The sequence below is a fragment of the Peribacillus sp. NPDC055009 genome (assembly GCF_053608705.1).
On sequence record NZ_JBSGVZ010000001.1, the window covers coordinates 520998 to 578668 of the forward strand.

General features: G+C 42.6%; 56 protein-coding genes, 1 pseudogene and 1 other annotated feature (2 of these 58 cut by a window edge). Of the genes and pseudogenes, 48 read left to right on the plus strand and 9 right to left on the minus strand.

All coding sequences use genetic code 11. From position 1 onward, the window contains the following. The 3 genes from ACWF5P_RS02615 to ACWF5P_RS02625 all read left to right on the plus strand — a co-directional run. Positions 1-1121 carry the 3' portion of an acetate/propionate family kinase gene (locus ACWF5P_RS02615; protein ID WP_434167537.1) on the plus strand. Its footprint begins 85 nt before the window's first position, so only the last 1121 of its 1206 coding nucleotides appear in the window; its start codon lies off the left edge, out of view; the stop codon is at positions 1119-1121. Between the two features lie 211 nt (positions 1122-1332). Then, positions 1333-2175, plus strand: a complete 843-nt coding sequence (locus tag ACWF5P_RS02620; RefSeq protein ID WP_101222927.1) for an EcsC family protein — start codon at positions 1333-1335, stop codon at positions 2173-2175. Next, the gene (locus tag ACWF5P_RS02625; RefSeq protein WP_101222926.1) at positions 2172-2684 is read left to right on the plus strand and encodes a MogA/MoaB family molybdenum cofactor biosynthesis protein; all 513 of its coding nucleotides are present in this window, start codon (positions 2172-2174) and stop codon (positions 2682-2684) included. The genes ACWF5P_RS02620 and ACWF5P_RS02625 overlap by 4 nt, the downstream gene beginning before the upstream one ends. A gap of 57 nt (positions 2685-2741) precedes the next feature. Here the strand turns inward: ACWF5P_RS02625 and ACWF5P_RS02630 are convergent, their stop codons facing one another. Then, positions 2742-3056 (minus strand): hypothetical protein, encoded by a 315-nt coding sequence (locus tag ACWF5P_RS02630; protein ID WP_434167536.1) that lies wholly within the window; start codon positions 3054-3056, stop codon positions 2742-2744. Between the two features lie 213 nt (positions 3057-3269). On the opposite strand from ACWF5P_RS02630, the gene ACWF5P_RS02635 reads away from it, so the two are divergent. Then, positions 3270-4475, plus strand: a complete 1206-nt coding sequence (locus ACWF5P_RS02635; protein ID WP_048681084.1) for an argininosuccinate synthase — start codon at positions 3270-3272, stop codon at positions 4473-4475. Further along, positions 4472-5851 (plus strand): argininosuccinate lyase, encoded by a 1380-nt coding sequence (gene argH, locus ACWF5P_RS02640; RefSeq protein WP_434167535.1) that lies wholly within the window; start codon positions 4472-4474, stop codon positions 5849-5851. The genes ACWF5P_RS02635 and argH overlap by 4 nt, the downstream gene beginning before the upstream one ends. A 55-nt stretch (positions 5852-5906) precedes the next feature. Here the strand turns inward: argH and ACWF5P_RS02645 are convergent, their stop codons facing one another. Next, positions 5907-6341, minus strand: coding sequence for a universal stress protein (locus ACWF5P_RS02645; protein WP_133350611.1), 435 nt, complete (start codon positions 6339-6341; stop codon positions 5907-5909). Positions 6342-6887: 546 nt separating this feature from the next. Between ACWF5P_RS02645 and bamE the strand changes: the two genes are divergently transcribed. Beyond that, positions 6888-7136 carry an outer membrane protein assembly factor BamE domain-containing protein gene (gene bamE / locus ACWF5P_RS02650; protein ID WP_452444562.1) on the plus strand — a complete coding sequence of 83 codons (249 nt, stop codon included), beginning with the start codon at positions 6888-6890 and terminating at the stop codon, positions 7134-7136. Between the two features lie 81 nt (positions 7137-7217). Here bamE and ACWF5P_RS02655 read toward each other — a convergent pair whose 3' ends face one another. After that, positions 7218-8315 carry a M24 family metallopeptidase gene (locus ACWF5P_RS02655; RefSeq protein WP_434167533.1) on the minus strand — a complete coding sequence of 366 codons (1098 nt, stop codon included), beginning with the start codon at positions 8313-8315 and terminating at the stop codon, positions 7218-7220. 119 nt (positions 8316-8434) lie between these two features. Here ACWF5P_RS02655 and ACWF5P_RS02660 point away from each other — a divergent pair, with 119 nt between their 5' ends. From ACWF5P_RS02660 to ACWF5P_RS02670, 3 genes are all read left to right on the plus strand, one after another. Next, positions 8435-9115 (plus strand): metal-dependent hydrolase, encoded by a 681-nt coding sequence (locus ACWF5P_RS02660; protein WP_434167532.1) that lies wholly within the window; start codon positions 8435-8437, stop codon positions 9113-9115. A 199-nt stretch (positions 9116-9314) separates the two neighbouring features. Further along, positions 9315-9539 (plus strand): hypothetical protein, encoded by a 225-nt coding sequence (locus ACWF5P_RS02665; protein WP_260358307.1) that lies wholly within the window; start codon positions 9315-9317, stop codon positions 9537-9539. A 71-nt stretch (positions 9540-9610) separates the two neighbouring features. Next, entirely contained in the window at positions 9611-10930 is a 1320-nt protein-coding gene (locus ACWF5P_RS02670; RefSeq protein ID WP_137018167.1) for a DRTGG domain-containing protein, read from the plus strand. A 27-nt stretch (positions 10931-10957) separates the two neighbouring features. On the opposite strand, the gene ACWF5P_RS02675 is transcribed toward ACWF5P_RS02670, so the two are convergent. Continuing rightward, entirely contained in the window at positions 10958-11260 is a 303-nt protein-coding gene (locus ACWF5P_RS02675) for a YtpI family protein (RefSeq protein ID WP_260358625.1), read from the minus strand. A 168-nt stretch (positions 11261-11428) separates the two neighbouring features. Between ACWF5P_RS02675 and ACWF5P_RS02680 the strand changes: the two genes are divergently transcribed. Next, positions 11429-12367, plus strand: coding sequence for a DHH family phosphoesterase (locus tag ACWF5P_RS02680; protein ID WP_434167531.1), 939 nt, complete (start codon positions 11429-11431; stop codon positions 12365-12367). A 68-nt stretch (positions 12368-12435) separates the two neighbouring features. Here the strand turns inward: ACWF5P_RS02680 and ytrI are convergent, their stop codons facing one another. Together ytrI and ACWF5P_RS02690 are read right to left on the minus strand one after the other, a co-directional pair. Beyond that, positions 12436-12939: a sporulation membrane protein YtrI gene (gene ytrI, locus ACWF5P_RS02685; RefSeq protein WP_434167530.1), complete on the minus strand. Its 504-nt coding sequence runs from the start codon at positions 12937-12939 to the stop codon at positions 12436-12438. Next, positions 12936-13271, minus strand: coding sequence for a YtrH family sporulation protein (locus tag ACWF5P_RS02690; protein ID WP_034309135.1), 336 nt, complete (start codon positions 13269-13271; stop codon positions 12936-12938). The genes ytrI and ACWF5P_RS02690 overlap by 4 nt, the downstream gene beginning before the upstream one ends. A 182-nt stretch (positions 13272-13453) precedes the next feature. On the opposite strand from ACWF5P_RS02690, the gene dnaE reads away from it, so the two are divergent. From dnaE to aceA, 10 genes are all read left to right on the plus strand, one after another. Next, positions 13454-16813 carry a DNA polymerase III subunit alpha gene (gene dnaE / locus ACWF5P_RS02695; protein WP_452444563.1) on the plus strand — a complete coding sequence of 1120 codons (3360 nt, stop codon included), beginning with the start codon at positions 13454-13456 and terminating at the stop codon, positions 16811-16813. Between the two features lie 112 nt (positions 16814-16925). Then, complete coding sequence (locus tag ACWF5P_RS02700) at positions 16926-18167, plus strand: NAD(P)-dependent malic enzyme (RefSeq protein WP_137018171.1); 1242 nt, start codon at positions 16926-16928, stop codon at positions 18165-18167. Positions 18168-18172: 5 nt separating this feature from the next. Continuing rightward, on the plus strand, positions 18173-18802 hold the full coding sequence (locus ACWF5P_RS02705; RefSeq protein ID WP_101222915.1) for a FadR/GntR family transcriptional regulator: 630 nt from the start codon (positions 18173-18175) through the stop codon (positions 18800-18802). Positions 18803-18892: 90 nt separating this feature from the next. Continuing rightward, the gene (accD, locus tag ACWF5P_RS02710; protein WP_230176751.1) at positions 18893-19756 is read left to right on the plus strand and encodes an acetyl-CoA carboxylase, carboxyltransferase subunit beta; all 864 of its coding nucleotides are present in this window, start codon (positions 18893-18895) and stop codon (positions 19754-19756) included. Continuing rightward, a complete protein-coding gene (gene accA / locus ACWF5P_RS02715) occupies positions 19753-20751 on the plus strand; it encodes an acetyl-CoA carboxylase carboxyl transferase subunit alpha (protein WP_452444564.1) in 999 nt (332 codons plus the stop codon). The genes accD and accA overlap by 4 nt, the downstream gene beginning before the upstream one ends. A gap of 278 nt (positions 20752-21029) precedes the next feature. Continuing rightward, positions 21030-21989, plus strand: a complete 960-nt coding sequence (pfkA, locus tag ACWF5P_RS02720) for a 6-phosphofructokinase (protein ID WP_101222912.1) — start codon at positions 21030-21032, stop codon at positions 21987-21989. 120 nt (positions 21990-22109) lie between these two features. Beyond that, on the plus strand, positions 22110-23870 hold the full coding sequence (pyk, locus tag ACWF5P_RS02725; RefSeq protein WP_101222911.1) for a pyruvate kinase: 1761 nt from the start codon (positions 22110-22112) through the stop codon (positions 23868-23870). An 81-nt stretch (positions 23871-23951) separates the two neighbouring features. Further along, positions 23952-24344: an FxsA family protein gene (locus ACWF5P_RS02730; protein ID WP_034309123.1), complete on the plus strand. Its 393-nt coding sequence runs from the start codon at positions 23952-23954 to the stop codon at positions 24342-24344. A gap of 376 nt (positions 24345-24720) precedes the next feature. Beyond that, entirely contained in the window at positions 24721-26313 is a 1593-nt protein-coding gene (gene aceB / locus ACWF5P_RS02735) for a malate synthase A (protein ID WP_260358300.1), read from the plus strand. Between the two features lie 39 nt (positions 26314-26352). After that, the gene (gene aceA / locus ACWF5P_RS02740) at positions 26353-27636 is read left to right on the plus strand and encodes an isocitrate lyase (RefSeq protein ID WP_101222909.1); all 1284 of its coding nucleotides are present in this window, start codon (positions 26353-26355) and stop codon (positions 27634-27636) included. Between the two features lie 87 nt (positions 27637-27723). On the opposite strand, the gene ytvI is transcribed toward aceA, so the two are convergent. Next, positions 27724-28848, minus strand: coding sequence for a sporulation integral membrane protein YtvI (gene ytvI, locus ACWF5P_RS02745; protein ID WP_434167528.1), 1125 nt, complete (start codon positions 28846-28848; stop codon positions 27724-27726). 192 nt (positions 28849-29040) lie between these two features. On the opposite strand from ytvI, the gene ACWF5P_RS02750 reads away from it, so the two are divergent. The 13 genes from ACWF5P_RS02750 to ACWF5P_RS02810 all read left to right on the plus strand — a co-directional run bounded on the left by ACWF5P_RS02750 (position 29041) and on the right by ACWF5P_RS02810 (position 44904). Beyond that, positions 29041-29502 carry a DUF441 domain-containing protein gene (locus ACWF5P_RS02750; RefSeq protein WP_101222907.1) on the plus strand — a complete coding sequence of 154 codons (462 nt, stop codon included), beginning with the start codon at positions 29041-29043 and terminating at the stop codon, positions 29500-29502. Between the two features lie 538 nt (positions 29503-30040). Continuing rightward, positions 30041-31156 (plus strand): citrate synthase, encoded by a 1116-nt coding sequence (citZ, locus tag ACWF5P_RS02755; protein WP_095390768.1) that lies wholly within the window; start codon positions 30041-30043, stop codon positions 31154-31156. Between the two features lie 94 nt (positions 31157-31250). Then, positions 31251-32567: an NADP-dependent isocitrate dehydrogenase gene (gene icd / locus ACWF5P_RS02760; RefSeq protein WP_402940129.1), complete on the plus strand. Its 1317-nt coding sequence runs from the start codon at positions 31251-31253 to the stop codon at positions 32565-32567. A 122-nt stretch (positions 32568-32689) separates the two neighbouring features. Then, entirely contained in the window at positions 32690-33625 is a 936-nt protein-coding gene (gene mdh, locus ACWF5P_RS02765; protein WP_101222904.1) for a malate dehydrogenase, read from the plus strand. A 242-nt stretch (positions 33626-33867) separates the two neighbouring features. After that, positions 33868-34587: a response regulator transcription factor gene (locus tag ACWF5P_RS02770; protein WP_101222903.1), complete on the plus strand. Its 720-nt coding sequence runs from the start codon at positions 33868-33870 to the stop codon at positions 34585-34587. Then, a complete protein-coding gene (gene pnpS, locus ACWF5P_RS02775) occupies positions 34584-36362 on the plus strand; it encodes a two-component system histidine kinase PnpS (protein WP_230176755.1) in 1779 nt (592 codons plus the stop codon). Before ACWF5P_RS02770 ends, pnpS begins: the two co-directional genes overlap by 4 nt. Positions 36363-36809: 447 nt before the next feature. Then, positions 36810-37844: an FtsH protease activity modulator HflK gene (gene hflK, locus ACWF5P_RS02780; RefSeq protein WP_230176855.1), complete on the plus strand. Its 1035-nt coding sequence runs from the start codon at positions 36810-36812 to the stop codon at positions 37842-37844. Next, positions 37841-38773, plus strand: coding sequence for a protease modulator HflC (gene hflC / locus ACWF5P_RS02785; protein WP_101222900.1), 933 nt, complete (start codon positions 37841-37843; stop codon positions 38771-38773). Before hflK ends, hflC begins: the two co-directional genes overlap by 4 nt. 127 nt (positions 38774-38900) lie before the next feature. After that, a complete protein-coding gene (gene polA / locus ACWF5P_RS02790) occupies positions 38901-41525 on the plus strand; it encodes a DNA polymerase I (RefSeq protein WP_434167527.1) in 2625 nt (874 codons plus the stop codon). 19 nt (positions 41526-41544) lie between these two features. Continuing rightward, a complete protein-coding gene (gene mutM, locus ACWF5P_RS02795) occupies positions 41545-42375 on the plus strand; it encodes a DNA-formamidopyrimidine glycosylase (RefSeq protein WP_230176758.1) in 831 nt (276 codons plus the stop codon). Between the two features lie 79 nt (positions 42376-42454). After that, positions 42455-43087: a sporulation membrane protein YtaF gene (ytaF, locus tag ACWF5P_RS02800; RefSeq protein ID WP_034309090.1), complete on the plus strand. Its 633-nt coding sequence runs from the start codon at positions 42455-42457 to the stop codon at positions 43085-43087. Between the two features lie 21 nt (positions 43088-43108). Next, entirely contained in the window at positions 43109-43708 is a 600-nt protein-coding gene (coaE, locus tag ACWF5P_RS02805) for a dephospho-CoA kinase (RefSeq protein ID WP_452444565.1), read from the plus strand. Between the two features lie 158 nt (positions 43709-43866). Continuing rightward, complete coding sequence (locus ACWF5P_RS02810; protein ID WP_452444566.1) at positions 43867-44904, plus strand: glyceraldehyde-3-phosphate dehydrogenase; 1038 nt, start codon at positions 43867-43869, stop codon at positions 44902-44904. 127 nt (positions 44905-45031) lie between these two features. On the opposite strand, the pseudogene ACWF5P_RS02815 reads toward ACWF5P_RS02810, so the two are convergent. Continuing rightward, positions 45032-45244 (minus strand): annotated as a pseudogene (locus ACWF5P_RS02815) (IS5/IS1182 family transposase); the annotation flags it as partial. 566 nt (positions 45245-45810) lie between these two features. Here ACWF5P_RS02815 and speD point away from each other — a divergent pair. The 13 genes from speD to ACWF5P_RS02880 all read left to right on the plus strand — a co-directional run bounded on the left by speD (position 45811) and on the right by ACWF5P_RS02880 (position 55917). Next, entirely contained in the window at positions 45811-46191 is a 381-nt protein-coding gene (gene speD, locus ACWF5P_RS02820) for an adenosylmethionine decarboxylase (protein ID WP_034311443.1), read from the plus strand. Positions 46192-46461: 270 nt separating this feature from the next. Next, positions 46462-46923, plus strand: a complete 462-nt coding sequence (gene nrdR / locus ACWF5P_RS02825; RefSeq protein WP_057911467.1) for a transcriptional regulator NrdR — start codon at positions 46462-46464, stop codon at positions 46921-46923. Positions 46924-46981: 58 nt separating this feature from the next. Then, the gene (locus ACWF5P_RS02830) at positions 46982-48400 is read left to right on the plus strand and encodes a replication initiation and membrane attachment family protein (RefSeq protein WP_452444567.1); all 1419 of its coding nucleotides are present in this window, start codon (positions 46982-46984) and stop codon (positions 48398-48400) included. Beyond that, positions 48387-49325 (plus strand): primosomal protein DnaI, encoded by a 939-nt coding sequence (dnaI, locus tag ACWF5P_RS02835; protein WP_101222887.1) that lies wholly within the window; start codon positions 48387-48389, stop codon positions 49323-49325. Before ACWF5P_RS02830 ends, dnaI begins: the two co-directional genes overlap by 14 nt. Before the next feature lie 121 nt (positions 49326-49446). Beyond that, a complete protein-coding gene (ytxC, locus tag ACWF5P_RS02840; protein ID WP_101222885.1) occupies positions 49447-50307 on the plus strand; it encodes a sporulation protein YtxC in 861 nt (286 codons plus the stop codon). Between the two features lie 388 nt (positions 50308-50695). After that, positions 50696-52627, plus strand: a complete 1932-nt coding sequence (gene thrS, locus ACWF5P_RS02845) for a threonine--tRNA ligase (RefSeq protein WP_101222884.1) — start codon at positions 50696-50698, stop codon at positions 52625-52627. 106 nt (positions 52628-52733) lie between these two features. Next, entirely contained in the window at positions 52734-52904 is a 171-nt protein-coding gene (locus ACWF5P_RS02850) for a hypothetical protein (RefSeq protein ID WP_157831018.1), read from the plus strand. Between the two features lie 53 nt (positions 52905-52957). Continuing rightward, positions 52958-53452, plus strand: coding sequence for an N-acetyltransferase family protein (locus ACWF5P_RS02855; protein WP_452444568.1), 495 nt, complete (start codon positions 52958-52960; stop codon positions 53450-53452). A 125-nt stretch (positions 53453-53577) separates the two neighbouring features. Continuing rightward, positions 53578-53714 (plus strand) — a sequence feature (ribosomal protein L20 leader region). Between the two features lie 98 nt (positions 53715-53812). Beyond that, entirely contained in the window at positions 53813-54313 is a 501-nt protein-coding gene (gene infC, locus ACWF5P_RS02860; RefSeq protein ID WP_034309072.1) for a translation initiation factor IF-3, read from the plus strand. 34 nt (positions 54314-54347) lie between these two features. Further along, positions 54348-54548 carry a 50S ribosomal protein L35 gene (gene rpmI / locus ACWF5P_RS02865; protein ID WP_034309070.1) on the plus strand — a complete coding sequence of 67 codons (201 nt, stop codon included), beginning with the start codon at positions 54348-54350 and terminating at the stop codon, positions 54546-54548. A gap of 35 nt (positions 54549-54583) precedes the next feature. Continuing rightward, positions 54584-54943: a 50S ribosomal protein L20 gene (rplT, locus tag ACWF5P_RS02870; RefSeq protein WP_034309067.1), complete on the plus strand. Its 360-nt coding sequence runs from the start codon at positions 54584-54586 to the stop codon at positions 54941-54943. Positions 54944-55011: 68 nt separating this feature from the next. After that, the gene (locus tag ACWF5P_RS02875) at positions 55012-55287 is read left to right on the plus strand and encodes a DUF1294 domain-containing protein (protein WP_101222879.1); all 276 of its coding nucleotides are present in this window, start codon (positions 55012-55014) and stop codon (positions 55285-55287) included. A 60-nt stretch (positions 55288-55347) separates the two neighbouring features. Continuing rightward, a complete protein-coding gene (locus ACWF5P_RS02880) occupies positions 55348-55917 on the plus strand; it encodes a TVP38/TMEM64 family protein (RefSeq protein ID WP_063232748.1) in 570 nt (189 codons plus the stop codon). 54 nt (positions 55918-55971) lie between these two features. Here the strand turns inward: ACWF5P_RS02880 and ACWF5P_RS02885 are convergent, their stop codons facing one another. Continuing rightward, a complete protein-coding gene (locus ACWF5P_RS02885) occupies positions 55972-56352 on the minus strand; it encodes a sigma-w pathway protein ysdB (protein WP_101222875.1) in 381 nt (126 codons plus the stop codon). A gap of 108 nt (positions 56353-56460) precedes the next feature. On the opposite strand from ACWF5P_RS02885, the gene ACWF5P_RS02890 reads away from it, so the two are divergent. Further along, positions 56461-56949: a dUTP diphosphatase gene (locus ACWF5P_RS02890; protein ID WP_452444569.1), complete on the plus strand. Its 489-nt coding sequence runs from the start codon at positions 56461-56463 to the stop codon at positions 56947-56949. Positions 56950-57013: 64 nt separating this feature from the next. Next, positions 57014-57671: the 5' portion of a M42 family metallopeptidase gene (locus ACWF5P_RS02895; protein WP_452444570.1), read on the plus strand. Its footprint extends 428 nt past the window's final position; the window shows 658 of its 1086 coding nt (coding positions 1-658); it begins with the start codon at positions 57014-57016; the stop codon falls past the right edge of the window.

The following is a 57671-nucleotide window of genomic DNA, read 5'->3' on the forward strand; positions in this document are numbered from 1 at the left end:
AAGGTCTTGTAGAAAGAATCGGTTTGAAAAATTCCGCATTTACTTTAAGCGTCGAAGGCGACAAGGTTTCTGAAACGCTTGATATACCCAATCATGAAGTGGCTGTAGGGCTTTTATTGGAAAAGCTGATTGACCATCGCATCATTGACTCCTTTGAAGAGATAGATGGCGTAGGGCATCGGGTGGTGCATGGAGGTGAGGTATTCAGCGAATCGGTCTTGATTACGGAGGACGTAATAGAGGAAATCGAAAAGCTTTCCGAGTTGGCGCCCCTTCATAATCCCGCCAATATCACCGGGATCAAAGCCTTCAGGCAAGCACTGGATGATGTGCCAGCGGTTGCGGTATTCGACACTGCCTTCCATCAAACGATGGCAGAAGGTTCCTATTTGTACAGCTTGCCTCTTGAATATTATGAAAAATACGGAATAAGGAAGTATGGGTTTCATGGTACTTCACATAAATATGTATCACAGCGTGCTGCCGTAATGATTGGCCGCCCAATTGAACAGCTTCGATTGATATCGTGCCATTTAGGGAATGGTGCAAGCATCACGGCCATAAAGGGCGGCAAATCAATTGATACATCAATGGGATTTACACCATTGGCCGGTGTTACTATGGGAACGCGTTCAGGGAACATCGACCCTGCATTGATTCCTTATATCATGGAGAAGACGGGTAAAACAGTAGATGAAGTTCTGGATGTCCTGAATAAGAAAAGCGGCATCCTGGCCCTTTCCGGTTTTTCCAGCGACCTGCGCGATATTCAAGTTGAAGCGGATGAAGGCAATGAGCGGGCTGAACTCGCACTTAAAGTATTCGCAGACCGAATTCACAAGTACATTGGCTCCTATTCAGCTAAAATGGGAGGTGTGGATGGCATCATTTTTACAGCGGGCATCGGTGAAAACAGTCAAACCATTAGGGGCCGAATCTTGGAGGGACTTGAATTCATGGGAGTTTATTGGGATGAGGATCTCAATCGCACCTCGGGTAAGGAAGCGTTCATCAATGCACCCTATTCCCCTGTAAAAGTCATGGTCATCCCCACTAATGAAGAAATCATGATTGTCAGGGATACGATGAAGATAGCCTTGAGCGAAACTTGGAAAACATGACTTCCTGTTTTTTTATAATGATCCCTTATTCCACTGGTAAGGGGTCTTTCCCATGAAATTCCCTCCTCAAAGTCCGACTCCTCATGGAGTTTATGTCCATGCAGCCCATCCCCATTCACACTGGATTCCTATCATCCGTTCTCTGAAAGGCTTCCCTCTATGGTATACTTAAGGGAGAATCCACCAATTCTGTACATAGGAGGCTTGATGCATGGAATTCACGAACCGGGAAATGAAAATTTGGAATGAAATTAGTGAATGGCAGGAAAAACTTTATCAATATGAGCCCACGGACCTTGCTGCACTGTATGATAAATGGTTGGAGCAGGGGTTTGCCCTGCTTCCTGAAAACGTCCAACAACAGTTTTTTGAAAAGCTGGATACCTGGCTTTTTCATTTACATGCCATGGTTCAGAGCTCACAAGTTCAAATAGATGCAAGAGAGCGGATTTTAGCATCTGCGCGCGTGTTTAATGAAGAAATCGAAACGTTGAGTGATTTGAATCACTTATCGATCGATCAGTTGAATTACATAGCCAATCAGCATATCGCTAAGCATCGCTTATATTCATTTGCTCAGGGCGGGATGAGCGGATCAGGAGGCCTCCTTCTGCTAGGGAGCGATATTCCAGCCATGACGGTCATCAATGTCAGGATCGTACAGCTAATTGCGATGTCTTATGGTGTTGAGGTGAATACGCCGTTTGAAATGATGTTGGCCCTTAAGGTATTCAATGCAGGAGCGATGCCAAAGAGACTCCAAGGAATAGCGTGGGAAGAATTGATCCGCGAGGTCCAGACCGCAGAAGATGACTATTTTTATTTAGGAATTGAAGAACTGACAAACCCTACCTGGATGGAACAGCCTCTGAAGCAGCTGTTGAAAGCATTATCCATTACTGTTTTTCGAAAAAAATTGGTTCGTGGCATACCGTTCATCAGTATGGCCATCGGGGCTGGATCCAATTATCAAATGACCCGGAGTGTCAGTGAATTTGCCCAGAAGTTCTATCAATATCGTTATTTACTGGATAAGAAGGCTGATGAAGAATGAGTGTCAAGAATCATAAAAAAGCCATCACGGAGGCAGTTCGCTGCATGGTGATAACCGTCAGTGATACACGTAATGAAGAAAGCGATAAAAGCGGAGCACTGATGATGGAATTGCTGAATTCGAATGGTCATGAAGTAAATGAATATGTAATCGTTAAAGATGAGCGGGAAGCGATTCAGGATGCGGTCACTTCTGGTAGCCAAAGCAGCAAGGTCGATGTCATATTAACAAATGGTGGAACTGGCATCGCCAATAGGGATGTAACGATCGAGGCGGTCAAAGAGTTGATGACCAAGGAAATTCCCGGTTTTGGCGAGATTTTTCGAATGCTTAGCTATCAAGAGGATATCGGGTCTGCCGCCATTCTATCCAGGGCGATTGCCGGAGTCGTGAACAATAAAGCCGTTTTTTCCACCCCGGGCTCATCAGGGGCGGTTCGGCTTGCTATGAATAAATTGATTCTTCCGGAATTGGGACATGTCGTTGGTGAACTTCGCAAGGATTTATAAGAGGATGCAAAAAAAGCCACAGTTTTAAACTGTGGCTTTTTTTGCATGGAATAGGCCTTAATTATGCATCTTTTCACTTACGACTTGATTGGCACGATACCATAGCCATAAATCATTGATGATGGAAGCAAGTTCCGCAATTTCGGAATTGAGCTGGCATGATTTGGCGAAATTACTCTCATCGGAGAGCCGAAACTGCTTTCGGTTAATGGTGGATTCAAGTTCCTTGATGCGGTCCGGGATGCTTCCCCGGATATTCTCCCAGTGTACGAGTATTTGCTGTTGCTCGCCTTTTGTATATTCATCCCACTCCAGATTCAAATCGGGAATTGGGATGCCAAGCCGTTCATCAAAGGTAAATAGTTCTTTCATATGCCCTCCGCTTTTCGATTTATCATACTCCTAGTTTACTATATTCCCCCGGAAGCATCCAATGTGTAAATTCATTAAAATTATTAGCGGATTATTTAGCAAAATCTTTAAAATACCCCTTGTATTCCTTTAATAAAGATGATAAAGTACTAATCATAGATTGAATAAAAATAACAAACGATGAATTTTTATTCACACGAAAGGACGATGGAAATGGAAAATCAAAAAGTTGTTTTAGCATATTCCGGAGGTTTGGATACTTCCGTTGCAATTAAATGGTTACAAGATCAAGGATACGAAGTTGTGGCATGCTGTTTGGATGTCGGTGAAGGAAAAGATTTGGACTTCATTAAAGAAAAAGCGATCACTGTTGGTGCGGTAAGTTCCTATGTCATTGATGCGAAGGACGAATTCGCTGATGAATTCGCATTGACGGCTCTTCAGGCACATACTTTGTATGAAGGGAAATATCCATTGGTATCAGCTTTATCACGTCCGCTGATCGCAAAGAAATTAGTGGAAGTGGCTGAAGCGGAAAACGCGGTAGCAGTTGCGCACGGTTGTACGGGCAAAGGAAATGACCAAGTGCGTTTCGAAGTATCCATCTCCGCCTTGAACCCTAATTTGCAAGTTCTTGCACCTGTTCGTGACTGGAAATGGTCTCGTGAAGAGGAGATTGAATATGCAGCGAAAAATGGCATTCCCGTTCCGATTGGCATGGCGAGTCCGTTCTCGATTGACCAAAACCTTTGGGGAAGAAGTAACGAGTGTGGAATCCTGGAAGATCCTTGGGCTGCTCCGCCCGAAGAAGCATATGATTTGACTACAAGCCTTGAATGTACGCCAGATACTGCCGATATCATTGAAATTGGTTTTGAACAGGGTGTGCCGGTTACATTGAATGATAAAAACTATAAACTGGCTGACCTGATTGTCGAGTTGAATCAAATTGCCGGCAAACACGGAGTTGGGCGTATCGATCACGTTGAAAATAGATTAGTAGGAATCAAATCACGTGAAGTCTATGAAGCTCCCGGTGCGATGACATTGATAGCTGCACATAAAGAACTTGAAGATATCACGCTTGTAAAAGAATTGGCTCACTTCAAGCCGGTGATTGAGAAGAAAATGACTGAATTGATTTATGAAGGACTTTGGTTCTCTCCGCTTCAAAAGGCTTTGGCTGCATTCCTGAAAGAAACACAAGTGAATGTAACGGGTACGGTCCGTGTCAAACTATTCAAAGGTCATGCGATTGTTGAAGGAAGAAAATCCGAGTACTCCCTATATGACGAAAAATTGGCTACCTATACAAAAGCAGATGAATTCGATCATGATGCAGCAGTTGGATTCATTAAGTTATGGGGTCTTCCAACGAAAGTGAACAGCATGGTCAATAACAAGAAGGTGACAGTGTGAGCAGCAAGCTTTGGGGAGGAAGATTCACGAAATCTGCCGAAGAATGGGTAGATGAGTTTGGAGCTTCCATTTCCTTTGACCAGGAACTTGTGCTTGAAGATATTCAAGGCAGTTTAGCTCATGTAACCATGTTAAAGCAATGCAGCATTTTACCTGATGAAGATGCGGATCAGATCATTGCAGGTCTGAAAAGTTTACAGGAAAAGGCTGAGAAGGGTGAATTGACTTTTAAGGTTGAGATGGAAGATATCCATCTTAACCTGGAAAGTATGCTAATAAGCGAAATCGGTCCAGTTGGCGGAAAGCTTCATACAGGAAGAAGCCGTAATGACCAAGTTGCAACCGACCTTCATCTATATATGCGGAACCAAACGAAAGTAATCCTGGAACTCATCAATGATTTGCAAGTAGCGATTTTGGGACAATCCAAGAAAAATGTGGAAACGTTAATTCCAGGTTATACACATTTACAGCGTGCACAGCCCATTTCATTTGCGCATCACTTAATGGCTTATTTTTGGATGCTTGAGCGTGATAAGCAGCGCTTCACCGAGAGTTTCAAAAGGATCAATATTTCTCCATTGGGTGCTGGGGCATTAGCTGGGACGACTTTCCCGATTGACCGTGCCCTCAGTGCGGAGCTATTGGGGTTTGAGGGGATTTATGAAAACAGCCTTGATGCGGTAAGTGATCGTGATTTTGCGATTGAATTCATGAGTAACAGTGCAACAATGATGATGCATTTATCCCGTTTCAGCGAAGAAATCATTCTCTGGTCAAGCCAGGAATTCCAATTCATTGAATTGGATGATGCGTTTTCTACGGGAAGCAGCATTATGCCGCAAAAGAAAAATCCTGATATGGCGGAATTGATCCGTGGTAAAACAGGACGGGTTTATGGGAACCTAACGGGGTTATTGACTGTTTTGAAAGGACTGCCGCTTGCTTATAACAAAGATATGCAAGAAGATAAAGAAGGCGTTTTTGATACGGTTAAGACCATTGTTGGTTCACTTAAAATATTTGCCGGCATGATTTCAACGATGAAAGTGAAAACGGACGTAATGGAAAAAGCAACAAAAAATGACTTCTCGAATGCGACGGAATTAGCTGATTACCTAGCTTCAAAGGGAATGCCTTTCCGTAAGGCGCACGAAGTGGTCGGGAAGCTTGTATTGTTCTGTGTCCAGAATGGCTGCTATTTAGTGGACCTAAGCATTGAACAATTCCAGGAAGCTTCCGATTTGTTTGAACATGATATTTATGATGCATTAAATCCTTATGAAGCCGTTAAACGCCGTAACAGTGCGGGCGGTACAGGTTTTGCCCAAGTCTTGCTGGCGATTGAAAAAGCGGAAAAACTGGTAAGTGAATAACAGGGAAAAGCTCGTTCACCAATTTGGCGAACGAGCTTTTTATCATTTTCTCTTATTAATTCGTACGCACGACCATAACATCACAGTTTGAATGGCGAACGATGCCTTCCGACACGCTGCCGATAAGGAAACGTTCGACTGCATTAAGGCCCGTTGCACCGCAAACAATTAAATCGATCGAATGCTTTTTCGCTAAATCCCTTGGAATTTGAACTTTAGGAGAACCATATGCAACTTCTGTTTGGACCTTTGTAATCCCGGAAGCAATGGCTTCCGTTTTATACTTGTCCAATAACTCATTGGCAAAGGTTTCAGAGTGATCACGGATAGTCATATCATAAGCTTCGACAGTAGGGAAATTCCTTGTATCCACGATGTGTGTGAGCACAAGGGTAGCGTCACTGAGTTTTGCTAAGTAGATTGCCTTTTTTAGAGCCCACTCTGCTTCTTCCGAGCCGTCCACTGCAACAAGAATATTTTTATAATCTATACTATTCAAGTGAATCTCCTCCTTCTATTTAAATCCTATTATACTATGATTTACCTAATGGATCTGATTTCAATTGTAACAAATTAGCGAATGTTTATGCCAATAATCTGGAAATTGAAAAATGGAACAATATGTTTCCAACTCTTATGATGTAAGGAATCATTGCAGGAAAGCATTTGTTTATTTATGGTGATCTTTAATGTGAAAGGGGAGTTTTTTCTTTGAGTGTTTCAAAAATAGTAAACTATGCATTATATTCATTTGTGCTTTTGTATGCTTTGATCTATTTCATTTATATTTTTTTCATCAATGCTGCACATGCTTCTATAAGTTTAATGAGTATATCAGCACTGCTGCTTCCATTTATTCTATTACTATTTTTTCAATGGATTTCATGGAAATATACCGACCGGCATAATAAAACGAAACTCAAAATTAGATTTATATTCATTACATGCCTTGGCTTTGCCCTTCTATTTTTTTGTGTGGTTCTGTTGAGGGTGTATGAATATGAATCAAGCTTCACCGCTGAAAGATGGCTAAATGATGATGAAGGAAGGAAGAGTATATCTGGTAGAAGATTTAATGAATGAACACGAATTGATAGGCATGACAAATGAAGAAGTGTTTACGCTTTTAGGGTCTCCAACAGAAACGGAATATTTTAAAGAGGAAGATAATGTTGTTTATTATCTCGGTGCAGAGAGGGGAATCATAAGAATTGATAGTGAATGGCTGGTCATTTGGTTTGACGGCAGTGATAAAGCAATGAAGTATGAACTGCGGACCGATTAGTTGAAATGTTGAATAAATACCCCCGTCTTAAATGAAGGCGGGGGTATCCGGTTTTTGTTATATTAATTGGTTAATGCATTATCATTTTATGATTTGCAGGCTCTTCGGGAATTTGGTCAAAACCTCACAGCCAGTATCCGTGATCAATAGATCATCTTCAATCCTTACGCCTGCAACATTTGGAACATATATGCCAGGTTCGATGGTATAAACCATTCCGGATTGAAGCTCGAGGGAATTAGTTTCAGTCAAGGATGGATACTCATGGACGCTGATCCCAAGCCCGTGGCCGAGTCTGTGCGGGAAGAATTCACCGTATCCCTTTTTGCTGATGATGTTTCTGGCCGTCAGGTCTATCTCGGAACAGGATACACCTGGTTTACTGGCTCTAACGGCAGCTTCTTGTGCTTTAAGTACAGTTTCATATATTTCTGCCTGTTTATCATTGATATCTCCGTATGCGACCGTCCTAGTGATGTCAGAGCAGTACCCTTCATGAACGACGCCAAGGTCAAAGAGGACAAGGTCGCCGCGCTGAACCTTCGTATTCCCAGGTGTGCCATGTGGGGAAGCGCCATTTTTACCAGTCAGGACCATGGTGGAGAAAGACATTTGGCTGACTCCTGCCTTTTTCAACTCGAATTCTATCGCCGCAAGGATTTCCATTTCCGTTTTACCTTCATGAATTTCGTTGACACCCACTTCAATCGCAAAGTCGGCAAGGCGGCATGCTTCACGGATTTTGACCATTTCATCTTCCGACTTGATCATTCGCATCCTTTGAAGTTTTTCTTCTGCGGAAACGAGCTTTGGAGCTCCGAAGTGTTGTTGGACCTTTTCATAACGTTCTACATTCATATGCTCTTTTTCAATGGCCATTTTATGAATGGATAACCCGCGATTCTCCACTGCTTGCTTAACTTTTTCCCATGGATCTTCAATGTCGGTGTAACCGATGATATCTCCATTCCATCCAGCCTGTTTAGCATCCGGGACTTCCATCTGCGGGCAGATAAGGAATGGTTCGGCATTTGCAAAAATGGCAAGTGCCAGCAGTCTTTCATGAGGATCACTAAAAAAACCGCTCAAATAGAAGATGCTCTCTGTAGATGTAAGTAAAGCGGCTTCAGTCTCATTGGCCTGTAGCCAATTTTGTAGTTCTGTCAAACGTTCATTCATGACGATACCTCCATTAATAAGATATAATTACCATAGCAATATTTAAAAGTATAGTAAATGGGAAAGGCCTAAGAAAGCTACTTAAAAAAATTAGTGGGTATGGGAAGGGAGCATCAAAAATGAAAGTATCTTTTCATGGACATGCAGTTGTAAAAGTCGAAACGAATGGTAAAACGATTTTAATCGATCCATTCATTACTGGAAACGAATTGACCGATTTGAAGGTAGAAGATGTGAAACCGGATGTGATCATCTTAACACATGGCCATAATGACCACGTCGGTGATACGGTTGAATTGGCCAAAAGGCATGATGCACTTGTCATCGGCATTGCAGAGATGGCCGACTACCTGGGTGCTCAAGGAGTTCGAACACACGGGATGAGCATCGGCGGAGCTTTCGAGTTCGACTTTGGAAAGGTGAAACTGACGCCAGCATTCCATGGAACAGGATTCAATAACGGGGATGGGCAAATCATTTATTTGGGAATGCCTGCTGGCATATTGCTTACGATAGAAGGGAAAACGGTCTATCATGCGGGGGATACAGCGGTATTTTCCGATATGAAGCTGATCGGGGAGCGACATCCGATTGACTTGGCATTCCTGCCAATCGGCGACAATTACACCATGGGCCCGGAAGATGCCGCACTTGCTGCGAAGTTCCTTCAAGCCAAACAAGTCGTGCCGATTCATTACAATACTTTCCCTGTCATCAAACAGGATCCTAACAAATTCATCGATATGCTTGAAGAGGGAAATGGACTGATCATGGAAGCCGGGGATGAAATCGAATTATAAAAGAAGCGGGAGCCTGCAGGGCTTCCGTTTTTTTGTGTATCGCGTGGGGATGGCAGGCTGAAATGACCAATTTTCTAAGCAGCATTGCCTTTCCTGCAGGGTCATTACAGCAATCGGAAAGTAAAGTCTCGTTTTGCAGCCAAGTCTTTTTTCCTTTCACAGGCATAAAATGAATAGATGAAAAAAAAGGGGGGGTTTGATGAAACAGAGGTTATTTCTGTGTTTGCTACTATGCGGTGTGATGCTGTATTATGCCGTGCCGCGTTTATCGTTGGAAAGTGGTGGTCTGGAGGGTCTGTTCGCTGGATCTTGGCTGTTGTTTGCATTGTTGGCGGTAGCTGGAAACTTGACGGGCATACTATATTCTCCTAAGAAACAAAAGGTAAAACGACAGCCTGAATATAAAAGGTTGCGCCAATACTAGTAGTTGTTTGATAAACTAGGCTCTTTGACCTTATAATGGGGAATAGGAATACCGTGAAAAGGGTGAAGCGCTTGGCTACAAAGCATGAACAAATATTAAAACATATCGATGGGCTCCCTGTCGGCGAAAAGATTTCCGTCCGTCAAATAGCGAAAGCATTGAATGTTAGTGAAGGTACGGCATACCGGGCAATTAAAGAGGCGGAGAACCAGGGCTACGTGAGCTCGATTGAGCGGGTAGGCACGATCCGCATTGAGAAAAAGAAAAAAGAGAATATTGAAAAGCTCACTTTTGCAGAGGTAGTCAATATTGTTGACGGACAAGTTCTGGGTGGGAAAACGGGACTTCATAAGACATTAAATAAATTCGTCATCGGGGCGATGAAGCTGGATGCCATGATGAGATATACGGGTGCAGGAAACCTGCTGATCGTCGGGAACCGTACACAGGCCCATGAGCACGCGTTAAAAGCGGGTGCAGCGGTGCTGATCACCGGGGGATTCGATACGGAAGAGCCCGTTAAAAGGTTAGCCGATGAATTGGAGATGCCAGTCATCTCAACAAGTTACGATACGTTTACCGTCGCAACGATGATCAATCGGGCAATCTATGACCAATTGATCAAAAAGGAAATCTTGCTGGTGGAGGATATTTTGACACCCGTACAGGAAACGACCTTTTTAACGGTAGGTGACCGGGTTCAGACTTGGCATGAACTGAATCAGGAATCCGGTCATAGCCGTTTCCCTGTTGTCGATGACAATATGAAGGTTCAAGGAATGGTCACATCAAAAGATATCATCGGACAGGAAGAGCTGACGCTCATTGATAAGGTGATGACGAAAAACCCGATGACCGTAGGCGATAAAATGAGTGTGGCATCTTCTGCACATATGATGGTTTGGGAAGGGATTGAGTTAATCCCGGTCGTGAATGATAGTCATATCCTCAAGGGTATCGTGAGCAGGCAGGATGTCCTGAAGGCACTGCAAATGAGCCAAAGGCAGCCTCAGGTCGGCGAAACGATCGACGATACGATTACAAGCCAGCTTGTGATGACTTCGAATCGGGGCAAGGGCGAGGAAGTGTATAACTATGGAGTCACTCCGCAGATGACCAATTACCTTGGAACCATTTCAAGCGGTGTGTTCACGACATTGGTCACCGACTCAGCAAATCGTGCACTTCGAAGCTATAAGCGCGGTGACTTGGTCGTGGAAAACATGACGATTTATTTCATCAAGCCAGTCCAGATCGACAGTACGCTTGAAATCCATCCTCGTGTACTCGATGTAGGACGTAAATTCGGAAAAGTGGATGTTGAAGTGTTTAACCAAGGCAAACTTGTCGGCAAGGCGATGTTGACTTGCCAATTGCTTGACCGATCATGAAAAATAAAAAGGATAATCGAATTTCGATTATCCTTTTTGATTTGCAGCTTCTTCGATTGCATGCGGCAAATAAAATTTATACATTTTATAGCCGCCCCAAATACTGAATAGGCCAACGAAGATGAAAACGGCAGCAATGATATAAGTGATGGTCGTGTGGAATAGAAAAAGCTGATTGACTCCGAATAGTGCGACAAACGCACCTAGGGCAATGGAAGATTTCCCTGAAATCCACTTTTTCTCCATCGGCATTCTGGTTCGGACCGATTTGATTTTATAAAACAGATAGACCCCTAATGAAAGAACGATCAAGGTGACAAGAATAGGCATCGTTTGAAATTCCCCCAATTTAACATATGTACCTTTTTATTGTAGCGGGAAATGAAAGAGAATGCCACAGTAAACAAGATGAGTCTTCCTATTTCCGCAATTTTTTGATTAAATGAAATATATCATCTTTATTAGGCTCGATAATACATATGTTAAGGGGAGATCTATATGAAAGCTGAAATATTAGCAGATATAAAGCGTTATGACACTATCATTCTCCATCGTCATGTCCGTCCAGATCCGGACGCTTATGGTTCACAGGGGGGATTGGCGGAAATCCTGAAAGCATCTTTCCCCGAAAAGCGAATTTTTACGGTCGGGAAAGAAGAACCGTCATTGAATTACTTAAGAAGGCTTGATGTGATTTCGGATGATACATATCAAGGTGCTCTGGTAATCGTTTGTGATACCGCAAATACGGACCGGATTTGTGATGCACGGTACACAACGGGGGATAAACTGATTAAAATCGATCATCATCCCAATGAAGATCCATATGGCGATATGCGCTGGGTCGATACATCGGCAAGTTCGACAAGTGAAATGATTTATGATTTTTACCAGTTCGGGAAAGAGGAAGGCTTGAAGATGAGTGATGAAGCAGCACGCCTTCTATATGCAGGCATTGTTGGCGATACAGGTCGTTTCCTATTCCAAAGTACGACTGAAAAGACATTTGCCTATGCCAGTGAGTTGATTCACTACTCGTTCTCCCGCCCTCAGTTATATCAGGAAATGTATGACGTCGAGGAAAGCATAGTCCGGTTGAATGGCTATGTGCTGCAGCATTTTGAAATCCTTCCCTATGGCACAGGGAAAATGATCATCACAAAAGATATACTTGAAAAATTCCATGCTTCCACATCTGAGGCATCTCAGCTCGTTTCCTCACTCGGTTCCATTAAAAATGTTAAGTCTTGGGTCTTCTTCATTGAAGAGGATAAAGAAATCAGAGTCCGTTTCCGTTCTAAAGGACCAATCATCAATACGATTGCCCGGAAATATAACGGCGGAGGCCACCCGCTTGCAGCAGGGGCTTCGATTCATTCTTGGGATGAAGTGGATAATATCCTTGCCGACATGGAAGAGTTGAATAAAGCGGAATGAAAAAACTTAAAGACCAAATCGCATATGATTTGGTCTTTAAATTTAGTAGAAATCAATTAAGCCAACATCTAAGAAGTAGTCCTTTTTAGTTTGATTTCAATATTCATTTTCGTATAAAACATGATCTCGACGACTTCAAGTTGATAGCGCTTTTTATTGATGGTCACGATCTTATTTTCTATCGATTTTTTCAAAAGCACCTTTCCGTCATAAACACTGGCGACATCTTTGGCGAGAAGAGAGGAAAGGTCGTCCTCAATCACATCCTCCGCTTCTGCAATACTGAGCCGGTCCAGACTGTATTTTTCATTCGTGATGGTTACTTCCACTTCCTGAATCGTCAGGATATCCTCGTTTTTCTCATTCAATTTTTTATAATCCTGCTCCCAAATTGCGATTTCCCCGTTTAAATCCTTGATTTCTTCTCTTTGTTCGTGAAGGATCCGGATCTGCTTCTCCTGCTGAACACCATGCATATAAAAGAAAATAACCCAGCTGATCAATCCGCCAAGTGCGGCTCCGGCAAAAAAACGCTGCCAGGTGGGAGACCTGTGATAGGGAGGAATTCTCATGGTGAAATATGCTCTTGCGTGAACCAGTTTATGATCAGTGCTCCTGTCTGTGCCCCTCCAAGTGCAGATAGAATCAATAGGACCTGTTTGACTATATCCTTCGTTTCTCCGTGGAAAATACCGCGTTCAAAATTATAGACCATATCAAAAGTACCCCCGATCGCAGCGACAATGGCCCAAATACGAAGGCTGTCCGACAGCCGGAATACAGTCGTCATCGGGGCTTGTCCAGTAAAAAAAGCCGCGAGGCCCCCGATTATAGAGCCGCCAAGCAATACGCCAAGCGATATGAAAAAGCTGTTGAGAAAGGCTGGAACAAAGGCTTCATTCATATATCATCATCCTTTTTTGCTTGATATTCTTCTATTCCATTTATATGGGAAGTTCAGAGGTAATATGATAGTCGCAGGAAATCAGGAAGTTAAATTGCATTGGTAATGAGAACATATTTTCTTTTTTTGAAATAAACACTATAATGAAAAGAAACATGCCTTACAAAGGTGGGAGAAAAAACGTGTATACTCATCTCCATATTCAGAGCGGATACAGCCTGCTGACAAGTACGGTGAAGATCACTGAACTTGTGGCCAAAGCGAAAGCGGATGGCTGTACAAGTCTTGCCTTAACCGATCGAAATGTTATGTACGGTTCGGTCTATTTTTATAAAGAATGCAAGAGACAAGGTATAAAGCCGATCATCGGCATACTTGCGGATGTCCTTGATGAACGGGAATCGCCACATGGACTTCTTTTATTGGCAAAAAGTCTACAAGGATATCAAAACCTGCTTAAAATAAGCAGTGCCATAAAAACGAAATCCCCGTCAGGCATTCCGATGAATTGGCTAAAAGCCTATTCCAGGGGTTTGATTGCAATCACACCGGGTGCGGAGGGGCAAATAGAAACGCTATTGAGAGAAGAAAATCCTGAAGAAGCCAAACAGGCAGCAGGGCGATTTCTGCAAATTTTTGGTCATGATAATTTTTATATATCCTTACAGAGACTTTCGATTGCGGATGAGGAAAAATGTAACGAAGCCATAAGTCAGTTGGCGAGAGATTTAGAGATAAAGATTGTCGCGACGAATCCGGTCTATTATTTGAATGAAAGCGATGCACTCGCACAAGAAGTCCTGTTGGCAATTGGAAATGGCGACAAGCTGGCGGATGAGACGCATACGGTACTTGAATCAGATCAATTTTATTTGAAAAGCCGGGCTCAGATGGCAGAACTATTCCATGACAGACCGGATGCACTCGAAAATACACTACATATTGCCGCGCAATGCAATCTGGAAATCCCATTTCATCGTTCACTGCTGCCTAAGTACCCTACTGAAGATGGAGTAACAGCCGAGGAAATGCTCGAAGCCATCTGTTTCCAAGGGCTGAAGAAAAGATTGCCGGAGCCATCCATCCAATATGAAGAGCGCCTACGATATGAGCTGGATGTCATCACAAAGATGAAATTCAGCGATTACTTTTTAATCGTCTGGGATTTCATGAAATTCGCTAAGGACCATCAAATCCTTACTGGTCCTGGAAGGGGCTCTGCCGCCGGGTCGATGGTAGCTTATGTCCTGTCGATAACGGATGTCGATCCTATCGAACATTCCTTGCTGTTCGAGCGTTTCCTGAATCCGGAACGTGTCTCGATGCCGGATATCGACATTGACTTTCCGGATAACCGCCGCGAAGAAGTGATTGCCTATGTCGCGAAGAAGTACGGGGAACTTCATGTAGCACAAATCATTACATTCGGAACTTTGGCTGCCAAGGCTGCGTTAAGGGACACAGGACGTGTTTTCGGCTTGAATTCAAAGGAACAGGAAGCGGTATCGAAAATGATTCCAGGCCGTCTGGGCATCACGCTTCCCGAGGCTTTCAAGGAATCGAAAAGGCTCAGGGAATTCGTTAATGAGAGTGACCTGAATCAAAAACTTTTTCAAACCGCGTTATTGCTTGAAGGTCTGCCTCGCCATGCTTCGACTCATGCTGCCGGCGTCGTCATCAGCGACCAGGCACTGACCGAGCATATTCCGATTCAGGGAGGGCATGACGGAATCCATCTGACTCAATATCCAATGGACCTTCTCGAAGAACTGGGACTTCTTAAAATGGATTTTCTTGGACTTCGAAATTTAACGCTCATCGATAATATTCTAAATAACATTAAAAAGGGAACGGGGAAAAAGCTCGACTTGTCCCATATCCCTATGGATGACCCCGAGACGCTAGCCCTTTTAGGGAGAGGAGAAACAACCGGGGTGTTTCAATTCGAATCGGATGGCATCCGAAAGGTTTTGATAAAGCTGAAACCGAACCGATTCGAGGATATCGTCGCGGTCAATGCCCTATATCGTCCAGGTCCGATGGAAAATATACCGCTGTTCATCGAGAGAAAACATGGACTGGCTCAGATTGATTACCTTCACGAGGATTTGAAGGATATCCTCGAGCCTACTTACGGGGTCATCGTATATCAAGAACAAATCATGCAAATTGCCTCCCGCTTAGCCGGGTTTTCACTAGGGGAGGCTGACCTGCTCCGCCGTGCCGTTTCCAAGAAGAAGAAGGATGTTCTGGATCAAGAGCGGCAGCATTTCGTGAGCGGCTCATTGAAACAAGGATATTCCGAAAAAACGGCAGATGAGATTTATTCCTTGATTGTCCGCTTCGCTAACTACGGATTCAACCGAAGCCATGCGGTGGCGTATAGTTTCATCGCTTATCAGCTTGGTTACTTGAAAACTCACCATCCGGAATATTTCATGGCAGCACTCTTGACATCGGTCGTCGGGAATGATGAAAAGATTTCGCAATATATCCGTGAAGCAAAAAAGAAAGGTATATCGGTTCTGACTCCCTCGATTAACCGGAGCGGATACCCGTTTTTACCCGAAAAGGAAGGGATCCGTTATAGCCTTGGAGCCATAAAAGGGATAGGCGGTACGGTCCTGAAAGAAATATTTGCTGCGAGGAGGCAGAAGAAGTTCGCTGATTTATTCGATTTCTGTTTGCGCGTTTCAGGGAAAATCGTAAATAGGAAAGTGTTAGAGGCGCTTGTGCATTCAGGTGCATTTGATGAATTCGGTGAAGACCGGGCAACATTGTTGGCGAGCTTGGACGTAGCGATCAATCATACGGAATTGGTTAATCCGGATGATGACCTATTCGATATGTTTTCGGATGGTGAGTTTTCACTCAAACCGAAATACAACCGGGTCGATCCCATCCCTATCGAGCACAAACTCTCATTGGAAAAAAGCGCATTGGGCCTTTATCTATCGAATCATCCGGTGACAAGCTACAGAGAACTTTTTCAGCACTTCGGCTGCTTGACCATAGATGAAGCTACCGATAAAAAGGAATCAAAAGTCTTACTTGGCGCATACATTACGTCGGTTAAAACAATAAGGACAAAAAAGGGCGATGTGATGGCTTTCTTGAGCGTTAGTGATGAAGAGGGGGATATTGAAGCGGTCGTTTTTCCAAATGTTTATAAAAACCACTCTGCTGAATTAAATCATGGACAACTCGTTATGCTGCAAGGAACATTGGAAGAGCGGGATGGAAAAACACAGCTCCTGATCAGGAACGTTTACCCGCTTGAAAAAGTGAAGCAGATGAAAGAGGAACATAACGGAACGATATTCCTGAAAATTGAGGCCGGCAAGCAAACGAAGGATACACTGCAAAAAATAAAAAAAATTTTAATGCAGCATAGCGGTGAAACCAAGGTCATGCTTTTTTACGAGAGGGAAAACCGCTATGTACAGCTATCTTATTGGGATTGGGTCAATCCTTCAGATAGTCTGATGCAGGCATTATTTGACTTGGTTGGAAAAGGGAATGTGGTTTACAAGAAAGAATAACTGTTTTACAACTTTAATAGTTATGTTATATTGAAAACAGGCCGCTGTGGTCTGACCACTAGATTTCAGCATATAAGATATGGGTTATCCAATTTGTTTTAGGAGTGAAACTATGACATTAAGAGAAGAAGCATTACATATGCACCGCTTGAATCAAGGGAAATTAGAAACAGTTTCGAAAGTACCGGTAAGGAATGCAGTAGATTTAAGCCTGGCTTATTCTCCTGGTGTCGCAGAACCGTGTAAAGATATTTACGATAAGCCGGAAACCGTCTATGACTATACAATGAAGGGGAATACTGTTGCCGTTATTTCTGATGGAACGGCTGTGTTGGGACTTGGAAACATCGGTCCGGAAGCTGCTATGCCGGTTATGGAAGGGAAAGCCGTTTTATTTAAAAGTTTCGCTGGAGTGGACGCTTTCCCAATCTGTTTAAAAACGACGGATGTGGACAAAATTGTAGAGACCGTTAAATTACTCGAACCTACTTTCGGTGGAGTGAACTTAGAGGACATAGCCGCACCAAATTGTTTTGAAATTGAAGAACGACTCAAGAAAGAAATGAATATCCCTGTTTTTCATGATGATCAGCACGGTACAGCCATTGTTACTGTTGCCGGTCTTGTGAACGCGTTACGACTTGTGAATAAATCAATGTCGGAAATTAAAGTGGTGGCGAATGGAGCAGGCGCTGCGGGCATTGCCATCATTAAATTGCTTTATAGCTATGGAGTTCGTGACATCATCATGTGTGATACGAAGGGTGCCATTTATGAGGGCCGTTCGACAGGTATGAATGATACAAAAGAACAAGTGGCGAAAGTCACAAATCGAAATAAGGTTTCAGGACCTTTGGAAACTGTCATTCAAAACGCTGATGTATTTATCGGTGTTTCTGCCGCAGGTGCATTGACAAAAGAAATGGTTTCTTCGATGAATCGGGATGCGATCATTTTCGCGATGGCTAATCCAGATCCGGAAATCATGCCGGAAGATGCGAAAGCAGCGGGTGCCAAGGTTGTAGGAACGGGCCGTTCGGATTTCCCGAATCAGGTCAATAACGTCCTAGCTTTCCCAGGGATTTTCCGTGGTGCCTTGGATGTACGTGCAACACATATCAATGAAAAAATGAAGGTTGCAGCAGTACAAGCCATTGCCGGTTTAATACAGGAACATGAGTTAAACGAAGACTACGTTATCCCTGCTCCATTTGATGAGAGGGTAGCACCTGCCGTTGCGGCTGCTGTTGCCAAGGCAGCGATGGAAACGGGAGTGGCTAGAATTAATGTGAATCCCGAGGAAATTAAAGAAAAAACAAGGAAATTAGCGATCATTGGAAAAAGTGAGGAATAATTAATTTGGCAGGTCGTACATCTTCATCCAAAATTTATCTCGATGTAGTTGAGAGCCTACGTAGCATGATTGAAGCGGACAGCCTCCTGCCGGGAGATAAAATCCCATCAGAACGGGAGTTATCGGATCGTTTTAATGTAGGCCGTTCCTCTGTCCGTGAAGCATTGCGTGCCTTAGAGCTATTAGGATTAATAGAAACAAGGCGTGGTGAAGGGACGTTTATCAGGGATTTCCAGGAGCATAAGCTAGTCGAGCTTCTGGGAACCTTTTTTTTGCAAGATAAAAAAGTACAAGAAGATTTGTCTGAGACGAAAAGGCTGATTGAAATTGACTGTTTGCGGATCGTCGCCTTTTTCGCTACGGCTGAGGACATCAAAAGATTAATGGTCTGGGTCAAGGCGGATGAGTTTCATGATGATGATTTCTTCTTAAGGATTGCCATTTTGAATCGCAATCGATTGCTGGAAAGAATTTGGCGCATTGTCAACAGCTATGCTAGAACATCAGAGATGGTACAGGGTAATGTGAAAAAAGAAGACTATCTGTCACTTCTTACATATTTGCTCGAACGTGATGAAGAAAAAGCCATCGAAACGTATCTTATTAGAATTAGAAATATGTCGAAGGACGAGTGACACCTTTTTACACGATACTAATTTTATTTCTGATATAGTTTGTACCAAGTATCATAAAATAGATAATTGGTGGTAAAGGGAGGATTAAGCTTGCTTAAAGAGCTATTTGCGAAGTCTAAGAAGAAATATGCAACGGTTCCTTTAGATCGGGAGAAACAAGATGTACCAGAAGGAATCATGACAAAGTGCACCGGCTGTAAAAAAATCATGTATACAAAAGAATTGGTGAAAAACAAGAAAGTTTGTTTACATTGCGGGCACCACCATCCGATGTCTTCCCATGAGCGCATCGAATTTTTATTCGACGCCGGCAGTTTTAATGAATTTGATAAAGAAATGATTTCAGTTAACCCGCTTGAATTTCCGGATTATCTGGAAAAGTTGGAAAAAGATAGAAAGAAAGCCAAGATTAATGAGGCGGTTGTAACAGGAGTTGGAAGCATCAATGGGTACCAAGTTTCAACAGCCATAATGGATTCGAATTTCCGGATGGGGAGCATGGGATCCGTTGTTGGGGAAAAAATTACCCGTGCCATTGAACGTGCAGGTGAGTTGAAGATTCCGTTCATCATTTTTACCGCATCAGGCGGCGCTCGGATGCAGGAGGGTGTTTTAAGCTTGATGCAAATGGCAAAGACAAGTGCAGCACTCAAGATATTCAGCAATGAAGGTGGACTGATCATATCAATGATGACCCATCCTACCACAGGCGGGGTTTCGGCAAGTTTCGCGTCACTTGGCGATATTAATCTAGCCGAGCCTGGAGCCCTTATTGGTTTTGCGGGAAGAAGGATCATTGAACAGACGATCCATGAAGAGCTTCCTGAAGATTTCCAAACGGCTGAATTCTTGATGAAGCACGGCCAATTGGATGCGGTCGTCAAACGTACGGAAATGAAGGAAACCTTGACGACGATCCTTAAAATCCATGCCCCGGGCGGTGAATGGTTATGATTTACGAATTGGAGTTCGAGCGTCCCATTACGGACCTGAGAAATAAGATTAAAGAGCTAAAGTCAATTTCGAAGGATGCTGATGTAGATCTTACAGCTGAAATCGAAACATTGGAAAAGCGTTTAGAGAAGCTGGAAGTGGATATTTATAACCATCTTAAACCGTGGGATCGTGTTCAGATTGCCCGGCATCCAGTACGTCCGACTACGCTTGATTACATTCCGCTATTATTCAATGACTTCATCGAGTTTCATGGTGATCGTTATTATGGGGATGATGAAGCGATTGTCGCTGGAATCGCGGAATTTGATGGACTTGCCGTGACGGTCATCGGCCATCAACGAGGTAAGGATACGAAGGAAAACATCCGTCGTAACTTTGGTATGCCCCATCCTGAAGGCTACCGAAAAGCATTGCGTCTGATGAAACAGGCTGAAAAATTCAACCGGCCGATCATTTGTTTCATTGATACGAAGGGAGCTTTCCCTGGTAAAGCTGCTGAAGAGCGCGGGCAAAGTGAAGCCATTGCGAAAAACCTATTCGAAATGGCAGGGCTGAAGGTACCGGTAATCAGTATAGTCATCGGTGAAGGTGGAAGCGGAGGTGCATTGGCACTTGGCGTCGGAGACCGAATTTTCATGCTTGAGAACTCAACATATTCGGTAATTTCCCCAGAAGGGGCTGCAGCCTTGCTGTGGAAGGATGCCTCCCAGGCTAAGAGGGCTGCGGAATCGATGAAAATCACGGCTCCCGACTTAAACCGCTTAGGAGTCATTGATGAGATCATTCCTGAAGTGAGGGGCGGCGCCCATCGGGATTCGAATTTACAGGCTGAAGCCATCAAGGATATCCTGAAACGTTCATTCAAGGAACTTCTGCCATTGAATAGTGATGATCTTATCAACCGGCGTTATATGAAATTCAAGAAAATCGGTGAATATGAATTTGCAAAACAACCTGAGGGCGAACCTAAGGAAGTGGAACAGCATTCATAAACACATTTTGTAAATGGAAAAACGTGCTGCCTGGGGCAACACGTTTTTTCATCCTTTCATGGCACATATGTATTCATTACCGAAACGAGTAAAGAATATGGTTTGTGTGTAGAATGTAAACTTTTACGCCATTTTACTTCAATTTCTGAAGAGAATCGGTTAGGCTTATAACATCAAGTGAGCATAAGTGAAACAAGTACTGCTTATTGAGGCATGAAAAAGGGTACAATGATATAATGGAGCTTGAAATTGATTAGTGCTGTAGAGAGGTGACATTTATGAAAAGAATAGGTGTATTGACAAGTGGAGGAGATTCTCCAGGAATGAATGCGGCAGTCCGAGCAGTTGTCCGGAAAGCAATTTTTCATGAAATTGAGGTCTTCGGGATTTATCATGGTTATCAGGGTCTAATAAATGGAAATATAAAGAAGCTAGAACTTGGGTCGGTCGGGGATATCATCCATCGAGGCGGCACGATGTTACATACGGCTCGCTGTCCGGAATTTAAGACAGAGGAAGGCCAGCTGAAAGCGATTGAACAATTGAATAAACTTGGTATCGAGGGCATTGTCATAATTGGTGGCGATGGTTCTTACCGCGGAGCGAAAGCTTTAACGGAAAGGGGCTTTCCTTGTATCGGAGTTCCTGGAACAATTGATAATGACATACCGGGTACGGACTTTACGATTGGTTTCGATACGGCCCTGAATACAGTCATCGATGCTATCGATAAAATTCGGGATACGGCTACTTCTCATGAAAGGACTTATGTAGTTGAAGTGATGGGAAGAGATGCCGGCGATATTGCGCTTTGGGCTGGATTGGCTGGCGGAGCTGAAACGATTCTTTGTCCTGAATATGAATATGAAATAGATGATTTGATTGGAAAACTGAACCGCGGACATGACCGAGGGAAAAAGCACAGTATCATCATAGTAGCTGAAGGTGTTGGAAGTGCCGTTGATATCTCCAGGAGTATTGAGGCGAAAGCAGGAATTGAAACCCGTGTAACTGTCCTGGGCCATGTTCAGCGCGGGGGATCTCCTTCGGCTAATGACCGGGTATTGGCAAGCCGCCTTGGAGCAAAAGCGGTTGAATTGCTTCTTGAAGGAAAAGGAGGCAGGGCTGTAGGGATAGAACAAAATCAACTTGTTGATTATGATATCATCGAAGCCCTTGCTAAACCGCATACAATTGACAAGAAGATGTATGATTTATCTGCAGAGCTATCGATTTAATCATTATTGATAGGAATTGCTTTTTAAAGAATTGGGTATTTAAATAGAGGACATAAAACACTGCGCCCCTGTCTTCAAAAGGTGGACAGGCGGCGAGTTTTCCTTAAAGGAGGATGACACATGCGTAAAACCAAGATTGTTTGTACGATTGGACCCGCGAGTGAAAGTATAGAAAAGCTGGTTCAATTAATAGAAGCAGGGATGAATGTGGCACGTCTTAACTTTTCTCATGGAAATCATGAAGAACATGCCGCTAGAATTCGCAATATAAGGGAAGCTAGCGAAAAAGCGGGTAAACAGGTTGCCATCCTGTTGGATACAAAAGGACCTGAAATACGAACAAATAATATGGAAAATGATTCTATAGAGCTTGTAGCCGGCAATGAAGTCATTATTTCCATGAATGAAGTCCTGGGAACACCTGAAAAATTCTCCATTACCTATGAAGGGCTTCTGCATGATGTCCACCCAGGATCTAAAATCCTTTTGGATGATGGATTGATCGGGCTTGAAGTGTTGAAGATAGATCAGGTAAGAAAAGAAATCCATACGAAGATCTTGAATAGCGGTACACTCAAGAACAAAAAAGGCGTGAATGTTCCTGGGGTTTCGGTAAACCTGCCTGGCATAACGGAGAAAGATGAACAGGATATCCTTTTTGGAATCGAACAGGGTATCGACTTCATTGCTGCCTCATTTGTACGCAGAGCTTCCGACGTGCTTGAAGTTAGTGAATTATTACAGCAAAATGGAGCGGAACATATTCAAATCATCCCAAAAATCGAAAATCAAGAGGGCGTAGACCGTCTTGATGAAATTTTGGAAGTTTCAGATGGCTTGATGGTAGCACGTGGAGACTTGGGAGTGGAAATTCCTGCAGAAGAAGTGCCATTAGTCCAAAAACAAATGATCAAAAAATGTAATAATGCTGGGAAACCAGTCATAACGGCTACACAAATGCTCGATTCGATGCAGCGTAACCCAAGGCCGACCCGTGCAGAAGCAAGTGACGTGGCCAATGCCATATTTGATGGAACGGATGCAATCATGCTTTCTGGCGAAACAGCTGCTGGAACCTATCCTGTCGAAGCGGTGCAAACGATGCATAACATTGCTTCACGTGCTGAAACTGCCCTTGATTATCGGGATATATTATCAGTCAGAAGCAAAGTGAACCGTCATAATGTCACTGATGCCATTGGCCAATCCGTTGCCCATACAGCGCTTAATCTTAATGCAGGGGCAATCATCACCCCTACGGAAAGCGGCCATACGGCAAGGATGATTTCCAAATACCGCCCTAAAGCACCGATCATTGCGGTTACATCCAATGATCATGTTACAAGAGGGCTTGCATTGGTTTGGGGAGTCTATCCGCAGATTGGTCCAAAAGCAACGACTACCGATGAAATGCTTCAAACCGCAATAGATGAAAGCTTGCATTCTGGCTTAGTTTCCCATGGGGATTTAGTCGTCATTACAGCCGGTGTGCCTGTAGGTGAAACAGGTACGACTAACTTGATGAAAATTCATGTGTTAGGAGAGGTTCTTTTGAAGGCTCAAGGAATCGGCAGGAAATCAGCTAAAGGTGAAGTGGTTATCGCTAAGAATGCCAAGGAAGCTTTGGAAAAAGTGACGGAAGGCTCTGTATTGGTTACGATCGGTTCGGACCGCGAAATGATGCCGGCGATTGAAAAGTGTGCGGCATTGATTACGGAAGAAGGCGGTTTGACAAGCCATGCAGCTGTTGTAGGAGTCACATTGGGCATACCGGTCATCGTTGGGGCGGAGGACGCGACCAAGGTTTTCAAGGATGGTCAAAGAATAACAGTCGATGCAGGTCGCGGAGTCATTTATGATGGACATGCCAACGTACTGTAAAACGAAATTTTGGCTGATTCCGTGCCAATGAGGTAAGATGGATGTACCGCACCAGAAATGGGCTGTGCAGGAGGAATGTAGATGAAATATTTTTTAATGTTTATCATTGCGATGCCGGTCGTTGAAATTATTGTCCTTTTGCTGTCAGGCAATCTGATTGGTTTTTGGCCAACGCTGTTCCTGATTGTAGCCACAGGCTTGATCGGAGCCTATTTGGCTAAACGGCAAGGGATGGAAACATGGAAAAAGGCACAGGAACAGATTCGTTACGGAATGATGCCAGGAAATGAAATCATTGATGGAATCTGTATCTTTATCGGAGCTGCACTGTTGCTGTCCCCTGGGCTCATCTCGGATATCATGGGATTGATCCTTGTGTTTCCGCCAACCCGGAATCTCCTCAAACCGATTGTTATCCGATTTATCATGAACAGAATGAATAAAGGGAAAGTTACCATCATTCGGCATAAATAATATAAGGCTGTCTAAAGGCTCAAGCTTTTAGGCAGCCTTTTTGGTCTGGAAAAAAGGTCAAACAAAAGCATCCAAGTTTTTTATAGGGTGCTTTTTTGCTTTCATTAAAATGGAGTTTCAATGTAAATGGATTTTCGCTGTTTCACCATAAAATGATGATTTCCATGAGAATGACATGTGTATAATAACAGGATTTAAAAATTATTAACTCCTTGGAAACATTGGTAAAACAGGCTTTTCCATGCTAAAAAATCTTTTTTTAGATTTTTTAGAAAAAACTGGTGACAAAATTATACAACGTGTTATATAATACAAACAGGAAATAAAACAACTGTATTATAACATAGAAGAGTTGGAAAGGATGTGGAGAGGCAACATGATTACGGAAGCAAAAGGCTTACAAATTACAGGCAGCATTAAGCCAGGATATGAACAAATACTTACAACGGATGCTCTTCAATTCATTGGAAGAATTGAAAGGCATTTCAGTGGAAGAAGGGCAGAACTTCTGGAACGGCGGAAAAGCGTTCAGGAAGAACTGAATCAAGGCAAGCTTCCTGATTTCCTTGAAGAAACGAAGCATATTCGTGAAAGTGATTGGACAATTGCGGCCCTCCCGAATGATTTACAGGACCGCAGGGTTGAAATCACTGGACCTGTCGATCGTAAAATGATCATTAATGCCATGAACTCAGGTGCCAATGTATTCATGGCGGACTTTGAAGATGCCAATTCACCCACTTGGGAGAATTGCATTGATGGTCAATTGAATCTGCGCGATGCAATCCGCGGAACCATCTCATTTAAAAATCCAAATGGCAAAGTATATGAATTAAATGAAAGAACAGCTGTCTTAAAAGTAAGGCCGCGCGGCTGGCATTTAGAGGAAAAACATGTCCTTTTGGATGGACAGCCTATATCAGCCAGCATTTTTGACTTTGGACTGTACTTTTACCACAATGCAAAAGCATTGATTGAAAAACAAAGCGGTCCATACTTTTACTTACCAAAATTGGAAAGCCATCTCGAAGCAAGATTATGGAATGAAATATTCGTATATGCACAGAACGATTTGAGAATTCCGCAAGGAACAATCAAGGCAACGGTCTTGATAGAAACGATTCTTGCTGCATTCGAAATGGACGAAATTCTGTACGAGCTGAAAGAACATTCGGCAGGCCTGAACTGTGGCCGCTGGGACTATATCTTTAGTTTCCTGAAAAAATTCCGTCACTCGGATGATGTTATCTTCCCAGACAGGCAGCAGGTCACGATGACCGTCCCGAATATGAGGGCGTATTCCTTACTGGCAATCAAAACATGTCACACTCGTAATGCTCCTGCAATTGGCGGGATGGCCGCGCAAATTCCTGTTAAAAATGATCCGGTTAAGAACGATGAGGCTTTTGCGAAAGTAAGGGCAGATAAAGAACGCGAAGCAAGAGACGGTCATGATGGAACATGGGTTGCCCACCCAGGTATGGTAAGCACGGCAAAAGAGGTTTTTGACCTGCTCGTCCCAAAACCGAATCAAATTTTCCGAAAACGGGAAGATGTCCATGTAACAGCTCAAGAGCTGCTTGCTGTACCGGAAGGAACGATTACAGAGGCAGGATTAAGGACGAATATTAACGTAGGCATCCAATATATCGCCTCTTGGCTAAGCGGCAGAGGTGCGGCACCCATCAATAACTTAATGGAGGATGCTGCAACCGCTGAAATTTCAAGGGCTCAAGTCTGGCAATGGATCCGTCATCCAAAAGGCATTCTCGAAGATGGCAGGAAAATAACCGAGGAATTATTCCATCAAATCAAAGAAGAAGAATTGGCGGTCATTAAATCGGAAGTAGGGGAAGAAACTTTCATATCAGGAAAGTTTGAAGAGTCTACTAAACTATTTGAACAATTGATTGAAGCGGATGACTTTGCAGATTTCTTAACCAACGCGGCATATGAAAAATTATCTTAATATTCAAAAAAATATAATATAAATTAGGAGGAAATAATGATGATGAATGAGAGAGCGCAAAAATTACAACAAAGCTGGGAAAATGACTCACGGTGGACTGGAATCAAGCGTCCTTATACGGCAGAAGAAGTTATTAAACTAAGGGGTTCCATCGATATTGAACAAACATTAGCACGCCGTGGTTCTGAAAAACTGTGGAATCTATTAAATACAGAGGATTTCATCAATGCATTAGGAGCATTGACTGGTAACCAAGCCATGCAGCAGGTGAAAGCTGGTTTAAAAGCAATCTACTTAAGCGGCTGGCAAGTGGCGGCAGATGCTAACATCGCAGGGCAAATGTACCCTGATCAAAGTTTATATCCAGCCAACTCCGTACCGCAAGTGGTTAAACGCATTAATCAGACACTTCAGCGTGCAGACCAAATCAGCTTTGCTGAAGGAAAAGATGATATCGATTGGTTCGCACCAATCGTGGCAGATGCTGAAGCAGGCTTTGGCGGTTCCCTTAACGTCTTCGAATTAATGAAAGGCATGATCGAAGCTGGAGCGGCAGGAGTTCACTTTGAAGACCAGCTTTCTTCCGAGAAAAAATGTGGTCACCTAGGCGGTAAAGTCCTTCTTCCAACCCAAACGGCAGTACGCAATTTAGTTTCCGCCCGATTGGCAGCCGATGTAATGGGTACACCGACTATCTTGATTGCCCGTACGGATGCTGATGCTGCAGATTTGATCACTGATGATATTGATCCGGTCGATGCACCATTCATCACGGGTGAAAGGACTCCGGAAGGATTCTACCGCACGAACGCAGGTCTTGACCAAGCAATTGCAAGAGGTCTTGCTTATGCTCCATATGCCGACCTTATCTGGTGTGAGACTTCTGAACCTAATCTAGCGGATGCTCGCCGCTTTGCCGAAGCGATCCATGCAGAGTTCCCGGGCAAACTGCTTGCTTACAATTGTTCACCATCATTTAACTGGAAAGCGAAATTAAGTGATGAAGAGATTGCCAATTATCAAGTGGAATTGGGTAAATTGGGTTACAAATTCCAATTCGTTACACTTGCAGGCTTCCATTCATTGAACCATAGCATGTTCAATCTTGCTCTTGGTTATAAAGACCGCGGCATGGCTGCATACTCAGAACTTCAACAAGCGGAGTTCGCTAGTGAGCCAGACGGCTATACAGCAACACGTCATCAGCGTGAAGTGGGAACTGGTTACTTTGATGAAGTGGCACAAGTCGTTTCTGGTGGAACATCATCCACAACAGCACTTGCAGGTTCCACTGAAACAGAACAATTCGAGACGTCAAAATAATTTTAGCTTAAAACCAAAGATCCGCCTTGTACCCGAGGCGGATTTTTAAATGGAAATCGGTGAATGCTAAGGATATTCTTGATCAACTTAAGTTGTTTTCTTTGTATCCCCGATGATGAAAGTCCATATGGCCTTGAAGACATTTGCACGCTGAAGTGTATTGAATATGACAAGCACTACAGGTCCTGCAATCAAACCTAGGAAACCGATCAATTTGAAGCCTATGAACAAGGCGATGAGAGTGGCAAGCGGATCCAAACCAATACTGGAAGAAAGTACTTTTGGTTCTATTAGCTGACGTTGGACAACGACGATTATGTAAAGGACGGACAAACCGATTGCGAGACTTGTATTACCGGCGATGAATTCAAAGATGATCCATGGAATGAAAATCGTACCTGTCCCTAAATAGGGGATGATATCGACCAGCCCGCATATCAAGGCAATGGTAATTGAATAATTCACCCCTAAAATGAGAAATCCGATTAAAATCGTGACAGTCGTCAATGAAACAAGAGTGAATTGTGCCCGGATAAACCCGAACAAAGCCCTTTTTAAATCCTTGAATAAACGCTTTGCACCTGCAAAAATCTTATCAGGCAACACTTTTCCGGTCATTCGGCTAAAGGTATCCCAATCTTTACTGATGAAGAAAGTGCCCAGCAGGGTAAAAAGGAGTGCCGTTGCTGTAGTTGGAAACCATCCGATGATTGTGGGGATGTTCTTCAAGAAAGCTTGAATGAAGCCGCTTACTCCGGTAGTGATGGACTCACCGATATTTTGGATGTTCTTGAGGACGGTGTCTTGCTGTTCGATATCCAAATTATTGAACATGGCAGCTATTTGATTATATAAAGGGATGATGGTGGACGCTATGTATGTTTCTATATAATCCACTATGGTTTCAATGTGTTTCGGGATGACTCCGGCAAGGTAATTGGTTCCTGAAATGATCTCGGCAACCAGTAAAGTGATAAGACCTGCAAATAAAAGGAAAATGAGTAACAGGGAAACGAATACAGCCAATCCTCGGGGCAGCCTCCCTTTCCTTTCGAAAAAAGTGACCAGGGGATTCATCAAGAAAGCGATTATCATGGCAATGATGAATGGATATGTATATTTAGATAAATAAAACACGGCAATCCCGCCTAAAATTACCCCTCCAACGACCAGTAAAGAGCGAATGAAACGATACATATATACCGGATTCAAGTCATATCCTCCTTCAATCATAAAGTTTGTATTATAATTGTAACGATGATGGAAAAGAAAGGAAAGATTCTTTCATCTTTCGGCTTAACTTTTTTCGCCGATACATCGTTCCATAAATCATTTTTCTCCTAGGAAACAAGGGAGTTTGTTATGTTAAAATAACAAAAAAGAAAGGAAGAAGGTGAAGGGATAATGATCAACGGTCCTGTCGTATTTTTAATTCTGCTTGCTGCAATAGGTTGGTTTGGGAAAAATACTTCACTGATCATGGCTGCGGGTTTTCTTTTAATCATGAAACTGATTGGCCTTGATGCCAAAGTGTTTCCATACCTGGAAGCGAAAGGAATCAACCTGGGCGTTACGATCATTACGATTTCCGTACTGATACCAATAGCAAACGGGGCGATAGGTTTCAAGGAACTAGGAGACGCGATAAAATCTCCTTATGCCTGGATTGCGCTTGCATCTGGAATAGCCGTTGCGCTCATAGCAAAAAATGGGATTACGCTCCTATCACATGATCCGCACATTACCACGGCTCTTGTTTTTGGGACGATTCTTGCGGTCGCATTATTCAAAGGTGTGGCTGTCGGTCCGTTAATCGGGGCGGGAATTGCTTATTTATGCATGCAGATATTCAATTTCTTTAAATGAAGCGAATGGCTAATGGCAGAAAAGTCCGTCAGTCCCGGGAATATAAATTTTCTATTTAATGTTTCATTTATTCTGCCTTGGGGCAAATTTTCAAAAAACCGTATTGAATCGCATTAAAATAAGCAAGAGAATATGTAGCTAATTTTTCTAATAAAATAATAATTTTTTCACATTTTAAGTGCTTTTCATTCCCAAAAAAGTGTTTATTGTTTATAATAATCATGTAACTGCTCTGATTTATTAAAATTGGGATTCGGAATATCATTGATATTTTTGAGGAATCTTAAAAAAAAGATGTAGTTATTGAGCAAGCGCTCACTAGGAATAGCTACAAGCATTATTTTTAGAATTTCGTATTAAAGATTATCGTACATTTTATATTGTTGGGGTCATATTCTGTGAACGCTTCCAATACAAGGTGTATGTCTTCTGCTAAAAAATAGATGGTTGTTTACAAAAGCTAATTTCTTGGAAGCGCTACATTTATACGCTAATAGCAAGGGCATAGGGGAATATCTAGGAAAAGGAGAGATTTAGTATGACAGCAACAAAAGGTCTTGAAGGTGTGGTAGCAACAACTTCATCAGTAAGCTCCATTATCGATGACACATTAACGTATGTAGGATATGACATCGATGATTTAGCTTCAAACGCAACATTCGAGGAAGTAATCTATCTTTTATGGCACGGAGCTCTTCCGAACAAAAGCCAACTAGAAGAATTAACTAAACAACTTGCTGAAAATGCTGAAATTCCAGCTGAAGTGGTTAATCACTTCAAAACATACCCAATTGATAAAGTACATCCAATGGGAGCTCTTCGCACTGCAGTATCTCTACTTGGTCTTTATGATGAAGAAGCAGATGTAATGAGTGAAGACGCTAACTATCGTAAAGCAATCCGCATCCAAGCAAAAATCCCTACATTGGTAACAACTTTCGCTCGCGTCCGTCAAGGGAAAGAAGCTGTTGCTCCACGTACAGATTTAAGCTTTGCTGCTAACTTCTTATATATGTTAAGCGGTAACGAACCAACGGCAATCGAAGAAGAAGCATTCAACAAAGCATTGGTTCTTCATGCTGACCATGAATTAAACGCTTCTACATTCACTGCACGCGTTTGTGTGGCTACATTAGCTGATATCTATTCTGGTGTAACTGCTGCGATCGGCGCTTTAAAAGGCCCTCTTCACGGCGGAGCTAACGAACAAGTCATGAAAATGCTTACAGAAATTGGTTCAGTTGATAACGTTGAGCCATATATCAACGAAAAATTAGCCAATAAAGAAAAAATCATGGGCTTTGGCCACCGTGTATACCGTAAAGGTGATCCTCGTGCTAAACACCTTAAAGAAATGTCACAAAAACTGACTGAACTTACTGGACAACCGCAATATTATGATATGTCCATCAAAATTCATGAAATCGTAACCGGTCAAAAGAACCTTCCGCCGAACGTGGATTTCTATTCTGCTTCTGTATACCATAGTTTAGGTATCGAGCATGACCTATTTACACCAATCTTTGCTGTAAGCCGTGCTTCAGGCTGGATCGCTCATATCCTTGAGCAATATTCAAACAACCGCCTTATCCGTCCGCGTGCAGAGTATGTTGGACCAGGTATGCAAAAATACGTACCGATTGAAAACCGCTAATTTAAATTTTTTCGAAAAATCATTTTTTATTTCATCGAATTTGTAGTAAATTAATAGATGTGAGTAAAAAAGGTTAGTGGTTCTGCCTTATTTAATGGCAGGCCATCTAACCTTTGAATTTGAATCGGAGGTAAGAGACATGACACAAAGCCAAAAAATCACAGTTACTAACGGTGCTCTTAACGTACCAAACAATCCAATCGTTCCTTATATTGAGGGAGACGGAATCGGTCCTGACATCTGGGCTGCAGCATCCCGCGTTTTAGACGCAGCAGTTGAAAAAGCTTACAATGGCGAAAAGAAAATCGAATGGAAAGAAGTTTTAGCTGGACAAAAAGCATTTGACCAAACGGGCGAATGGCTTCCACAAGAAACTCTTGATGTCATTAACGAATATCTAATTGCTATTAAAGGACCTCTTACAACTCCAATCGGCGGCGGTATCCGTTCATTGAACGTTGCTTTGCGTCAAGTTTTGGATTTATTCGTATGTCTTCGTCCAGTACGTTACTTTGAAGGTGTACCTTCACCAGTTAAACGTCCAGAAGACACTGACATGGTCATCTTCCGTGAAAACACTGAAGACATCTATGCTGGTATCGAATATGCAAAAGGTTCTGACGAAGCTAAGAAATTGATCGATTTCCTGCAAAATGAATTCGGTGTTACAAACATCCGTTTCCCTGAAACTTCAGGTATCGGAATCAAACCGATTTCCGAAGAAGGAACAAAACGTCTTGTTCGCTCTGCACTTAACTATGCGATCAAAGAAGGCCGTAAGTCATTAACGCTTGTTCATAAAGGTAACATCATGAAATTCACGGAAGGTGCATTCAAAACTTGGGGTTATGAAGTTGCAGAACAAGAATTCGCCGATAAAGTGTTCACATGGAACCAATATGACAAAATTAAAGATGCTGAAGGCACTGAAGCTGCTAACAAAGCACAATCCGCTGCTGAAGCTGAAGGCAAAATCATCGTTAAGGATTCCATTGCTGATATCTTCTTACAACAAATCCTGACTCGTCCTAAAGAGTTTGATGTTGTTGCAACAATGAACTTGAACGGAGATTACATTTCTGATGCATTAGCTGCACAAGTTGGCGGAATCGGTATCGCTCCAGGAGCAAACATCAACTACGAAACTGGACATGCCATCTTCGAAGCAACTCACGGAACGGCTCCTAAATATGCTGGTCTTGATAAAGTTAACCCATCTTCAGTTCTTCTTTCAGGCGTTCTTTTACTTGAGCACCTTGGCTGGAACGAAGCTGCAAACAGCATCACGAAATCAGTGGAACAAACAATCGCTTCTAAAGTTGTTACATACGACTTTGCCCGCCTAATGGAAGGTGCAACAGAAGTTAAATGTTCTGAGTTCGCAGACGAGCTTATTAAAAACCTTAAATAATTCATTGTATGCTTTCTGGAAAAGTGCCTGAACGGGCTGCTTTTCCAGGAGGCTTATATATATTTTCAAGAGAATGTTAAAAGTATTCCAAAAGTATTTATATATTTTAAGGAGGAAATAACATGTCTAAACGTAAAAAAATCACAGTGGTAGGTGCCGGATTCACTGGCGCTACAGCAGCATTCCTGGCAGCTCAAAAAGAACTTGGTGATATCGTTTTGGTTGATATTCCGCAAGCTGAAAACCCTACAAAAGGTAAAGCCCTTGATATGGCGGAAGCAGGACCTGTTCTAGGTTTCGATGCTAATATCACCGGTACATCCGACTATGCAGAAACTGCTGATTCCGACGTAGTGATCATCACAGCCGGAATTGCCCGTAAGCCCGGCATGAGCCGTGACGACTTAGTTCAAACTAACCAAAAGGTCATGAAATCAGTAACAAAAGAAGTAGTTAAATATTCCCCTAATACAACAATCATCGTTTTGACTAACCCTGTAGATGCAATGACTTACACTGTATACAAAGAATCTGGTTTCCCTAAAGAACGCGTTATCGGTCAATCAGGTGTACTTGATACAGCTCGTTTCCGCACTTTCGTAGCTCAAGAATTAAACTTATCCGTTAAAGATGTAACTGGTTTCGTACTTGGCGGACACGGAGACGATATGGTACCTCTAGTGCGTTACTCTTATGCAGGCGGAATTCCTTTGGAAACATTGATCCCTCAAGATCGTTTAGAAGCAATAGTAGCTCGTACCCGCACTGGCGGCGGAGAAATCGTAAACCTTCTTGGAAACGGAAGCGCATATTATGCACCAGCTGCATCTCTTGTGGAAATGGCTGAAGCAATACTTAAAGACCAACGTCGCGTTCTTCCATCCATCGCTTATCTTGAAGGTGAATACGGCTTTGAAGGTATTTACCTAGGAGTGCCGACTGTACTTGGTGCAAACGGTATTGAACAAATCATCGAACTTGATTTGACTGAAGATGAAAAGGCTGCACTTTCGAAATCAGTCGAATCAGTTAAAGCTGTTATGCAAGTCCTTCAATAAGAGAGATTATCTATAGACTGCCCGGATATTGGAATAACAGGCCAAGGCCTTTTCCGACTCCGGGCAGTTTTTTAATCCGCTTCAAAAGAATTCTGTAACTTATAATCTCCCTGCTGAAGATAGGAATAACTTTATTTCAGTTTTTTTTATGTGTAATTTTCATATAATATTCTTTATAATGGAATTGGATGAGTAGACCAAGGAATTGGTCTTTTGGGTAATACATAATTCAGGAGGATCTAATGTCAAAGAAAATTCTCGTAGTGGATGATGAGCAATCAATAGTTACCTTACTTCAGTACAATTTAGAACAATCAGGCTATACGGTTATCACAGCTTTGGATGGAGAACAAGGGCTGGAGGCTGCCGTGGATATACGCCCCGATTTAGTGGTATTGGATTTGATGCTGCCTAAAATGGACGGGCTTGAAGTATGTAAGCAGCTTCGCCAGCAAAAAATCAATATACCGATCTTGATGCTGACAGCTAAGGACGATGAATTTGACAAGGTGCTGGGACTGGAACTAGGTGCGGATGATTACTTGACCAAGCCATTTAGTCCCAGGGAGGTAGTGGCCCGGATTAAAGCCATTTTAAGAAGATCCCAGTTGCAATCGAACGGAAGTGAGTCAAGTCAGGATCAGGAAGATGGTCTCTTGAAATTAGGGGAATTGAAAGTGTTCCCGGAACGGTACGAAGCATTCTTTGATGAACAGCAATTAGAATTGACTCCAAAGGAATTTGAATTACTTTTATACTTGGCGAAGAATAAAGGAAGAGTACTGACCAGGGATCAACTGCTCAGTGCGGTATGGAATTATGATTTCGCGGGAGACTCACGGATCGTCGATGTCCATATCAGCCATCTTCGTGAAAAAATAGAGAAAGATACAAAAAAACCTCTCTATATTAAAACGATAAGGGGCTTGGGGTATAAGCTTGAGGAGCCTAAAAAAGAATGACGACCTATCGTAAAAAGCTCTTATATACCCTCATCACATTGGTGATGGTCGTCCTGATGGCCGTGGGCTTTTTATTAGGACACTTGTTCAAAAGTTATTATATTAAAACGTTCAATGAGCGTATACAGAACGAAACATTTTTCATTTCTACATATATTCAGGAGCATGGCGGAATCGAGTCCTTTTTGGAAAAAGGGAAGACGGCAAAATTGACACCCCTTTTAGATTCGAATTTAACCATTCTCTCCAAGAGTGGGGAAATATTATACGATTCCACATCATCCAATGAAATACTTAAAAGCCACGCTAATGTCCTTCGCAAAATAACATTGGAAAAAGGGCTTAAGCATGGGGAAGGGTATGAAGTGGTCGAAGGGGAATCGGACCTCCATTATTATTGGAAGACGGTTGAAAAGGACGGCGAAATTGAAGGCTTTGTCGTCCATAGCAATGAAATAGAGGCCATCCATCAAGTGAATAAACAAATGTGGCAAATATTGATCATTTGTTTAGGGGTTGCCTTGATCATCATTCTCATGCTTGCGAGCAAAATCACTTCATATTATACCCGTCCGATCGAAGAGGCGACGATGGCAGCCATTGAATTGGCAAAAGGGAATTACGGAACCCGGACATTCGGGCGGCATTCCGATGAAACGGGAATGCTGACAACTTCCTTGAACATATTGGCGAGGAACCTTCAGGAAACAGAGGTAGCGAGGGAAATGAATCAGGATCGTTTGGAAGCGCTTGTTGAAAATATCGGTAGTGGAGTCTTGCTGATAGACAGTAAAGGGTATACGACCTTAATCAACCGGGAATTCAAGAAAAGCTTCCATGTGAACGCCGCTACGTTTTTGTTTCAGGAATATTATTCGGTCATTAAAGATCAGGAAGTGATAGCCATCATCGAAGAGATCTTTCGAACGGAAAAAACGATAAAACGACAGGTGAAGATACCGCTTGCCATAGAACGTAAGCATTTTGAGATTTACGGGGCTCCCATTATCGGGAATCATGATGAATGGAAGGGGATCCTCCTCATTTTTCATGATATCACCGAATTGAAAAGGCTCGAGCAGATGCGAAAGGATTTCGTCGCTAATGTGTCCCATGAATTGAGGACTCCGATCACATCCATTAAAGGTTTTTCTGAAACATTGTTAGATGGCGCACTAAAAGACGAAAAGACCCTAAAGCACTTTTTATCGATTATCCTGAAAGAAAGTGACCGGCTGCAAGAACTCATTCAGGAGCTTCTGAATTTATCCAAAATGGAGCAACAGGAATTCGTTTTAAACGCAGGGGTCGTGGATATTACCAAAGTGCTTGGCGAAATACAAGAGATGCTTATAGGCAAGCTGAAGGAAAAAGAAGTATCCCTGGAAATTAAAACATCACCGGAACCAGTATTCATTGAAGGGGAATCTGACAGGATCAAACAGGTTTTCATCAATTTGATTACGAACGCATTGACCTATACACCAAATGGCGGCAGGGTCAGCGTTGATATCATTGAAAATGAACAGACGGTCGATATTGCAGTTCAAGACAGCGGGATCGGCATCGAAGAAAAAGAACTGCCAAGGATCTTTGAACGATTTTACCGAATTGATAAGGCGAGGAGCCGCGATTCTGGAGGAACGGGCATTGGACTGGCAATCGTCAAGCATATAATTGAAGTCCATAAAGGTAAAATCAACGTCGAAAGCATACCTGGAACAGGGACGACTTTTACAGTCACTTTAAATAAAAGCTTAAAAGGGAAAATGTAGCGGGTTTCTTATTTACAAGTCCTTTACAATTCCTTAAAACGGACTTCATAATGAAGGGGTACAATGGTTGTACAACCCCTCATCCAAGGAGTTAAACATTGACAGAGACATAGTCTCTGTTTGATTTTTTTGTATAAGTTCAATCTAAATTTTAAAGCAAAGATGATCGGAACAGGTGAGCGAAACTCCTGTAGGAATAGCCCGTCCAAGGAGTCCCCTTAAGCGCAAAGGGCGGACCGGCCGCGGGAAAGCGAGTGCCCAACGTTCCAATTGTACAAAACCCTTAAAAACTTTAGACAGAGACATAGTCTCTGTCTTTTAATTTTGGCTATATTCCCCGGGAACCATTCCTCTTTCCTATTTTTCTAGGAAAATATTTGATTTTCATGAAACTTTAGGCCCTTTCTTGCGTAAATAAGATATAACTGCAAAGAAGGGGTGATACATATCGTTAGCTTAAAAAGGATATATACGATCACAGGTCTTGTCTTTCTTATTTTAATTTTAGGTGTAGTTGCGATATCGACCTGGTACACGGTTGATGAATCCGATCAAGCTGTCATAATGACGTTTGGTAAAGTGGAGGAGACGATAACGGAACCAGGACTTCACTTTAAACTGCCTTGGCCCATTCAATCGGTCGAGAAATTATCTAAAGAAACATTCAGTCTTAAATTTGGATATAAAGAAGAGGATGGAGAGGTGACGAATTACCCGAGTGAAACCAAAATGATTACGGGTGATGAAAATATTGTCCTTGCCGACCTAGTGGTTCAGTGGAAAATCACCGACCCTCCAAAATATCTATACAATGCAGATGACCCGGAAAAAATTTTATATGATACGACTTCAGCTGCATTACGGAGCATTATCGGCAGCACGAAAATCGATGATGCCCTTACATCTGGAAAAGCGCAAATCGAAGCGGATGTACGCGATTTATTGTCACAGCTAATGGAGAAATATGATGTCGGGATTTCCATATCTGCGGTTAAACTCCAGGACGTGGAGTTACCGAATGAAGAAGTGCGGAAAGCATTTACCAATGTAACGGATGCCCGGGAAACGGCGAATACGAAAATCAACGAAGCGGATAAATATGAAAATAAGCGTATGAATGAAGCGGAAGGGGAAAAAGATGCCCTCATTTCTCAGGCTAATGGGGATAAAGCTGCCCGTACGGAAGCTGCCCGCGGGGATGTAGCGGTCTTTGAAAAATTACTCAGTGAGTATAAGGGCAATAAGGGGATTACGAAGGACCGCCTTATTATTGAGACCCTTGAGGAAGTATTGCCGAATGCAGAGATTTATATTATGAATGATGATGGAAACACAATGAAGTACTTGCCGCTTCGCTCGCTTGAAAAGGAGGAAACGAAAAAAACTCCTGCCCCTGATGAAGCCGCTATACCTGAAGAAGAAACGAAAAAAGGGAATGGATCGGAAGAAAAAGCGACAGGGGAAGGGGGCGCTAAACAATGAGCGGAAAAATAGTAGATTTCTCTGAACTCAAAAAAGGTAATTTTCATTGGAGGGGCTATGTGAGATTCGGCATTTTCCTGATTATTATCATCGCGCTGCTGCTAATCATCTTCACCAATGTATATATCGTCAAAGAGGGAGAATATAAAGTCGTCCGCCAATTCGGTGAGGTGGTAAGGATCGATAAGACCCCGGGATTGAAAGCGAAGGTGCCATTCATTCAGAGTGTCGTGACATTGCCGAAGTATCAGATGAGTTCTGATGTTTCAGAAGCGGAAATCAATACGAAAGATAAAAAGCGGATGCTGATTGACAACTATGCCGTTTGGAGAATAGAAGATCCGAAGAAATTGATTACAAATGCAAGGACACTTGAGAATGCTGAAACGAAAATGGAAGAGTTCATCTATTCGGCAGTTCGTTCGGAGCTGGGCCAGCTGAATTATGATGAGATCATCAATGATGAGAAGTCATCCAGGGGAAGTTTAAACGACCGCATAACCGAAAAAGTCAACGATCTGCTGCAAAAGGACAGTTATGGCATAAGCTTGACGGATGTCCGGATAAAGCGGACTGACCTGCCCGCCGAAAACGAAGCGTCTGTCTTCAAGAGGATGATTTCAGAGCGGGAATCGAAAGCGCAAGAATACCTTTCCAAAGGTGATGCGAAGAAAAACCGGATCATTGCGGATACTGATAGGAAAGTGAAAGAATTGCTCTCTACTGCAGAGGCTGATGCAGAAGTGATCAGGGCTGAAGGAGAAGGGGAAGCAGCGAAAATCTATAATAAGTCGTTTTCCAAAGATCCCGAATTCTATAAACTATACCGGACTCTAGAATCCTACAAAAAAACGATCGGAGATCAAACTGTAATCGTTCTTCCTTCGGATTCCCCATATGCCAGCTTGTTAATGGGAAATACTAAATAACCTTGATGCCGTCATTTTTCTTTCCGCTTCTACTCATGGTAGAATAGAGAAGGAAAATGAACGGCTTTTTGCGTTTTTATATAGAAGCTATAACTACATAAACCTGTATGACTGGAGGAAGACGGATTTGGATAAAAAGCTAGTACTAATAGATGGAAACAGCATAGCATACCGTGCATTTTTTGCGCTTCCGCTCTTGAATAATGATAAGGGGGTCCATACCAATTCCGTGTACGGATTCACCATGATGCTCAACCGCATTCTTGAAGAAGAAAAGCCAACGCACATACTTGTGGCATTCGATGCGGGTAAAACGACATTCAGACATGCATCATTTAAAGAATATAAGGGAGGGCGCCAAAAAACGCCGCCAGAATTATCGGAGCAATTCCCGTTCATTCGCGAGCTGCTTGATTGTTTTCAAATAAAAAGGTATGAATTGGAGAACTACGAAGCCGATGATATTATCGGTACGCTTTCTTTGCAAGCGGAAAAAGATGGTTTTGAAGTGAAGGTCATTTCCGGTGATAAGGATTTAACGCAATTATCCTCCCCTAGTACGACGGTTTCCATCACGAAAAAGGGGATTACTGAAATTGAGGAATACACTCCAAAGCATATACATGAAAAATACGGTCTTTCCCCTTTGCAAATCATTGATTTAAAAGGGCTGATGGGAGATGCCTCTGACAATATTCCCGGTATTCCGGGAGTTGGTGAAAAGACTGCCCTTAAATTATTGCATCAATTTGAAACAGTTGAAAACCTTTTGCAGTCGATTGATGAGGTAAGCGGACAGAAATTGAAAGAGAAAATAGAAGAACATAAAGACTTGGCCCTATTAAGCAAAGAGTTGGCTACAATAACGAGGGAAGCGCCGCTTGAAGTTTCCGTAAACGAGACTGAGTATACTGGCATGGATCAGGATCGAGTCATCTCATTCTATAAAGAGCTTGGCTTTTCGACTTTGCTCGATAAATTGGATGTAACGGAAAGTGCGCCGCTTGAACAGGAGAAGATTGAGGTTCACTCGGCTGAAATGACAGAAGGAATGTTTGCCGATGAAAGTGCTTTGTATGTTGAAATTTTAGAAGATAATTATCATCGTGCCGATATAATAGGGATCGCCATCAGTAATGAACAAGGTCATTTTTACTTCCATGGAGATGATGCCCTGAATTCCGGGACCTTTAAATCCTGGGCAGAGGATGAAACAAAAAAGAAAACGGTTTTCGATGCGAAGCGTACGGTTGTGGCACTTCGCCATCGAGGAGTCGAAATAAAAGGCATCGATTTTGATGTGTTTTTGGCATCCTATATCCTGGATCCGGCAGAGTCAGTGGACGAAGTGGCTGAAATCACGAAAACTCAAGGTGCTATCCGCCTTGAAACGGATGATGTTTTTTATGGAAAAGGTGCAAAACGCAAAATACCTGAGGAAGCGGAATTGAGGGAGCATATCGCCAGAAAAGCGAAGGCGATTTCGTCCCTGAAAGAACCGATGATCGATAAACTGCAAGAGTTCGAGCAATTTCACCTATTTACGGAACTGGAGCTGCCACTATCGATAATCCTGGCCAATATGGAATGGCAGGGAATCAAGGTGGATATAGACCGACTGAAAAACATGGGACAGGAATTAGCCATTCGCTTAAGAAACATCGAGGCACGAATTTTTGATTTGGCTGGTGAGGCGTTCAATATCAATTCACCTAAACAGCTTGGGGCCATCCTGTTTGAAAAGTTGGAGCTTCCTGTCATGAAGAAAACCAAAACAGGTTATTCGACGTCAGCCGATGTGCTGGAAAAACTGGAGAGCAAGCATGATATCGTTAAGGAGATACTATTGTATCGCCAGCTTGGTAAGTTGCAATCCACTTATATTGAGGGGTTGCTTAAGGTGGTCAATGGCAAAACGGACAAGGTGCACACCCGGTTTAACCAAGCATTGACCCAGACCGGCCGGTTAAGCTCAACAGATCCCAATCTTCAGAATATCCCGATCAGACTGGAAGAAGGAAGGAAAATCAGGCAGGCCTTCATTCCTTCCGAAAAGGATTGGATCATTTTTGCTGCCGACTACTCCCAAATCGAATTGCGCGTTCTGGCGCATATCGCCAATGACAGCGGATTGGTGGAAGCATTCCAGGCCGGGATGGACATCCATACAAAGACAGCCATGGATGTGTTCCATGTATCGGCAGAGGAAGTCACTTCGAACATGAGGCGCCATGCCAAAGCGGTCAACTTCGGAATCGTTTATGGTATAAGTGATTACGGGCTATCGCAAAGTCTTGGCATCACAAGAAAAGAAGCTGGAGAGTTCATCGAGAAGTATTTAAGAAGCTTTCCTGGTGTTCAGGAATATATGGAAGAAAGCATACATGAGGCCCGTCAAAAAGGATATAGCACGACTCTGATGCAAAGAAGGCGCTATATACCTGAGATAACAAGCAGGAATTTCAACATAAGGAGCTTTGCCGAACGGACAGCAATGAACACGCCGATTCAGGGCAGCGCCGCGGATATCATCAAGCTTGCCATGATAAACATGAATAAGCGCCTGAAAAGTGAAGGGCTTAAAACGAGAATGCTTCTTCAGGTGCATGATGAATTGATTTTTGAAACCCCTCCTGAGGAACTGGAAATCCTTAAAGTGATCGTTCCGGAGGAAATGGAAAGTGCCATTGAATTGAACGTGCCCCTTAAAGTGGACTATGCTTTCGGGCCAACATGGTTTGATGCCAAATAATAAAAGATAGGTGATTGCAATGCCAGAACTTCCAGAAGTGGAAACAGTCAGAAGAACGTTAGAGCAGCTCGTACTCGGAAAAGAGATCAAGGAAGTGTCCGTCTTTTGGCCAAAGATCATTAAAGCGCCTGAACCTGTCGAACAGTTTCAAGATGCTTTAAGGGGACAGACGATAAGGGGAATAGGCCGTCGGGGCAAGTTCCTCATTTTCACCTTGGATGATTATTCGATGGTTTCGCATTTAAGAATGGAAGGGAAATACGGCGTGCATCCAAAAGAAGAGCCGTATGATAAGCATACCCATGTGATCTTCACATTCACTGATGGCAGTGAACTTCGGTACAGGGATGTCCGGAAATTCGGAACGATGCATCTATTTGCCAAAGGGGAAGAACTGGATCGGCTTCCCCTTTTGCATTTAGGGCCGGAACCTTTGTCTGAAGATTTTACTGTCGAGGGGCTAAGTAGGAAGCTGGCAAGAACCAACAGAAAAATCAAGCCCGTTCTCCTTGATCAAACGGTTGTCGTCGGGATTGGGAATATATATGTGGATGAGTCGTTATTCCGCTCCCGTATTCATCCAGAGAGAATCGCTTCTTCACTTTCATTGCAGGAAATCAAGACGTTGCATGGAGAAATCATTGCGACTTTAGGGGAAGCTGTGGAAAAAGGCGGAAGTACGATTCGTTCATACATTAATTCCCAAGGGCAAATCGGCATGTTTCAGTTGGAATTGAATGTTTATGGACGAAAGGGCGAGAACTGCAAAACATGCGGCACGCCCCTTGAGAAACTGGTTGTTGCAGGACGCGGTACACATATTTGCCCGTTATGCCAGCCGCTTAAATAGGTAATGTTTTTTCAAACACATCGGATGGGCTCCTTCCATATACTAGGGTAGCAACGAGTAGGGAAGGAGTAATATTCCGATGTGGCTACAAATTATTTTTCTTGCTTTTGCAGTTAGTATTGACGGATTTGGCGTAGGTTTGACATTCGGTATGCGGAAGATGAAAATCCCCTTAAGGTCAATAGCGGTCATCTCATTTTGCTCTGCATTGAGTTTAGGTATAGCGATGGTCATCGGACAATTCATCAGTCAGCTCATATCTATCGGGGCGGCTGAAAAAACGGGTGGCATCATCCTCATTTTTCTTGGTGCCTGGATGGTATACCAGTATTTTAAGCCTGAAAAAGATTTGAAAGATGATAGATATCATGAAAAGATCATTTTTAATTTTGAAATTAAATCACTTGGGGTAGTCATTAATATTTTACAAAAACCATTGAATGCCGATTTTGATAAATCAGGTACGATTACAGGTGTTGAAGCGCTTGTTCTCGGGTTTGCACTTTCGCTGGATGCGTTCGGGGCTGGAGTTGGAGCGGCTATGATCGGGATTTCACCGATCATCCTCGCAGGGTGCATCGCTGTTATGAGTTCGATTTTCATTTGGAGCGGAATTCAAAGCGGAAAATTGCTTTCAAATAATAAAGTTGTCCAGCATTTGACCTTTCTTCCAGGTGTACTATTGATTATCATCGGTTTATTCAAGTTATGATAAGGTTAAAAGGGGGAGCTTATGGGACAAATCATCGGAATCACCGGAGGCATTGCCAGTGGGAAAAGCACGGTCAGCCTCTATTTACAGGAACTCGGATTCACGATTGTCGATGCAGATCTGGCTTCCCGTGCTGTCGTTGAGCCAGGTGAAGAAGCCTATCACCAAGTTGTGAAGGCATTTGGAGAAGATATCTTATTGACGGATGGGAATATAGATCGCGTAAAGCTTGGATCGATCATATTTAATGATCAAGAAAAGAGATTGCTATTGAATGGCATCGTGCATCCTGCCGTCAGGAATTGGATGCGGGTGAAAACGGAAGCGGCACTATCATCAGGAGAAGAAACGGTGTTCATGGATATTCCGCTCCTATTCGAAAGCAAGCTGACATTCATGGTGGATAAGACGCTTTTGATTTATGTGGATGAGCAAGTTCAATTGCAGCGATTAATGAACAGGAATGGTCTTTCGGAGACGGAGGCACTTGCCAGGATCAATTCGCAAATGCCCTTGGCCGATAAAAAGGCTTTAGCGGATGCCGTCATCGATAATAATGGTGACATTAATGAAACGAAGCGGCAAGTGAAGGCCATACTAAGCGAATGGTATGTCATATAATCATGATAAAAAGAAGAAACCGCCCGGTTTCTTCTTTTTATGTTGAAAAAATAAGAACAATCCGCATTTTTATTAGCACAATTCCTCTGAATTATGTTATACTAATTACATGTGAAGGGTAATAAGTATAACACTAATATTTCTGGAGGGTCCGAACAATGAATTCAAGAATAGCGATTAACGGATTTGGGAGAATTGGAAGAATGGTTTTCCGAAAAGCCATATTAGATGAGAGTTTGGACATTGTTGCCATAAATGCAAGCTATCCAGCTGAAACTTTAGCACACTTACTAAAATATGATACGATACATGGTAAATTCGACGGTATCATTATAGCTGAAGATGATTCACTAGTAGTGAATGGCCGCCGAGTAAAACTAATAAATAACCGCGATCCAAAGCTATTGCCTTGGAAAGAGATGAACATAGATATTGTAATTGAAGCCACTGGCAAATTCAATGATCGTTCTAAAGCGGCTCTTCATTTAGACGCAGGGGCAAAAAGAGTTATATTATCAGCGCCGGGTAAAAATGAAGACGTTACCATTGTAATGGGAGTGAATCAGGAGGTGCTGGAAATTGACAAGCATTTCGTCATATCCAATGCATCTTGTACAACGAACTGCCTTGGACCTGTTGCAAAAGTGCTTGATGAAAAATTCGGCATAAACAACGGTTTAATGACAACGATACATTCTTATACAAATGATCAAAATAATATCGATAACCCGCACAAAGACTTGAGACGTGCCCGTGCCGCTGCGGAAAGCATGATTCCTACGACTACAGGAGCTGCAAAAGCCATCTCACTAGTGTTGCCGCAATTAAAAGGCAAGCTTCATGGAATGGCGATACGCGTACCGACACCAAACGTATCTTTAGTCGATCTTGTTGTGGATTTAAACCGTGACGTAACGATTGAAGAAGTGAACCAAGCCTTCATCGATGCTTCAGAAAATGAACTCAAAGGAATCATGGAATTCACGATGGAACCTTTAGTTTCCAGTGATTTCAAAACGAATCCACACTCTGCAATCATCGATGGATTGACGACGATGATGATCGGGGACAGGAAAGTGAAGGTCCTTGCTTGGTATGATAATGAGTGGGGTTACTCCAACCGTGTAGTGGACCTTGTAAAATTGGCTGGCTCCGAGTTGAAAAAAATGTCCGAAGTCGAATTATCAGTAAAATAAAATGAAAAAACCGAGCCTGCTAAAATTTTTTAGCGGGCTATTTTTGATTTTTTATCGGATTTGAAGCAGTTATAGAGAATGGTGACCTAACGCATACCATACTTTTCTTTTGCATCTGCTCCTGGTTTTCCAACTTTCTCATCACTAGTTCAACTAGAAGCTCTAAGATATGATTATCATGCGTATTTCCGGGTGTTACTATCGTCCCTAAAACAAATCCATTGCGTATGATGCCGTATGAAACGAATAGGCAAACTTATTTTGTTCGTTCATCATTCACATAATAGTAGCTACTCTCAGTATCAGTTGAACTGCCCTTAATCTCCTTGGTTTCTTCCTTAAATAGACTGTAGGTAAAAGAGTTCTATCTTACTGTTAAAACAAAGTTGATTGGAACGGAAGGTACGAGACTCCTGCGGGGAAAGTGCGTCCAAGGGAGACCCCACAGGCGCTATGGCGCCGAGGAGGCTCCCGGACCGCCCGCGGAAAGCGAGTGCCAGGAGTGGAAATCAACGGCCTAATATACTGTAGACAAACTCAATTATTGAGTTTGTCTACAGTCAGAGCCTGCTAAATTTTTTTAGGGGCTATTTTTAATACAGTGATCAATTAATTCCTTGCTGCTTTAAGGCGCTGAATAAACCGAAGACGGAATTTGCTCCACATTTGAACCTTCGCTATATCCCCATTACATATAAAGTTTATCTTTCCAAAAATTCAATTTGGAGTTGCAAAAAAAATTCAAACCATATATACTATGAATCGTGAACTTCTTCAATAGCGGTTTGCATGATGGCTACTTAAAGGGTTAGGACCTCTTTGGACTAACTTTCCCCCGTGGTAGTTATCAGAACTTATTTTTAAATCATGGTAAGGGGGAAGCTTAATATGGAAACAGCTTACACTATGGAAACTATGGGTAGACACGTCATTTCTGAACTTTGGGGTTGTGACTTTGAAAAACTGAACAATATCGATTTAATTGAAAAGATTTTTGTTGATGCTGCTTTGAAATCAGGTGCAGAGGTACGAGAAGTTGCCTTTCACAAATTTGCTCCACAAGGAGTCAGCGGGGTTGTCATCATTTCTGAATCACACTTAACGATTCACAGTTTTCCAGAACACGGCTATGCGAGCATTGATGTCTATACATGCGGTAACTTGGATCCGAATATTGCGGCAGATTATATTGCAGAAGCTTTGAATGCGCAAACACGTGAAAACATAGAATTACCACGTGGATTAGGTCCTGTACAAATGAAAAAAGCCAATATAAGTGCCCTATAAAAAACACGTATACACAGAGATGCCATGGGTGCATCTCTTTTTTAATGCAATCAATCGGCAGTCTGCTTCCCTTTATAGGGGAGGATGCCCTTGCAGCATAAAGACTTTGACAACGGTGCTTCAACGGCAGAACAAAAAGTGCCTGCTGCCGGAAGTTACACTTTTTACTTGTACTGGCCGTTCCATTTAATATAAGATTAAGATAGAGAAGTAATTCCTTGGGGAACATTTAGATAGGGGAGTCCTACATAAAATACGGAGCTGATAATGATGAAATGCCCATCATGTCAATATAACGGAACAAGAGTGCTCGATTCCAGGCCAGTCGATGAAAGTAAATCGATTCGACGACGCCGTGAATGTGAGGCATGTGGTTTTCGATTCACGACATTTGAAAAGGTGGAGGAAACACCGCTTATTGTAGTGAAAAAGGGCGGGACGCGGGAAGAGTTCAGTCGTGATAAAATCCTGCGTGGCTTAATCAGGGCTTGCGAAAAACGCCCGGTTCCCTTGAAAGAACTAGAGCAAATTACCAGTTATGTAGAAAAAGAACTACGAAACCAGGGCATATCGGAAGTGAAAAGCGACAATGTCGGCGAGATGGTGATGGACAAGCTGGCAGAAGTCGATGAGGTTGCCTATGTAAGGTTCGCATCCGTCTATCGACAATTTAAAGACATCAATGTCTTTATCGATGAATTGAAAGATTTGATAAATAAAGAAAGAAAGTAGAGCTGAAGATTCACTTTGGCTCTTTTTTCACTACATCTTTTGAAAGGTTTGAATGGAGATGTCAAAGCATTGGCAAGAATTGCTCCCAGCTGATTCATATTTGGTCTCATCTGCGGGGCTGCTTCATGACTATGATCGGAAAATACTTACCCGACTATATCAACCTCTTATTGGACCTATATGCATTAGCCTATATATGACGTTATGGAGTGAGTTGGAGGAGAACAGGCTATGGTCGGAAACCTCCTCACATTATCAATTAATGAATACCATCGGCCTTAAGTTAGCTGATATTTACGAAGCCCGGCTTTTACTTGAGGGAATCGGTCTGTTGAATGTATATAAGAAATCGAAAAATGAAACGAAGGAATTCATCTATGAGTTAAACCCGCCGCTTTCCCCCCAGCAGTTTTTCACGGATGGAATGCTGAATATTTACTTATACAAAAAAATCGGTAAAGCGCAATTCAACCGGTTAAAGAGATTCTTTTGTGATGACCATATCTTAACCGATCAATATGAAGGTGTGACTAAATCTTTTGCGGAAGTATTCTCATCAGATCATTTGGACTCTTTATATGTAACGGATGAAGCGAAAAATGAATGGCAGCCGATGCCTGAACAGCAATACATCGATCGGAAGGAAGGCGTCGAGCCATCGGGGTTTGATGACTTATTTGATTTCGACCTTTTATTTGCCGGGATAAAATCCTCGATCGTACCGAAAAAGGCATTTACTCCGAAAATAAAAAATACGATTGCCAAACTTGCTTTTTTATATGGCATCGATCCGCTTGAAATGCAAAAACTAGTAATGGATGCCGTTTCATTGGATGATGAGATCGATGAGGAAGTGCTCAGAAAGGCGGCAAGGGACTGGTATCAGATTGAACGACAGGCCGATATGCCTTCCCTTGTCAATCGGGTGCAGCCGATTCGTGAACGGACGCAAAAAGAGGAACCGAAAACACAGGAACAAGAGTTAATCCGCCATTTGGAGACGATTTCCCCAAGGGAGCGGCTGATGCAATTGTCTGGCGGTGCAGAGCCATCAAGCGGTGATTTGAAAGTCGTTGAGGGCGTGATGATCAATCAAAAGCTGAATCCGGGTGTCGTCAATGTCTTGATTGAATATGTCATGCTCAAAACGGATATGAAGTTCACGAAGGGCTATGTCGAAAAGCTGGCAGGCCATTGGGCACGACTGAAGGTCTCCACGGTGGTCGAGGCGATGGAGCTAGCTAAAAATGAACATAGGAAATATCAGGACTGGGCTCAAGGAAGCAGGAATGCTGCGAAGGGCGGCCGGAAAAAGGCGATACGTGAAGAAGTGGTTCCGGAGTGGCTTGAGAAAAAAGAAGAAGCACAGCAGGAGCAGAATGCAGATCAGCCTGAATTGGATGCCCAGAAACGCGAGCTTCTGGAGAAATGGAAGCAGTGGAAAGCAGGAGGTGAAATGAACGATGGAAAAGATTAATAGGTCCCTTAATAAATTGGCGAATACAAATCAATTTCAACAGCGTTATGAAAAGCTGAAGCAGGAGATTTTTGAAAACGAACAAGTGCGGTTATTTATGAATGCCAACAGCTCGACGGTCACGAAGGAAATGATTGATAAAAACTTGGGGAAGCTTTATGAGTTCACTTCACAAAGCAATAAGTGTGATAAATGTCCGAGCTTGGATGGCTGCATCAATATGATGCAGGGGTATTATCCCAAATTGGTGGTTCAAGGGAAAGCCCTGAACCTGCATTATGAAGTCTGCCCGCGGAAATTGGCAGAGGATGAAAAGCGGAAACGGGAAAAGTTGATCCGCAGCCTGTATGTACCGAAGGATATTTTAAAGGCGAGCATTGAAGACTTTACCCAAACGGATAATGAAAACAAACGCTTGTCTGTCTTAAGTAAAGCGATGTCGTTCATTATGGAATATGAGCCAGGTAAAAGGCAAAAAGGCTTATATATTTATGGGAAATTCGGCGTTGGGAAAACGTACTTATTAGGTGCGATTGCCAATGAACTTGCAAAAAGGCAAATTTCCTCCCTTATTGTCTATGTACCTGACTACTTGAGGGAACTTAAGGGATCGATAGGTGATAATACGGTCAATGAAAAAATTGAAATGGTGAAAACGGCACCTGTCCTCATGCTTGATGATATTGGAGCGGAGTCCATGACGAGCTGGGGACGCGATGAGGTTTTTGGTCCGATTTTACAATTCAGGATGCTGGAAAACCTGCCAACGTTTTTCACTTCGAATTTTGACTTGAATGGCCTGGAGAACCACCTGACCTTTTCACAGCGTGGTGAGAAGGAAGAAGTGAAGGCGGCCAGGGTACTGGAAAGAATTCAATATTTAGCTGAGCCGGTCAAGCTTGATGGCATGAATCGGAGAAGATGAAGAAAAGTGGTCTCTTAATGGAGGTCACTTTTTTCATCTTACAAGGCTCATCCTACTTCTAAACACGTCCCCATCCCCATATACATGAAAAAAGAAGCAAGGGGGAAGGGGGGATGTCGTAGTGCAAATTTCGTTTCAAAACGATTCAGAGGCATTGAAATTACTGAATTTCGTTTCTGTCCATCCACTGGGGGCAGAATTTCAAGCATATATTCGATTTCTTCCGCAACAAGGCATGTATGTGGATATGACGGAGTCTTCAGGTGATGAATGGCTAATTCTGCTTCGTGATGCATTTCATTCTTTTTTATTGGAAGAAAAGACGCTTCCTGTTCTGGAGCAAATAATAGTCGGTAAATTTTTTTATAGGGAACGGGAAGAAATTGAAGCCATCATTGAAATTGCATCATCAATCATCGAGGTGGAAAGAACCAGGAGTCAAGATGAAGCATTCAGTACGGAGAAACGATTGATTGAGGAGGGACTTCAAAGCATCTTGGCTGGAAAGGTATCTTTTTCATTCGATTCTTTTACGACCTTCCGTTTGAAATCATTTCAGCACACGTTGGAAAAGTATGTCGTCAAGGCGATTGATGAATACAAGCTGGAACAGGACTATCAAAATTTCATTGCTACGCTCCGTGATTGCCTTCAAGGGCAGGAGTCGAAATTAAGAAAGCTTCACCTGGTCAACCGGGATGGTTTTCATTTCTATGATCAGAAGTTCAGCAAGCTCGACCGCCCAAAAATCAATAGTATGATCGACAGGAGGCTTCTTGCCAAAAGTTCACTATTTCTCGATACGGTGATACTTGCCCCGCTTTTATCGATTGCTCCTGAAAACTTGTGTATCTATACCGATGACAAGGATGAGGGGCTGATCCAGACCATTTCAAGGATTTTCGAAGAACGGGCCACTATCCTGCCACTTTCGTCATTTTCTATGCATTTGAATGATCTTTCGTGGAAAAAAGAAAATTAACCTTGATTTTCACCGTATAACAAATTATAATTTCCTACATACTATTAAAAAACTAAAAGTTATGATGAGGACAAGGGTATTCTAGTCGCCGATTATCAGAGAGGGGAGCCAACAGGCTGTAAGCTTCCTATTCGCATGGAACACTTACCACCTTTAAACTTCGGCTCGGAAAGCAGGCATCCTGTGAATATGAGCTGACGGGAAGCTGCCGTTACCAAGTTACAAGTGCCATTTTGCCGTGAAAGCAAGCTGGAACGAGGGTGGAACCGCGGGTTAATGATATTTATTACTAAGCTCGTCCCTGTTTTATACAGGGACGGGCTTTTTTGTGTTGTAATGGAATCAAATACCTGTAATTTGTTCGAACAATAAGAAGGAGTGAAACTCAATGTCAGAATTACTGAAAATATCTTTTCCTGACGGAGCGGTTAAGGAGTTTGCTAAAGGCACAACAACTGAAGACATCGCTGCATCCATCAGTCCTGGTTTAAGGAAAAAATCCATTGCCGGAAAATTCAATGGTGAATTATATGATTTGAAACGGCCGATTGAACAAGATGGTTCAATCGAAATCGTCACACAGGACACAGCGGATGCTCTTGAAGTATTGCGTCACAGTACAGCGCACTTGATGGCACAAGCGATCAAACGTTTGTACAAAAACGCTAAATTCGGCGTGGGTCCAGTCATCGAGGGCGGCTTTTACTATGATATGGATCTGGAGGAATCATTGACTCCCGAAGACCTTCCATTGATTGAAAAAGAAATGAAGAAAATCGTCAACGAGAACTTGGAAATTTCCCGCATCGAAGTAAGTCGTGATGAAGCGATTTCCCGTTTTAAAGAAATAGGCGACGAGTATAAATTGGAGTTGATCGATGCAATTCCTGCCGATCAGCAGGTAACGCTTTATGAGCAGGGTGAATTTTTTGACCTTTGTCGTGGAATTCATGTTCCATCAACTGGGAAAATCAAAGAATTCAAGCTATTGAGCATCGCTGGAGCATACTGGAGAGGCGATAGCAAAAACAAAATGCTGCAACGCATTTACGGTACGGCTTTCTATAAAAAAGAAGATTTGGCCGAACACCTGCGTTTCCTTGAAGAAGCAAAGGAACGTGACCATCGTAAAATCGGTAAAGAATTGAACTTGTTCATGAGCTCACAGAAAGTGGGGCAAGGGCTGCCGATGTGGTTGCCAAAAGGAGCGACCATCCGCCGGACAATCGAAAGGTATATCGTGGACAAGGAAGAACGGTTGGGTTATGACCATGTCTACACACCTGTAATGGGTAGCGTGGACCTTTATAAAACTTCTGGACACTGGGATCATTACCAGGACGGCATGTTCCCTGTCATGGAGATGGAAAACGAACAGCTTGTCCTGCGTCCGATGAACTGCCCGCATCACATGATGGTCTATAAAAACAGCATCCACAGCTACCGGGAACTGCCAATCCGGATTGCCGAGCTAGGCTTGATGCACCGCTATGAAATGTCAGGTGCCCTTTCAGGTCTTCAGCGTGTACGTGGGATGACATTGAATGATGCACACATTTTTGTCCGCCCCGACCAAATCAAAGAAGAGTTCAAGCGCGTTGTGAACCTGGTTCTGGAAGTATATAAAGATTTCGATATCAAGGATTATTCATTCCGTCTGTCATATCGCGATCCGCAGGATACAGAAAAATACTTCGATGATGATGACATGTGGGAAAAAGCGCAAAGCATGTTAAAAGGCGCCATGGATGAACTTGGTCTGGATTACTTTGAAGCGGAAGGTGAGGCGGCATTCTACGGTCCTAAGCTTGATGTTCAGGTACGTACTGCTTTAGGGAAAGATGAAACGCTTTCCACTGTTCAGCTTGATTTCTTGCTTCCTGAACGTTTTGATCTTAATTACGTCGGTGAGGACGGCAAGCAGCATCGTCCGGTTGTTATCCACCGCGGTGTCGTTTCCACAATGGAACGTTTTGTCGCTTACTTGATCGAAGAATACAAGGGGGCATTCCCGACTTGGCTTGCACCTATCCAAGCACAAGTGATCCCGGTCTCACCTGAAGTGCACTTGGATTATGCGAAAGAAGTACAGGAAAAACTTAAGGCGCAAGGCATTCGTGTCGACCTGGATACACGTGACGAGAAAATCGGTTACAAAATCCGTGAAGCGCAAATGCAAAAAATCCCGTACATGCTGGTTGTTGGAGACAACGAAGCCAAAGAAGGCAGCGTGAATGTACGTAAGTACGGTGAACAAAAATCCGAAACGATCGCTTTTGAAGATTTCGTTTCAGCGATTAAGGCTGAAGTAAGCCGTTAACATCAAAAAGAGGGGCACATATAGTTGTGTCCCTCTTTTTAATTATGGCATGATAAAATGAAACCATCATGTGAAAATATGTACAGCAATGAAAAGGAGGGGCAGCATGAAAAAGAAATTTACTTATCTATTCGGACCGACATTCCTTGTCATCATCATCTTATTGTTATTGGATGGTTATCGACAATATGCCATCGTCCCGGTCCTGTTATTTTGGATAGCCCTATTTTCTTGGGACGCCATTGAGAAAAAGAAAAAGGCGAAAGAAAACTCTTAACATTTGATGGCTTCTGTCAGTATGGACTGTAACCAAAGGGGGAGTGGGGATAAATGGAGATTAGAAAGGCTTCAAGGGAAGACGCGGATAACTTGGCTGCTCTGTTCAATCATGTTGAAGATTCCGGGTATATGCTGTTCAACCCTGGGGAAAGAAAAGCGACAGCGAAACAAATGGAGAAGCAAATGGAGCAAATCGAAAAAAATCCCCTTTCCGTTTTCCTCGTTGCTGCTAGCGGCCATGAACTGTATGGTTACCTGATCTTATTGGGCAATCAAATGGGCCGAACGAGGCATTCAGCCAAAATCGTCATCGGCATCAATGAAACTGACCGGGGAAAAGGCATTGGTACGAAGCTATTTCAAAAAATGGAGGAGCATGCACGGACAAACGGAATCCGGCACCTGGAATTGTCCGTGATTGCAAACAACGCCCCTGCGCTTTCCTTATATCGAAAGATGGGTTTTGAAAAGGAAGGAATAAAGCGGGAATCATTGTTTTTTGATGGGAAGTATCATGATGAATATTTTTTGTCCAAATTACTTTAAAAAACGTATTGTCAAATAACTGAATGTCTGATAATATTAATTTTGTTGTGAAAAACGAATAAATTAGCATTTGACAAGTCATCAGTGTTTATGATATATTTCTAAAGTGAATTGAATACGTGTTTGATGAAAAGAAGAAGCACCCGCTTCTCACCTGGTTGACGCAAACAATGCAGTTAACAGGTCATGATTTGATTATTTGGATCTTTCTGAATGAGTCTATCAGTGTGGGTGCAGCATGCATCCACACTTTTTTATTATGATTATATCCTGTAAGCGAGTTGTGAGCGTGACCGAATTTATTCAAATATTCGTATTCGCCAATATCTTTGGAGGTGGCTAACTATTAGTAAAGACGCGATGGTAAACGAGGGCATCCGAGCCCGTGAAGTTCGTCTTATTGACCAAAACGGAGAACAACTTGGAATTAAAACGAAATTCGAAGCATTGGAAATTGCCGCTCGTGTAAATCTTGATCTAGTTTTAGTTGCTGCAAATGCAAAGCCTCCGGTAGCCCGGATCATGGACTACGGAAAACACCGCTTCGAGCAGCAAAAGAAAGACAAGGAAGCACGTAAAAATCAAAAAGTCATCAGTCTGAAAGAGGTTCGTTTGAGCCCGACGATTGAAGAACACGATTTCAATACGAAGCTTCGCAACGGTATTAAATTCCTTGAAAAAGGCGATAAAGTAAAAGCTTCTATCCGATTCAAAGGACGTGCCATTACGCATAAGGAAATTGGTCAACGTGTACTCGTTCGTTTTTCTGAAGCATGTAAAGAAGTGGCTACAATCGAGCAACACCCAAAAATGGACGGGCGCAGCATGTTCATTATCTTAGCACCGAAAAACGAAAAGTAATTGTAAAGTAATTTGTAATGAGGAGGAATACCTTATGCCTAAAATGAAAACTCACCGCGGATCTGCTAAACGTTTCAAAAAGACTGGATCCGGCAAACTTAAGCGTTCTAACGCTTACACAAGCCATTTATTTGCTAACAAATCTACTAAGCAAAAGCGTAAGCTTCGCAAAGCTAGCCTTGTAAGCAAAGGTGACTTCAAACGTATTCGTCATATGCTAGACAACATTAAATAAGTTCGATTTATCGAGTTAAATAGGAGGGAAATAACATGCCACGTGTAAAAGGCGGTACTGTTACTCGCAAACGTCGTAAAAAGGTAATAAAATTAGCTAAAGGTTACTATGGCGCGAAACATATTCTTTTCAAAGTAGCTAACCAACAAGTAATGAAGTCAGGAAACTATGCTTTCCGTGACCGTCGTCAAAAGAAACGTGATTTCCGCAAACTTTGGATCACTCGTATCAACGCTGCAGCACGCATCAACGGTCTTTCTTACAGCCGTTTAATGCATGGTCTAAAGCTTGCTGGTATCGAAGTGAACCGCAAAATGCTTGCTGATCTTGCTGTTGCTGACGAACAAGCTTTTGCTCAATTAGCAACTGCTGCTAAACAACAATTAGACAAATAAGTCTGACTGATACAGCCACTCTCTTTTCAAGAGGGTGGCTTTTTACATATTTAAAGGAGGGAATAAGGATGCAAGGAGTATGGTTCATTGCTGCTTATATGATCATCACAAACATCATCGGGTTTGCCTTAATGGGAATCGACAAAAGGAAAGCGCGTAATGGGGAGTACCGGATCAGTGAAAAGACACTTTGGTTTTGGGCGGTTATAGGCGGAGGGACTGGGTCCTTTTTGGGGATGAAGCAATTCCGCCATAAGACGAAGCATGCCGCTTTTAAGTGGGGCCTGCCGATATTGATGATTCTTCAGATAGGCTTATTGATTAAGATATTCATTCAATTGTAATATGTAGCCGCTATAATGTATATGCTTGTAGAAGCAGCAAAGAGTAGCTGGAGGGAGAGCATGAATGATAAACTGACACTTGTGATGAGCTACGTTCAATCAGGAAGCGTGTTTGCACCGTTGATTTTTATCACTTTTCATTTATTAAGGCAATTTTTATTCATTCCCGTCATTGTGGTTTGCATGTCTGGAGGAGTATTATTCGGGGCAGCTTTTGGAACCATCTATTCGGTAATCGGTTTGACGTTGTCCAGTATGGCCTTTTATTTCGTGATAGGCAAATTTCCGAAAACAAAGGATAGGCTGCTGCGGCTTAAGAATAAGCTTTTTGGAAACCGAAAGCTAAACAGCCGGCAAATTGCAGTACTGAGGCTAATACCATTCATTCACTTTTACTTGCTGTCGCTTTGCTTATTGGAATCCAATAAAGGGCTGAAAAATTATTTTTATCTATCCTTCATGACCAATCTCCCTGTAGCATTCGTATATACGGTTTTTGGCCACTATATTTCAGATTTCAGTCCAACCCTGATCGTCATCATTTTATTATCCTTAACCTTATTGCTCTATTTATTGAGAGAGAAACAGACGGTCGTTCCCTGGAAGGAATTTTTTCGTTCAGATGATTAATATAGAGCCTTGAGTACATTTTTCTCAAGGCTCTTCATTACGTGTGATTTTTTTTCATTTTTGTAAAAATTCCTTAACAGGGCTTTTCCAATCAATAACGGCATCCGGATATTGTTTTTTTATGGCTTCCTCGATTTTTAAAAAGTCATTTCGCTTCAAGCCTTTTAGGCCGGCCACTTTCTTGGGCCATATGAAGATGGAGATGACCTCAAAGGAGCGTTCCGTCGTCCCTAGATACTTTTCCCCTTCAAACATCACCCCGTTGTACGTCAATAAAAAATTCTTTCGTATATTGGCTGTATCGTCGAGCAGAAAGAACTTTTTCTGTTCATGTGCCAGCTCTAATTTTCTTTTCGGATTAAATAGATATTTGATGACTGTATATATTAAGAAAATGATGAGAGCCAAAAGAATGAACCGCATGATCAATACCATGGAGCTACCTCCTTAAACAGAGTGATTCCCTTCATTTACGTATGGGTTTTTAATAAGTTTCATTTATTTGATATAATTTAGGGGAAGACAAGGAAAGAAGTGATGAAAATGAACATAGGTAAATTAATGGAAATGCAGGCAGCTTTGGATGAGCATATACAATCAAAGCATGAATTGGGTTCTGAAGACTTGGTGGAACGGAAGATACTTGCTCTTTTAGTGGAGCTTGGTGAGCTAGCCAATGAAACGAGATGTTTTAAATTCTGGAGTCTTAAAGGCCCCTCTGATAAAGAAACGATTTTGGCTGAATACGTGGATGGCATTCATTTCATTTTGTCACTCGGGATCGAACGGGGATTTTTACCGGAAGTTCCATCTGCCCCAACCATGCATCAGGAGGATTTGACTGTTCAATTTACGGCTATTTACGGCTACATCAGTGAATTTCGCACACAGTTGACAGAGTCATCTTTCCAAAAGGTATTTGCTGCGTATTTACATTTAGGGGAGTTGCTTGGATTTTCGGCAATGGATGTGGAAAAAGCTTATGTAAGCAAAAATGAAGTGAATTACGAAAGGCAAAAGCAAGGCTACTGATTGTTTATGTAATCGATTGTCTGTATAATTATTCTTGTAATGTAAGTTATAGGGAGGTAAAAGAATGGCTCAATTGGATGAAACGTTAAAGATGCTTCGGGACTTAACGGATGCTAAAGGCATTGCAGGAAATGAAAGTGAAGTAAGAAAAGTGATGACCGAATACATAACACCATTTGCGGATGAAATATCGACAGATGGCCTGGGGAGTTTGATTGCCAAGAAAACGGGAGATGAAAACGGACCGAAAATCATCGTTACCGGGCATATGGACGAAGTCGGTTTCATGATCACCCAAATTGATGATAAAGGATTTTTGCGTTTTCAGCCGGTAGGGGGCTGGTGGTCACAGGTAATGCTGGCCCAGCGCGTGACGATCGTTACAGGTAAAGGTGATATAACTGGCATTATCGGTTCCAAGCCGCCACATATCCTGTCAGCCGATGCAAGGAAGAAGCCGATTGATATAAAAGATATGTTTATTGATATTGGTGCATCCAGCAAAAAAGAGGTTAAGGAATGGGGCGTCAAGCCAGGGGATATGGTTGTGCCATATTTTGAATTCACGGTCATGAATAATGAAAAGATGCTTCTCGCCAAAGCCTGGGACAATCGAATTGGCTGTGCAATCGCCATTGATGTGCTTAAACAGCTGAAAGAAAGCGACCATCCTAATGTAGTATATGGAATTGGCGCAGTGCAAGAAGAGGTCGGCCTGCGTG

Bases quoted from the DNA above. Each gene is read 5' to 3' on its own strand.
- ACWF5P_RS02620 (WP_101222927.1), top strand. From the start codon at position 1,333: ATGGAATTCACGAACCGGGAAATGAAAATTTGGAATGAAATTAGTGAA.
- ACWF5P_RS02625 (WP_101222926.1), top strand. From the start codon at position 2,172: ATGAGTGTCAAGAATCATAAAAAAGCCATCACGGAGGCAGTTCGCTGC.
- ACWF5P_RS02630 (WP_434167536.1), bottom strand. From the start codon at position 3,056: ATGAAAGAACTATTTACCTTTGATGAACGGCTTGGCATCCCAATTCCC.
- ACWF5P_RS02635 (WP_048681084.1), top strand. From the start codon at position 3,270: ATGGAAAATCAAAAAGTTGTTTTAGCATATTCCGGAGGTTTGGATACT.
- bamE (WP_452444562.1), top strand. From the start codon at position 6,888: ATGATGAAGGAAGGAAGAGTATATCTGGTAGAAGATTTAATGAATGAA.
- ACWF5P_RS02655 (WP_434167533.1), bottom strand. From the start codon at position 8,315: ATGAATGAACGTTTGACAGAACTACAAAATTGGCTACAGGCCAATGAG.
- ACWF5P_RS02660 (WP_434167532.1), top strand. From the start codon at position 8,435: ATGAAAGTATCTTTTCATGGACATGCAGTTGTAAAAGTCGAAACGAAT.
- ACWF5P_RS02665 (WP_260358307.1), top strand. From the start codon at position 9,315: ATGAAACAGAGGTTATTTCTGTGTTTGCTACTATGCGGTGTGATGCTG.
- ACWF5P_RS02675 (WP_260358625.1), bottom strand. From the start codon at position 11,260: ATGCCTATTCTTGTCACCTTGATCGTTCTTTCATTAGGGGTCTATCTG.
- ACWF5P_RS02680 (WP_434167531.1), top strand. From the start codon at position 11,429: ATGAAAGCTGAAATATTAGCAGATATAAAGCGTTATGACACTATCATT.
- ytrI (WP_434167530.1), bottom strand. From the start codon at position 12,939: ATGAGAATTCCTCCCTATCACAGGTCTCCCACCTGGCAGCGTTTTTTT.
- ACWF5P_RS02690 (WP_034309135.1), bottom strand. From the start codon at position 13,271: ATGAATGAAGCCTTTGTTCCAGCCTTTCTCAACAGCTTTTTCATATCG.
- ACWF5P_RS02700 (WP_137018171.1), top strand. From the start codon at position 16,926: ATGACATTAAGAGAAGAAGCATTACATATGCACCGCTTGAATCAAGGG.
- accA (WP_452444564.1), top strand. From the start codon at position 19,753: ATGATTTACGAATTGGAGTTCGAGCGTCCCATTACGGACCTGAGAAAT.
- pfkA (WP_101222912.1), top strand. From the start codon at position 21,030: ATGAAAAGAATAGGTGTATTGACAAGTGGAGGAGATTCTCCAGGAATG.
- pyk (WP_101222911.1), top strand. From the start codon at position 22,110: ATGCGTAAAACCAAGATTGTTTGTACGATTGGACCCGCGAGTGAAAGT.
- ACWF5P_RS02730 (WP_034309123.1), top strand. From the start codon at position 23,952: ATGAAATATTTTTTAATGTTTATCATTGCGATGCCGGTCGTTGAAATT.
- aceB (WP_260358300.1), top strand. From the start codon at position 24,721: ATGATTACGGAAGCAAAAGGCTTACAAATTACAGGCAGCATTAAGCCA.
- aceA (WP_101222909.1), top strand. From the start codon at position 26,353: ATGATGAATGAGAGAGCGCAAAAATTACAACAAAGCTGGGAAAATGAC.
- ACWF5P_RS02750 (WP_101222907.1), top strand. From the start codon at position 29,041: ATGATCAACGGTCCTGTCGTATTTTTAATTCTGCTTGCTGCAATAGGT.
- citZ (WP_095390768.1), top strand. From the start codon at position 30,041: ATGACAGCAACAAAAGGTCTTGAAGGTGTGGTAGCAACAACTTCATCA.
- icd (WP_402940129.1), top strand. From the start codon at position 31,251: ATGGCAGGCCATCTAACCTTTGAATTTGAATCGGAGGTAAGAGACATG.
- mdh (WP_101222904.1), top strand. From the start codon at position 32,690: ATGTCTAAACGTAAAAAAATCACAGTGGTAGGTGCCGGATTCACTGGC.
- ACWF5P_RS02770 (WP_101222903.1), top strand. From the start codon at position 33,868: ATGTCAAAGAAAATTCTCGTAGTGGATGATGAGCAATCAATAGTTACC.
- pnpS (WP_230176755.1), top strand. From the start codon at position 34,584: ATGACGACCTATCGTAAAAAGCTCTTATATACCCTCATCACATTGGTG.
- hflC (WP_101222900.1), top strand. From the start codon at position 37,841: ATGAGCGGAAAAATAGTAGATTTCTCTGAACTCAAAAAAGGTAATTTT.
- mutM (WP_230176758.1), top strand. From the start codon at position 41,545: ATGCCAGAACTTCCAGAAGTGGAAACAGTCAGAAGAACGTTAGAGCAG.
- ytaF (WP_034309090.1), top strand. From the start codon at position 42,455: ATGTGGCTACAAATTATTTTTCTTGCTTTTGCAGTTAGTATTGACGGA.
- coaE (WP_452444565.1), top strand. From the start codon at position 43,109: ATGGGACAAATCATCGGAATCACCGGAGGCATTGCCAGTGGGAAAAGC.
- ACWF5P_RS02810 (WP_452444566.1), top strand. From the start codon at position 43,867: ATGAATTCAAGAATAGCGATTAACGGATTTGGGAGAATTGGAAGAATG.
- speD (WP_034311443.1), top strand. From the start codon at position 45,811: ATGGAAACTATGGGTAGACACGTCATTTCTGAACTTTGGGGTTGTGAC.
- nrdR (WP_057911467.1), top strand. From the start codon at position 46,462: ATGAAATGCCCATCATGTCAATATAACGGAACAAGAGTGCTCGATTCC.
- ACWF5P_RS02830 (WP_452444567.1), top strand. From the start codon at position 46,982: ATGTCAAAGCATTGGCAAGAATTGCTCCCAGCTGATTCATATTTGGTC.
- dnaI (WP_101222887.1), top strand. From the start codon at position 48,387: ATGGAAAAGATTAATAGGTCCCTTAATAAATTGGCGAATACAAATCAA.
- thrS (WP_101222884.1), top strand. From the start codon at position 50,696: ATGTCAGAATTACTGAAAATATCTTTTCCTGACGGAGCGGTTAAGGAG.
- ACWF5P_RS02850 (WP_157831018.1), top strand. From the start codon at position 52,734: ATGAAAAAGAAATTTACTTATCTATTCGGACCGACATTCCTTGTCATC.
- ACWF5P_RS02855 (WP_452444568.1), top strand. From the start codon at position 52,958: ATGGAGATTAGAAAGGCTTCAAGGGAAGACGCGGATAACTTGGCTGCT.
- infC (WP_034309072.1), top strand. From the start codon at position 53,813: ATGGTAAACGAGGGCATCCGAGCCCGTGAAGTTCGTCTTATTGACCAA.
- rpmI (WP_034309070.1), top strand. From the start codon at position 54,348: ATGCCTAAAATGAAAACTCACCGCGGATCTGCTAAACGTTTCAAAAAG.
- rplT (WP_034309067.1), top strand. From the start codon at position 54,584: ATGCCACGTGTAAAAGGCGGTACTGTTACTCGCAAACGTCGTAAAAAG.
- ACWF5P_RS02875 (WP_101222879.1), top strand. From the start codon at position 55,012: ATGCAAGGAGTATGGTTCATTGCTGCTTATATGATCATCACAAACATC.
- ACWF5P_RS02880 (WP_063232748.1), top strand. From the start codon at position 55,348: ATGAATGATAAACTGACACTTGTGATGAGCTACGTTCAATCAGGAAGC.
- ACWF5P_RS02885 (WP_101222875.1), bottom strand. From the start codon at position 56,352: ATGGTATTGATCATGCGGTTCATTCTTTTGGCTCTCATCATTTTCTTA.
- ACWF5P_RS02890 (WP_452444569.1), top strand. From the start codon at position 56,461: ATGAACATAGGTAAATTAATGGAAATGCAGGCAGCTTTGGATGAGCAT.